Source organism: Pseudomonas sp. FG13 (assembly GCF_057809755.1).
Map to the genome: position 1 here is coordinate 173,015 of NZ_JBMDKO010000004.1, position 55,069 is coordinate 228,083.

Here is a 55,069-nt window from a genome sequence, read left to right on the forward strand (position 1 = left end):
CCAGGACGCCTAGGTCTACGAGTGCCCAGGCTGCGATGGCCCTGGGGTTGGCATTATTGCTCTCAATTTTTTTCTATTCCCACCCGAAAAGCATGTTCTATATGCCGTTCGCGCTTACGGCTGTATGGTTGGCAACTGCGGCATATCATAAGTTGGTTCGCTATGGTTTGCTGTTATTTGGGGTGGTTCTATGTGTTCAACTCTTTCAATATTTCAATGCGTTAGCGGATTGTCAGGATGCGCCGAGTATTCAGAAAATGTTGGCGGCGAACACTTTGTTGCCCAGCATGTTGTTCTCCTCACCCATTTCGTTTATTAGCGCCGCCTATAACAACTTGATCAGCTTTCCCGATCGGATGTTGGCGCATTTGATTTTTAGTGCTAGTTTTCAATCAGGTTGGCTGCCTCCTATAGATGATGGCGTTAAAGCTCTACCCTATATCAATCTAGGCATCTATTACTCTCTATATGCATTCGTAATAGGGACTCACATTTTCGGGGTCTGGATGTTTTTGTTGCACTTGGTTCGCCGGCAAGTGTGTGGCCCTATCGTGCTTGCGCTTCTCGTGATCGGCGCGGATGTAATCAACGCTTTTTTTTACAATCTGCAAAATTTTTATGCAGGCCTTCAATTCGTGCCGGCGTCCATCATCGTCGCTACTTTGTTGATGCATTCCAGACATCCAGCGAAGCTAGGTAATAAACCCGTGCTATTTGCTTATTCGTTATTGTTGGTGTTGTCAGTAGTCTCGATGACTACGCTGCTGACCCTCGTGACTCCTGCCGTAGTACGCAATTCCTCCTCCACCCAATCGAGCTTGCCTGGGCAGCCACTTTCGATTCCGGTGTTGGGCGTTCGGGACCATTTGGACTCGATCAGAAGATTGGGTCAATCGTGTGGCATCCCGGCACGATCGGCGGAGAACGTCGTCGTGGATCACATGACGTATTTTGCCTTTTTAAACGACAAGAAACCGATCCACGTGCTCTACGTATCTGAGTATGGCTATGGCGGCGATTTAAGTAATGGCAGGCTGTTGCCATTTCTAAAAGGGTTAAATAGCCCAGGCCTGATTACGCGCTGCGAATGGGTGCCACTTCAATTCCGACCGATGCAGAAGATGGGCGAGATGGATTACTGTTGTGTAAATTTCGGGGATATCTGAGCAATCTACCGGTTCTCTGCGCCCCGGAGACGGGACGCGGAGGAAGTTTCACTGGAGCCTGAGCCACATGATGTCGAGGAGTATTTATAGGATAGTTGGTTTTTACTATCCATCGCTTTTGTTGTGTTGACATGGTTCCTTAGGTTCGTTAGCCGTCGATTTGTTTTCGACAAAGCTATCTTAGAGAACGCTACTCGCCCAACCGTTGGATATGAGGGTCAAATGCCATGTACAAAGACTACCCAGCCGCCTACCAAGTCAGCAAAGGCTCGGCCCTGCAGGTGGACAAGCCCTTCTACGACCGCATCCGCGCCGAGCAGGACAAACGCACGCTGATCGAGCAGTTCGAGGTGCCGATCCGCACCGGTCGTGCCTGGCATGTGCCGGCCGGCCACGTGTTTCGCGTCACCACCCCGGTAGGTCCGCAAGTAGGCGATTTCAACGTTTGGAACGCTCACGATCCGCGGGAGCGCTTGTGGGCGGCGCGCACTCGGCAGTTGCAAGGCGCTCATGTCAGCACTCATGACCGACTCTGGTCGAACCTGCCTTTCTTGAGACCCCTGGTGACCATCACCGATGACAGCCTGGCCGGCTACGGCATCGACGAGCATGGCGGGCGGCTACACGATTTGCTGGGAACCCGTTGTGACCCCTACGTGAACAGGATGCTGACCGGTGAGGATTTCCATCATCACTGTCATTCGAACCTGACCCGTGCGGTATTGCCTCACGGTCTTACGGAGTTCGACGTGCACGATGTGCTGAATATTTTCCAGTGCACCGGGCTCAACCATGACGACATGTACTTCATGAAGGCCTGTCCGGCGCAGAAGGGCGACTACCTGGAGTTTTTTGCCGAGATCGATCTGCTATGCGCCTTATCCACTTGCCCTGGTGGTGACTTGTCGTTGGCGATGTGGGGGCCGGATGCTCAGGATCCGCTCAGCGTCTGTCGTCCGCTGGGCGTGGAGATCTATCGGTTGGAAGATGCGTTACTCGAAGGCTGGAGCCAGCCCGAACGGGCGGCGTACAAGGGGATGCATGGCTTGCAGATTGCCAAGGCGGATTGGGAGAAATAACACTTCCTTTGTGGCGAGGGGCAGTGCGACGTTTCGCTAAATCCCCCTCGCCACAAAAAAGCGGTGCGCAGCTCAAGCCATCAACGATCCTTTGCCTCCTTCGCATCCATCTCCGCATTCCTCTCGGCCACGCGCTTGCGTTGCTCATCAGTCAGTTCGACCTTGTTGGCGGTGTCGCGCAGCATCATCAGGCCTCCGACGATCGAGCCGATTGCAACGATCAAAATCAGCCAGGCATACCAGGGCATAGGATTCTCCTTGAGGGCGGGCCAGTGGGCGTCGTTCACCCAATCCGCCACACCTACCACTTATGAGCGAAGGTTGCTCGCAGTGGTTCAATACTACCCCTGTTCTACCGGATGTAGCTCATGACGCGGCCAGTAGGCCATCGTTCGTTTTTACGAATTCTTTATTCCTCGACCCCACCCTCGATCTCGTTCCTTTACAGCCTCCCTGCCGACAATCACTCCACACGCGGCACGACGCCGCACCACGGAGAAATCCCATGAGTGTCCTGGACGGGGTGTCATTGCTGCTGGCAGTGGCGCTGTTCATTTATCTGCTGGTTGCGCTGTTGCGCGCAGACCGGAACTAGGAGCGGTTATGCACGGTTATGACTACGGGCTGATCATTGCCTTTTTCGCGCTGGTACTGATCCCGGCTCCATTTCTCGGGCGGTTCTTTTACAAGGTCATGGAAGGGCAGCGCACCTGGCTTTCCCCGGTTCTCGGGCCGCTGGAGCGAGGCTGCTATCGGTTGTCGGGGGTGGATCCGCAGGTCGAGCAGACCTGGCAGAAATACACCCTGGCCTTGCTCGCCTTCAATCTGGCGGGTTTCGTGTTGCTGTTCGCAATTCTCCTGTTGCAAAGGCACTTGCCGCTCAACACCGAGCAACTGCCCGGCATGGAATGGACCCAGGCCTTCAATACGGCCGTGAGTTTCATGACCAACACCAACTGGCAGTCTTACAGCGGTGAAGCGTCCCTGAGCTACCTGAGCCAGATGATTGGCCTCACCGTGCAGAATTTTGTCAGCGCCGCCACCGGCCTGGCTGTGCTGGTGGCGCTGTGTCGTGGGATCGGACGTAAATCGGCCAGTACCCTTGGCAATTTCTGGGTCGACATGACCCGTGCCACCCTATATGGACTCTTGCCGCTGTGCCTGTTGCTGGCGTTGTTTCTGGTATGGCAGGGCGTGCCGCAGACCTTCGCGCACTATGTGCACGGGGTGACGGTGCAAGGCGCCGACCAGGTGATCCCGCTGGGCCCGGCGGCCAGCCAGATTGCGATCAAGCAATTGGGCACCAACGGCGGTGGCTTCTTCGGTGTCAACTCGGCGCATCCGTTCGAGAACCCGACGGCCTGGAGCAACGTGTTCGAGCTCGCTTCGATCATCCTGATTCCCGCTGCGCTGGTGTTCACATTCGGCCACTACGTCAAGGATCTGCGTCAGAGTCGGGCGATCATTGCCTGCATGCTCGCGCTTTTCTTGATCGGCGGTGCGACTTCGTTGTGGGCCGAGTACCAACCCAATCCGGCATTGGCCGATGCGGCCGTGGAGCAGGTTGCACCGCTGGAAGGCAAGGAGTCGCGCTTTGGCACCACCGCCTCGGTGCTGTGGTCGGTGACCACTACGGCGGCGTCCAATGGCTCGGTCAACGCCATGCACGACAGCCTCAACCCCCTCAGCGGCATGATCGCGCTGGTGAACATGATGGTTGGCGAAGTGATCTTCGGTGGCGTCGGGGCCGGGCTCTACGGGATGTTGCTGAACGTGCTGATCGCGGTGTTCCTGGCCGGCTTGATGATCGGCCGTACCCCGGAATATTTGGGCAAGAAACTCGGCGCCCGGGAAGTGCAACTGCTGGTGGTGACCCTGTTGGTCATGCCTGTAAGCGTGCTGGTGTTGGGTGCCGTGGCCGCAAGCCTGCCCGGGCCTGCCGCTGCGGTGAGCAATCCCGGTGCCCATGGTTTCAGTCAATTGCTGTACGCCTACACGTCGGCGGGGGCCAACAACGGTTCAGCATTCGGCGGATTTGGTGCGAACACGCCATTCCATAACCTGATGCTGGGTCTGGGCATGTTGATCGGCCGTTTCGGCTACATCCTGCCCGTGCTGGCGTTGGCCGGCAGCCTGGCGCTGAAGAAAACCGCCCCGATCGGCCAGAACAGTTTCCCCACCCACGGCCCGCTGTTCGTGACCTTGCTGACCGTGACCATTTTGCTGGTGGGCGGCCTGACCTTCCTGCCGACCCTGGCCCTGGGCCCGATTGCCGAACACCTGAGCATGGGCTTCTGAGGATCCGATGATGAATATGCCCGCACCCCAAGCGGTGACCACCCAGGCACCGCAAGCGAAAACCGCCATCTCCGCCCTGTGGCGGCCGGCGTTGCTACAAGCTTTCGTCAAACTCGATCCGCGTCAGTTGCACCGTGCACCGGTGATGCTGGTGGTGGAGCTGACGGCAGTATTCACCACCGTGCTGTGCTTCATTCCCGACAGTGCCGTGCCGACGTTCGTTGCCGCGCAGATCGCGCTCTGGCTTTGGTTCACCGTGCTGTTCGCCAATTTCGCCGAGGCCCTGGCCGAAGGGCGCGGCAAGGCCCGGGCCGACAGCCTCAAGGCTGGCAGCGAAGGCCTGAGCGCACGTCGCCGGACTGTCAATGGGTTTGAAGTCGTCCCCGCTACCCGTTTGCGCAAGGACGATGTGGTGCGCGTCGAGGCAGGGGAGATGATTCCGGGCGACGGCGAGGTGATCGAAGGCATTGCCGCGGTCAACGAGGCGGCGATCACTGGTGAGTCTGCACCGGTCATTCGTGAATCCGGCGGTGATCGTTCGGCGGTCACCGGCAACACGCGGTTGGTCTCCGACTGGTTGCTGGTGCGCATTACCAGCAACCCCGGCGAGTCGACCATGGACCGCATGATCGCCCTTGTCGAAGGCGCCAAGCGGCAGAAGACGCCGAACGAGGTGGCGCTGGATATCTTGTTGATTGGCCTGACCCTGATCTTCCTGTTGGTGGTGGTGACGCTGCAACCGTTCGCCCACTTTGCCAACGGCAGCCTGCCTCTGGTGTTCCTGGTGGCGCTGCTGGTCACGTTGATTCCCACCACCATCGGCGGGTTGCTGTCGGCCATCGGCATCGCCGGGATGGATCGGCTAGTGCGCCTGAACGTGATCGCCAAATCCGGTCGCGCGGTGGAAGCGGCGGGGGATGTGCACGTGCTGATGCTGGACAAGACCGGCACCATCACGTTCGGCAATCGTCGTTGTGCAGCGGTTCATGCCGCCCCTGGTGTGAGCATCAAGGCGCTGGCTGAAGGCGCGTTGTTGGCCTCGTTGGCGGACGACACGGCGGAAGGCAAGTCCATTGTGGAATACCTGCGGGCTTTGCATCCGCAGCCCGAGCCTGCCTTGCAATCGCTGACGGCGGTACCGTTCAGCGCTGAAACCCGTTTGTCCGGTGTCGATCATCAGGGGCGGGTATACCGCAAGGGGGCGGTGGATTCGCTGCTGGGTTTTATTGGCCTGCCGCGCAACCAGTTGCCGTCGATGCTTGCCCAAGAGGTCGACAAGATCGCCCAGAGCGGCGGCACGCCCTTATTGGTGTGCGTGGACGGCAAGCTGCTGGGCGCCATCCATCTCAAGGATGTGGTCAAGCCGGGTATCCGCGAGCGTTTCGCCGAGCTGCGCAAGCTGGGGATTCGTACTGTGATGGTCACTGGCGACAACCCATTGACCGCGGCCGCGATTGCCGCCGAGGCGGGCGTCGACGACGTGCTGGCCGAGGCCACGCCGGAGAAAAAACTGGCGCGTATCCGCCATGAGCAGAATGACGGTCGGCTGGTCGCCATGTGCGGCGATGGCGCCAACGACGCTCCGGCCCTGGCCCAGGCCGATGTCGGCATGGCGATGAACGACGGCACGCAAGCGGCGCGGGAGGCGGCCAACATGGTCGACCTCGACAGCGATCCGACCAAGTTGCTGGACGTGGTGCAGATCGGCAAGGAACTGCTGGTCACCCGTGGGGCACTGACCACCTTTTCCATCGCCAATGACGTCGCCAAATACTTCGCGATCCTGCCGGCATTGTTCGCTTCGATTTATCCACAGCTCGGCGTGTTGAACGTGATGCACCTGAGCAGCCCGCAGAGCGCCATTCTCTCGGCCATTGTGTTCAACGCGCTGATCATCGTGGTGCTGATCCCCTTGGCCCTGCGCGGCGTGCGGGTGCAGGCGGCGAGCGCGGCGGCGCTACTGCGGCGCAACCTGCTGATCTACGGCTTGGGCGGGATCGTGGTGCCGTTCGTGGGGATCAAGGCGATCGATATGTTGTTGACGGCATTGGGGCTGGTTTGAGCCCGTTACTGCTGTCTGCTCGCCACAGATGTGTTTTCAACTGAGGATTTTGGAATGTTCAGATTAGTTCGCCCGGCCTTGAGCCTGCTACTCCTGATGACGTTGATCACCGGGGTCGCCTACCCGCTGCTGGTTACGGGCGTGGCGCAAATCGCCTTCCCCGTCCAGGCCAACGGCAGCCTCGTCGAGGGGGCCGACGGCAAAGTGCGCGGCTCACTGCTGATCGCCCAGGATTTCCAGGGGGATGCCTGGTTCCATCCACGTCCCTCGGCCGGCACCTTCGCCACGGTTGCCAGCGGCGCGAGCAACCTTTCCCCGACCAGTCCGGCCCTGGCCACGCGGATAATCGATGATGCACACACGCTTTTGGTGCCGGGCCAAGGGCCGGTGCCGCTGGCGCTGTTGACCACTTCCGGCAGCGGGCTGGATCCGCACTTGCCACCGGCGGCGATTGCCTATCAACTGGCGCGAGTCGCCGCGGCGCGCAACCTGCCGGTCTCGACCTTGCAGCAGTTGCTCGACACTCACATCGAGCAACCTCTGGTGGGGCCGCCGGTGGTGAATGTGCTGGCGTTGAACCTGGCGCTGGAAAAGCTGTAACCCCCTTTGTGGGAGCGAGCCTGCTCGCGATAGCGGTGTATCAGTCACACATCTGCAAGCTGATACATCGTCATCGCGAGCAGGCTCGCTCCCACAAGGGGTCCATGGAGCCTGTGAGAATGGGCGTGCCCTCAGTACCCGAAAGCAAGAGAACCACACCATGAGCGACTCCGGCCGCGCCGATGCCCTGTTAGCCAATCTGCCCCGCGCTGGCCGTGGTCGGCTCAAGGTCTTTCTTGGCGCGGCACCGGGTGTTGGCAAGACCTTCGCCATGTTGCAAGCGGCCCACACCCAGTTGCGGCAGAACGTGAAGGTCATCGCCGGTGTGGTAGAGACACACGGTCGAGCCGAAACCGAAGCCTTGCTCGGCGGCCTGGTACAACAGCCTTTGGTGCGCTCCCAGTACCGGGGCGTGATGCTCGAGGAGATGGACCTCGACGGTCTGCTCGCCGCCCGGCCAAAGCTGGTGCTGGTGGACGAACTGGCCCACAGCAATGCCCCCGGCAGTCGCCACGCCAAGCGCTGGCAAGACATTCAAGAGCTGCTTGCTGCCGGCATCGACGTCTACACCACCGTCAATGTGCAGCACCTGGAAAGCCTCAATGACCAGGTGCGCGGCATCACCGGGGTGCAGGTTCGCGAAACGCTGCCGGATTGGGTCCTGCAGGAGGCCGATGAACTGCTGCTGATCGACCTGCCGCCCCGTGAACTGCTGGAGCGCCTGCGCGATGGCAAGGTCTATGTACCGGAGCAGGCCCGCGCGGCAATCGACGCTTTCTTCACCCAGACCAACCTGACGGCCCTGCGTGAGCTGGCGATGCAGACCGCCGCCGCGCAAGTGGACAACGATCTGGCGCTGGGCTATCGACAACTGGGGCAGGCCGCTCCGGTGGTGCGGGGGCGGTTACTGGTGGGGGTGAACGGCGACGCCCAAGCCGAGCGCCTGGTGCGCCATGCCAGCCGCGTCGCTCAGCGTCGGCATCTGCCGTGGAGCCTGGTGCATGTGGACAACGGTGGCGCCCGGGACGAGGCCTCGCGCCAGCGCCTGCAAAACGCCCAGCAACTGGCGGAACGTCTGGGCGGCGAAGTGGTGTTGTTGCGGGCCGGCGAAGTAGCCAGGACCCTGGTTCAACATGCCATCGAGCGTCGGGCCACTCTGCTCCTGGTAGGGCAGTCCCGACCACGCCTGCGCAGGCGATGGTTTGGCGGAGGCCTGGCCTCACGCTTGTTGCGCGATGCCAGGGGGCTGGAGATCAATGTACTGGACAGCGATGAACAACTGCGTCCCGCCCGCGTTTATTCAAGCCGCGTCCAGACCGGCTTCGACTACGTGTTGGCGTTGCTGGCGACCGTGGTGGCCAGTGCGTTGGCCTGGGGCATTTCCGGGCTGCTGGCGTTGCCCAATATCTCCCTGGTGTTTCTGATGGCGGTCTTGCTGGTAGCGGTGCGCAGCAGCCTCGGCCCGGCCTTGGCCTGCGCGGCGCTGTCGTTCCTGGCCTACGATTTTCTGTTCATCCCGCCGAACTTTTCCTTCACCATCCAGCGTGAGGAAGATGTGTTGACGTTGGTGTTCTTTCTGCTGATGGCGGCGCTGACCGGCAATCTTGCTGCCCGCCAACGTAGACAGTTGCAGGTGCTGCGCGACACCCAGCAGGAAACCGGCGAATTGCTCGATCTGTCCCGCAAGCTCACGGCTGCCACCGACCGCCAGGCCGTGATCAGTGCCGCCGCGCAGCACTTCAACGGCTGGCACGACTTGCAGCTATGCCTGCTCAATCGAGAAGGCCAGAGTGGCTGGAAGGTCGAGACTGCTGAGTCGCTGACGTTCGTCGAGGCCGAACGCGCGGCGGCCGATTGGGCCTGGCAGCACGACCAGCCGGCCGGCGCCGGTACCGGGACACTGCCCCTCGGGCGCTGGTGGTGGTGGCCATTGTCGGTGGAGGGTGGACCGCTGGCGTTGCTGGGCGTGCGTTCGAAAGACGACAGCCCCTTGAGCGGTCAACGTCGGCGCTGGTTGGCGGCCCTCAGTCAGCCCCTGGCCCAGGCGCTGGCCCGGGCGCAGTTGGCGCAGGACCTCGAGGCGGCGCGTCTGCACGGCGAGACCGAGCAACTGCGCAGCGCCTTGCTCGCCTCGGTCTCCCATGATCTGCGCACGCCGCTGACCGCCATGCGTGGCAGCATCGACAGCCTGTTGGCGTTGGGGGAGGCGATCCCGCTGGCGGATCGTCGCGAATTGCTCGAAGGCACCCGCGATGAAGCCGAGCGTCTGGACCGCTACATCCAGAACCTGCTGGACATGACCCGTCTCGGCCACGGCGCCCTGAAACTGGCGCGGGACTGGGTGGCCCCGGCGGATATCGTCGGCAGTGCACTGAATCGTCTGAGGGCGGTGCTGGCGCCGCTGATGGTCAGCGTCGAAGTGCCCGCTCATTTGCCATTGCTGCATGTCCACGCGGCGCTGATCGAACAGGCCCTGGTGAATGTGCTGGAGAATGCCGCGCGTTTTTCGCCGGCTCACGGGCGCCTGCAACTGAGTGCAGGCACGACGGACAGCGAAGTGTTGTTTGCCGTGGCTGATGAAGGGCCGGGGATTCCCGAGCAAGAACGGGAGAAAATCTTCGACATGTTCTACACCGCTGCGCGCGGCGATCGGGGCGGGCAGGGCACGGGGTTGGGGCTGGCGATCTGTCAGGGCATGGTGGGCGCCCATGGTGGGCGGATCAGCGTGGGCGATGGCATCGACGGGCGCGGCACCTGCATCACCCTGCATCTGCCATTGCAGGCACAACCGGACATGGACGATGAAGCTTGAGCCGGGCTGCTTTACTCTCTGCCATTGATTTTCAGTGAACCGAACCCATGAACCAAACCGCGACCCTCCTGGTCATCGATGATGAGCCGCAGATCCGCAAATTCCTGCGCATCAGCCTGGTCTCCCAGGGCTACAAGGTGCTGGAGGCCGGTACAGGGGCCGACGGCCTGGCCCAGGCTGCATTGAACAAGCCTGATCTGCTGGTGCTCGACCTGGGCCTGCCTGACATGGATGGTCAGCAGGTGCTGTGCGAGTTCCGCCAATGGTCGACGGTGCCGGTGCTGGTGCTCTCGGTGCGAGCCAGTGAAGCCCAGAAAGTCGAGGCGCTGGACAACGGCGCCAACGATTACGTGACCAAGCCGTTCGGCATCCAGGAGTTCCTCGCCCGCGTCCGCGCCCTCTTGCGCCAGGCACCGGCAGGCGAGGCTCGGGAAGCGGCGCTGACGTTCGGTCCGCTGACGGTGGACCTGGCCTATCGACGGGTATTGCTGGACGGCGCCGAAGTGGCTCTCACCCGCAAGGAATATGCCGTGCTGGCACAACTGGCGCGGCACCCCGGACGGGTCATCACCCAACAACAGTTGCTCAAGGATATCTGGGGCCCGACCCACACCGAGGACAGTCACTATCTGCGCATCGTGGTCGGCCACCTGCGTCAAAAACTGGCGGACGACCCGACGCGTCCCCGGTTCATTGCGACCGAGGCGGGGGTGGGGTATCGATTGTTGGGAGAGGGTGGGTTTTAACCTCTCGGTCTTCAGCCAAGCACTGTTGTGGCGAGGGGATTTATCCCCGCTGGGGTGCAAAGCGCCCCCAAACCCGTCGACTCGATAAAGCTGGCAAACCGAGTTGCCTGATTTTAGGGCTGCTTCGCACCCCAACGGGGATAAATCCCCTCGCCACAGGATCAAGGTGTTGCTTCAGCTCTGTTCACTTTCATACCGATCCAGGGTGTCACTGGCAATCTCCCGCCCCAGGGCGATCAACTCCGGCGCCTTGTAGAACTCGAAGAACCGGCACACCCGTTTCGGCACGTTGATCAGTACATCCGGGGGATACCCGGCGATCTTGTATTGGGCCAACGAGGTTTGCATTACCTCGAAACTCTGGTTGATCAAATCCAGCAACGAGGCCGGGCCGACGTTATCGATGATGAACGAACCGGTGGCGGACTTCGGTGCGCCTTCAGTCTCGGGCGCGGCTGCTGGTTGCTGGCCTTCAGGCTCGGCGGATTCGAGCCAGGGGTTGATGTCGGCGGCCTCGGCCTTCAACGCTTCTTGTTCCAGCAGTAACAACTGCTCGGCCTGCTTGCGCCGAAAGGGCAATTTCGACCCCAGGGAACTGATTAGATTGTCGAATCGGCTCCTGAACGCGGCCGGACGTGGGATGACCGGCAGACTGTATTGTCGCTGGTTGGTGGCATTGAGGTTGACTGCGATGATCAGGTCACAGTGACTCGATACTACCGGCACGATCGGCAGCGGATTGAGCAGGCCACCATCCACCAGCATGCGATTGCCTTGCATCACTGGTGTGAACAGGCTGGGAATCGCCGCCGAAGCGCGCATTGCCTGATGCAGGCAACCTTCCTGGAACCAGATTTCCTGTTGGTTGGTCAGGTCCGTGGCTACGGCGGTGTAGGGAATGCGCAGGTCTTCGATATTGAGTTCGCCGACGATCTTACGGATCTGTCCGAAGACTTTTTCACCGCGGATTGCACCGAGGCGAAAACTGACATCCACCAGCCGGAGGACGTCGAGGTAATCCAGGCTTTCGATCCAGTTGCGGTAGTCCCTGAGCTTGCCGGCGGCATAGATCCCGCCCACTACAGCGCCCATCGAGCAACCGGCGATGCAGGCAATGTCGTAGCCACGTCGTTCGATTTCCTCGATCACCCCGATATGGGCGTAGCCCCGGGCGCCGCCCGAACCCAATACCAATGCGACACGTTTTGTCATGACCTGGCCTCTTGTCGAACAGACTTCAACAATGCACTGATCGAGGCTCCGGCTCAATCGTTGTGGCATCAGCGTCGTTTTTTGACACGCTGGGGTGACATTTTTGTATGCTCGCCCACACTTGAATTAAGGCGGTCCGGCCAAGGCACTTTTCGCCTTTGCGACCGTCTTACCAGCACGACTGTTTGACCTGACTGAGGTGTAATGATGAAAGCCCGGATCTGCCTGCCCCTAGTAGCATCCCTGATGGTTCTGGCCCTGGCCGGTTGCGCAGGCAAAACAGCTTATCGTGACAGCTGCGGCACCCAGCTTGACGCCGCCTGGCATGAACTGGACCTGGCCAAGGCCGAAGGTTTTGCCGGTACTGTCAGTTACTCCAAGGCGCTGTCGCTGCTGACCGGTGCCAAGACCCAGCAGCAGTTCGAAGCGTTCGAAGGCTGCTCCAGAAAGGCCGAGAAAGCTCGCTTCTACATCCGCGAGTCCCGTGCGGGACGATAAAAGCAGCGGCTGCTATAGACTGTAAGCTGCAAGAGAGCGGCACGACGTGACCCTCACTTGTGGCTTGCAGCTCGCCACTTGAAGCTGCTGTACGGAGTACGCCCCCCATGATTGATAGGCTGGTGGCCCGGATCGTCGGGCTGGAAGTCCGCCTGCTGGCCTGCCAGGCCCGCTTGAATGCCCATACCGACAGTGAAGCGCTGCATGACCTGCGGACCACGGTTCGCCGTTTGCGCAGCTTGCTCCGCCCATTGCGCGGCTTGCCGGGTGTCGAACAGCTGGAAACAGCCGCTTCGGCGGTTGGAACCCTGACCACGCCGTTGCGTGACCGGGAAGTGCTGGCAGCTTATCTTGAACAGCACGACAACACCGATGCCGCGCAACGGCGTCGGCTGCAGATGGCCGAGGCCTATCCTGCCGTGGCCGCGAGCCGGGAGTTGGCGCAGCTGTTGATGATCCTTGATGCATTCCCGCGCTTCATTCGCGCGGCCCAGCGTCAGGGGCTGCTCAAGGGATTGCGCAAACGCATTGAAAAACGCCTGGACAAACAATGGAAACAACTCGGTGAAGCGTTGCGTGATCCGGCCCATGACCGCCACCGGTTGCGGCTGCTGATCAAGCGCGTGCGCTATGCGATCGAAGCCTACCCGGAGCTCGATCGACTGCCGGAAGCGGCCATGCCGCGGCTCAAGTCCGCCCAAGGCGCCCTGGGCGATTGGCACGACTGCTGGCAATGGCTGGCCCAGGCTGAACGGGAACACGACCTGCAACCCTGTGTGCCGGTCTGGCGCACTACCATGAGCGAGGCCGAAGCCAAGGCTGACAAGGTGCTCGATAAGCTGATCGCGAGCTGCTTCGAGAAATCCTGAAAAAACCACCCTCTATCTCCCACAATGCTCTGTGCGTTGATTAAAGTGTGGCGGCCTATCTGTCAGCCTCTTTGGCCGGAATGAGCGCTGTGTCGTTTATCCCGGCTGGTTAAGATTCCTTCATCTTTCTCCCATGCTTTCGAGGTTGCCATGCGCTTTTCCGATTTGATCGATGCTGTGCGCCGTCAGCCTGGCGCCGTGACCATCGCACCCGAATGGGGGCAGGGACGCGCCACTTTTGGTGGGCTGGTGGCGGCGCTGCAGTATGAGGCGATGCGCGCACGGGTGCCGGCGGATCGTCCGGTGCGTTCACTGGCGATCACCTTCGTCGGCCCGGTCGAACCGGACGTGCCCGTCAGTTTTGAAGTCGAAGTGCTGCGCGAAGGCAAGGCGGTCAGCCAGGTGCAGGGACGCGCTGTGCAGAACGGCCAGGTGGTGACCGTGGTGCAAGGCAGCTTCGGTGCATCGCGCTCTTCCGTGGTGGCGGTGCAGGCCGACCCTGCGCCTGAGTTCAAAAGCATCGAGCAATGCCAGGAGCTGCCTTATATCAAGGGTGGCACGCCGGAGTTCATGCGGCACCTGGCGATGTGCTGGAGTGTCGGTGGTCTGCCATTCACCGGCAATAAATCACGCAGCATGGGTGGTTGGGTACGGTTGCGTGGGGATGTAAAGGAAGAGCCGCTCAACGAGGCCCACATCCTCGCGTTGGTGGATGCCTGGCCGCCCGCGTTACTGCCGCACCTGACACAGATGGCGCCGGGTAGCACGCTGACCTGGACCATCGAATTCGTCCAACCGGTGCTGGCGCTCACGACGTTGGACTGGTGCAAGTACCTGGCCGAGATCGAGCACGCCCAGGACGGCTACGGTCACGTCGCTGCGAAGTTCTGGAGCGCCGATGGCCGCCTGATCGCCATGAGCCGGCAGACGGTGACGATTTTCGGCTGAGGTATGTGGGCGCTCAATGAGTGTGGTGCAGCAGTCCCAGTGAGGCGAATACAGCGATGATGCCGATGCTGATGTCCGCCAGGTCCAGGTTGAGCGCGCCCGAGATGATCAGCAGCGATGCGATGATGAGCAAGGGCACGGCGATCAGTTGCAACGCCAGATGGGTTGGGTTGAAGGCGTGCCATTGCCAGCCTGCGAGGGTAGGGTGACGTTTGTGCATGATGCTGCTCCTTATGCCTGACATCTGTTGATACAAGAATAGGCATGGCGGGGCAGGGCGGCGAATCGCGGTTGGCTATGGGAGCGATAGATCCGAGTCAGTTCTCGGATGAAGCAATCGCGGGCAAGCCTTGCTCCCACAGGTCCATGTGTCCTTTATGGGATGAAGTTTACCTCTCCACAGGTCCACATTTTCTTTGTGGGGTAGGGCTCGCCTCTCCACAGGTCCACATTTTCTTTGTGGGGTAGGGCTTGCCTCTCCATCGTCCACATTCCTTTGTGGGAGCAAGGCTTGCCCGCGACGGCGGTCTCAGAGTCTGAGCTGCCCGATCGCCTTGCTCAATTCACCCGCCAGGGTCGCCAGTTCATGGCTGGTCGTGGCCGAGTCCACGGTCTGGCGCACGGTGTTTTCAGTGACGTCGCGAATGCCCACCACCGCCCGGTTCATTTCCTCGGCAACCTGGCTTTGCTGCTCGGCCGCGACGGCGATCTGGGTATTGCTCTCGCGCATCTGGGCCACCGCGTCGGTGATCTGCGCCAATGCCTCGCCGGCCTCGCGGGCCTGTTGTACGCAATCGTCGGCTTTGTAGGAGCTTTCCTGCATGAAGTCCACCGCGTCCTGGGTGCCCGCCTGCAGGGCCGACACCATGGTGGTGATTTCATCTGTTGAGATTTGCACCCGTTTGGCGAGGTTGCGTACCTCGTCGGCTACCACGGCGAAACCCCGGCCCATTTCCCCGGCCCGCGCGGCTTCGATGGCGGCGTTGAGGGCCAGCAGGTTGGTTTGCTCCGCGATGCTGTGAATCACGCTGACCACGCTGTTGATCTTCTGGCTGTCTTCGGCCAGGCGCTGGATCATTTCGGCGGTCTGCTGCACCCCGGAGGAGAGGCCGGTGATTGACTGCTCAACACGATTGACCACATTACGGCCATTGCCGGCCAGGGTGTCGGCGGCTTTCGACAGGTCGCGAGTGGCGCCGGCATGTTGGGCGATGTGATACACCGTGGCGGACATCTCGTTGATCGCCGTCGCCGCCTGGTCGGTTTCGCTCTGCTGCCCAAGCATGCCGTGGCGAACCTCGCTCATGCTCGAGGCCAATCGTGCCGCGCCACTGTCCAGTTGGCGGGCCGTGCTGGCCACGGTATCGACCACCCGTTGATAACCGGCTTGCATGGCATTGAATGCGGCGGCCATCTGGCCCACTTCATCCTTGCAGGCCAGGGGCACGCGGGCGGACAGATCGCCGGTCTTCTCCACATGCAGCATCACGTCCTTCAGGGTGTTGAGCTGGCTCAACAGAAAGCGGATCAACAATTGCGACGCGCCCAGCATGGCCAGCATCAACACGAACACCGCCACGGCGTATTGGCTGAAACGCTCGCCGAGTACCTGGCTCAGGCTTGCGCCCTGGGCCAGGACGGCGAGTTGTTGGCCGTCGCCGCGTCGGATGACGTCAGCGCCCAGCAACGGCTGATTGCCGACGAGCGGTTTGGAGTCCAGATCGACCCAGCCCTGCGCCTGCGCCAGTGAAGGCAACGACTGACCGTTGAGCGCGGGCGCCTGGCCTTGCTTGAACGCCAGCAGGTTATCGGCCCTGGGCAATGCTTGCCCGGCGGGCCAGGCACTGAGCAGGCGCGCCTGGGCCTGGGCATTCACCCGGGCCGCATCATTGCGGGCCTGTTGTTCAAGCTGCAGTGCATAGAGCACGAGCAGCAAGGTGGTTACAAAGGCGACCGCGTTGACCGCCCAGAATTTGTATTTCAGCGAGATATTGCTAAGCCAGGCACCCATGGAGGTCTTCTCTGATAGCGGAAACAGTTTTGGCAAGGTGCCATTATTTTGCCGCTATCCCGGGAGGTGGAGTGTTGATGTGGGTCAACAGACCTGGTGCTAGGAGCCATGGGCTGGCCCGGATTCCCTGTGGGAGCGAGCCTGCTCGCGATAGCGGAGTGTCAGCCACTGACTTGCAAGCTGATTCACTGCTATCGCGAGCAGGCTCGCTCCCGCAAGGGATTTCGGGGGCTCAGGAGATCGTGGGCAGCCCGAAAAACGCCCGCGCACATGCTGTGCTGTGAGCGGCCAGGTCTTCTTGGGTTTCGCCTCGATGCAAGGCGATTTCCCGCAAGACTTCGGTCAGGTAGGCCGGCTCGTTGCGCCCGTTCTTCGGTTTGGGACGCAGGGTGCGGGGCAGCAGGTAGGGCGCATCGCTTTCGAGCATCAGCCGGCCGCGGGGGATTTCGCGTACCAACGGGTGCAGATGCGTGCCCCGGCGTTCATCGCAGATCCAGCCGGTGATGCCGATGTGCAGGTCCAGGTCCAGGTAGTTGAACAGCGCCTTTTTCTCACCGGTAAAGCAATGCACCACCGCAGCCGGCAGACGGTCGCGGAAATCCCGCAAAATCTCCAGTAAGCGCTGGTCGGCGTCGCGTTCGTGAAGAAAGACTGGAAGTTGCAGTTCCGCCGCCAGGGCGAGGTGTTCTTCCAGGACTTTCTCCTGTTGTGGGCGAGGGGAGAAGTCCCGGTTGAAATCCAGTCCGCATTCTCCAACGGCACGGACGTGGCTTTGCTTCAGCAGGTCCTTGAGGTGCCGGGCGCTGTCGGCTGTCCAGTCGCTGGCGCTGTGGGGATGGATGCCGGCGGTGGAGAACAGGCGCTCGCCGGTCTCATCCAACTGTTGGCACAGCTCGAGAGCCTGTTCGCTGCCCTCGATGCTGGTGCCGGTCAATACCAGTTGGCAGACCCCTGCTTCATAGGCGCGCTCAAGCACTGCCTGCTGTTTGTCGGCGAAACTGGGGTTGGTCAGGTTGACGCCGATATCGATGAGTTGCATGGTGCTACCTCGGCCCAAAGGCCGGAAAGCATATCAGAGCTGTAGATTTATAAGAAAAGCCAAGAACTACAACGAGTTGAGGCTGTCTGTTGAGGCCATGAGACAGGTCGGGTTGGTATAAACGCCATCACTGTGCCAGTCTTGCGCACTTTTCAGCGCCCCAGGTGCTCTGTTCCTGTCGACCCAAGCCTCTTTTTTCAAGAAGGCGGGTCGCGGTATTCCTTCCGGAGAGTGGATGACACGTCCCCAGGTGTTCTTACTGCTGTGTTGTTCGCTGCTGCTGCCAATGCCGGCGGAGGCGCGGCTGCCTGGGCCGGTGCAGGCGGTGGCGCCGGGTACGGTGCGTGACCTGGCGCAGATCCGCAGCAGTCGAGTGCTGAAAGTATTGGTCAACCAGAGCCGCAACAGTTCCGGTGAAGTCCAGGGGCAACCCATCGGCGTCGAATACCACCGGTTGCGGGCGTTCGAACAATACCTTAACGGTCATGCCCGGGATGGCCAGGAAATCACCCTCAAGATCATCCCCAAGGCCAAGGACCAGTTGCTCGGTGCCCTGCAACGCGGAGAGGGCGACCTCGTGGCGCCGGGTGAATTGCTTGAGCCCTTGGCCAGTCACGCGGTCAGTGCCAGCGATCCGATTCGCAGTGGCGTGCCCTTGATGCTGGTGGGCATCAAGGGGGAGAAGCGCTACACGCGGGTGGAGCAGTTGTCCGGCAAGACCCTGGCCTTGCCCAACGGCAGTGCGGCGGGGGACGCGGTGGGGCAGATCAACCAGAAGCTGGCTTTGCTCAAGTTATCACCGGTGAAGATCGAATGGGTCGACCCCACCCTGGCGGTCGAGGATGTGCTGGAAATGGTCCAGGGAGGGATTTTCCATCTGACCATTGTCGAGCAACCCATCGCCGAGCGCTGGGGCAAGATCCTGCCCAAGCTGCGCTTCGACCGGCAGTTGCTGATCGGTGAGCCGGATAACGAGCACTGGTTCGTTCGCCGCGACGCCGCCATGCTGCGGGCGAGCATCAACGGCTTCCTGACGACCTACAAGGTACCGTCCAACGAGGACGCTGCGTTCCTGCGCATCTATCGTCGTTTGTACCAGGTTCATTATCCGCTGGCTCGGGCCGACCGCCAGCGGCTGGAGAAACTGCGCCCGGTGCTGCAAAAACATGCCGAGGCCCAGGATATGGACTGGCTCAACCTCGCGGCCCTGGCCTTCAAGGAGTCCGCTCTGCAACCCAGCGCCCGAAGCGGTAGCGGTCCCACCGGGCTCATGCAGATCACTCCGGCGGCGGCGCAGCGGGTCGGGGTCGGCAACATTCAGAACCTGGACGCCAATGTCCAGGCCGGCGCCAAGTACCTGGCCATGATCCGCCGCAAGTTTTTTTCCAGCCCCAAGCTCAACGAGCGCGAACGCATGGCCTTTGTATTGGCTGCCTACAACATGGGTCCCGAACGCGTCCAGGGCATGCGTGCCGAGGCCCGGCGGCGTGGACTGAATCCCAACCAGTGGTTTTTCCAGGTCGAACGTATTGCCATGGAGCAGGTAGGAATGGGCGCCGTCAGCTACGTTAATAGTGTGAATAAGTACTATCTGGCGTTTGATCGGGAGCGGGAGTCGTTGGAGCCGAAGGAACAAAAGGTTGCACTGCGCAAATGATCGAATAAGTTGATTGGTATGACGGATATATTGCGTTTTTAACATGAGTTTTATTGATTAATATAGCGACCAACCCAACCTTCCCAAGGAAATGAACCCATGAGCTCTTTCGTCAATAAAATCCTGTCCACCCGTGCCGGCTACGGCCTGACCGTCCTTCGCATTGCGGTCGGTGTCATTTTTGCGGCTCACGGCTCGCAAAAGCTCTTTGGTCTGTTTGGTGGCTACGGGCTGGCGGGAACCGCGCAGTGGATGGAAAGCATCGGCCTGACACCCGGCTACGTAATGGCCACATTGGCCGGTGGCACCGAGTTTTTCGCCGGGTTGGCCTTGATCGTTGGCCTGCTGGTTCGTCCGGCGGCGTTGGGGTTGGCTTTCCTGTCCCTGGTGGCTATTTTTTCCGTGCACATCGGCAATGGCCTGTTCATGGCCAACAACGGTTATGAGTTTGCCCTGGCGCTGCTGGCCGCGAGCATTGCGGTGTTGATCGAGGGTGCAGGCAAGCTGTCGGTCGATCGCGCCATCGCTAGCTGATCATCGAGTACAACCATCGAAGGCCCGTCTGGTACGGGCCTTTTTTGTGGCTGCAGATTCTTGACACTGGCCCGTCGGCTTCTCTAGGATGCTGTCCATGCGCCGATTTAAACAGCTACTTGCGGGGCGCCAGGTGACTCATCCAGTCATCGTCAGAAGCTTGGAACAGGCTTCGAAATACCGCTAAAGCGCTGGTTCGGTGTTGCCTCTCACCTGCCATGCAGACTTTTTGAGGCAGAGACACGACACGATGAACGCACCCAGTCCCCTTGTACGTCTTGCGCCGATTACGGCGAGCCTTCAGCGCAATCCCAAAATCCTCTTGGGCGGTACCCATCAGCCAACGTTGTTGCGTTATCTCGACGGCTGGCCGCGGCGCAGCCACGGGCCCGCTGCATTCCTGATCCAGTTTGTCGAAGATGGCGAGTCCCTGGCACGTTTCGCCAGCGATAGCTTCGATCTGGCGGTCATCCAGTCACCCAGTGCGGCGGATGCGCCTGAAATGATCCGGCAGTTGACCCGTGTGGCGCGGCAAGGGCTGATCACCCGGCGCTGAGGCTGCCTGCCTTGGCCGACGCCTTGAGACCGTTGGCGTGCATGCAGTTGAATACAATCCGGCTGCGGGTCGACCAATCGGTGTTGATGATGTGGAAGCGCTGGATATAGCTGCTACTGTCCCTGGACTCGAACCACTCATCTATCTTTTCACTGAAGTCGTCGGGAAGATGAAGAGGCAACACGTATTTCGCGCATTGTATCGAGCGCAATACGAAGTCGGGTTTCTGCCTGGCGGATTGCTCATCCATGAATGCTTTCAAGGCCGCGGTGGAGTTCAGGTTCTTACCGCTCCATTGATGCTCCACGCCCTTCCAGTACTTCGCCCTGACGCGGTGATTGTAGGAAATCACAACGGTCTTCTCCGGACGATGGGTCCATATATCTTCCAGCGTTGAACGCCGCCAGTTCCGGGGGATCAGCCGTTGTCCGATTTTCGAATCGATCAGGCTGTGCAGTTCCTGGTGGATGGTCCGGTTGAAATGCTTGAATTTATGAAAGTTCAAGATAACGATTTCCTTGGCCCTCGTGGCCTTGTGCTCGGGGTCGTCGTAAAAATCATTCAACGGAGCCAGAACGTCACCGCCCACCGTGCGTCCGGAGGAGGTGAGGTGAAACAGTTGGAAGCGCTTGTCACTGCCGACAGGGGCGGTGGCGGAGAACACCACGCGCAGGTCGAGCACGCGAAAGCCCGCCAGGACCTGTTCGATGATCGGCACGTCCTGGGTCTTTTCCTGAGGCAACGTAGGGTTGGGGGCTTTTTTGTCTGCGCCGGAGTCATGGGTGCCGGGCAGAATCAATTCGTCGATACGCAGTTTGTATAACTGAGGGGTGTTGTACATCCAGCAGTCCAATCCATGGTGGGTAGCCTTCATGATTATTCATCCTTGAATAATGTTCTGAGCGAAAGGCACGAGGCAGCGTGCGCCGGTCATTTTGCGCAGCGCTGTCATCTTGTCAAAGGATCAAGTTTGCTGGGATGTTTCGAGGCCGCTGGGCTTTATCGGCGGCTCATGGATAAGTGATGTCCACGACATACACCCGCTTCTCGCCTGTCGGTGTCTGCACCCTGACTTCAGCATCCAATGCCTTGCCAATCAGCGCCCGTGCCAGTGGCGAGTCGATACTGATCAGGTTCTGTTTCAGATCCAGCTCGTCGGGGCCGACGATGCGATAGCGAGCCTCGTTACCGTCCTCGTCTTCGACCGTGACCCAGGCGCCGAAATACACCTTATTCGGGTCGCTGGGTTTTTCACTGACGACTTTGAGTGCTTCGAGGCGCTTGGTGAGGAAGCGGACGCGGCTGTCGATTTCCCGCAGCATTTTCTTGCCGTAGGTGTATTCGGCATTTTCCGAGCGATCACCCTGGGCCGCCGCCTCGCTGACCGCCTGGGTCACTTGAGGGCGGCGCACATGCCAAAGCTCGTGGAACTCGGCGCGCATCCGCGCCTCGCCCTCGGGGGTGATCAGCGCGGTGCCTGCGGTACGAGGTGGGCGATAACGGCTCATGGCAACTTCTTGTGGTGGTAAGGACGGAAGTCTATCAACCCTCGCGCAACACTGTCAGCGGGCTGGCGTTGAGCGCCCGCCGGGTGCCGAACACCCCCGCAGCGCCGATCAGCAATGCGCCCGCCAGCGGCAACATCAGCAACCATGGATGCGGATGCCAGGGCAGGTCGAAGGCAAAGCGGTAAAGCACCAGACTGACCAGTTCCGAACCCAGGGCCGCCAGTAACCCGCTGACTGCACCCAACAGGCCGAATTCGATGCGTCGGGCCTTGACCAGCAAGGGACGTTCTGCCCCCAGGGCCCGCAGCAACGCGCCTTGACGAATCCGTTCATCGAGGGTGGCCTGCAGGCCGGAGAACAGCACGGCCATGCCCGCCGCCAGGACAAACAGCAGCACGTACTCCACGGCCAGGGTCACCTGGGCCAGAATGCTGCGCAGTTGTTGCAGCAAGGCTTCGACCTGCAGAATCGTCACTGCCGGAAAGGCCCGGGCCAGGTCGACAATCTGCTGGTCGTGACCGGCGGCCAGATAGAAACTGGTGAGATAGGTGGCCGGCAGGTCCTTCAGGGTGCCGGGTTGGAAGATCATGAAGAAGTTGGGCTGGAAGTTGTCCCAGTTGATCTCCCGCAGGCTGGTGACCTTCGCTTCTCGGTTGACGCCACCCACGCTGAACACCAGCCGGTCGCCCAGTTTGATCTGCAGGTTCTCGGCCACTTTGCCCTCCACCGAAACCCCCGGTATATCGTCCGGTGGCTGCTGTGGCCACCAGTTCCCGGCGGTGACGACGTTGCCTTCCGGCAGGTCCGCAGCCCAGGTCAGGCTCAGGTCGCGCTGCAGTGCCCGGTCCCCGGCCGAGTCCTTGGTGACGAACTCCTTGGCCGGCTCGCCATTGATGCTGATGAGTCGCCCCGGCACCACGGGATAGAGCGGGGCCGATTGCGCCGACAACTGCAACAGCTTGTCGGTGAAGGCCTGCTTGTCATTGGGCAGGATGTTCAGGGCGAAGTAGTTGGGGGCATTTTTCGGCAGCTGGTTTTGCCAGGTATCCAGCAACTCGCCACGCAACAGTGCGATCAACGCCATGGACAACAGGATCAGGCCGAATGCCAATGCCTGGCCGGCCGCAGCCAGGGGATGGCGCAGCAATTGGCCGAGCCCCAGCCGCCAGGGCAGGGACGCGCGGGCGAGCATCCGGCGCAGGCTCTGGAGCAGCAGCAACAGCAGGCCGCCCAGCACCAGCGCGGCGACGACGCCGCCGCCGAGCAGGGCGAAGGTCAGCACCAGGTCCAGGCTCAGGCGCCACATGATCAGGCCAAGGGCACCCAGCGCGGCACCATAGACCACCCAGGTACTGGAGGGGATGGGCAGCATGTCCCGGCGCAATACGCGCAACGGCGGCACCCGCCCCAGCGCGGCCAGGGGCGGCAGGGCGAACCCTGCCAGCGCCACCAGCCCGGTGCCGATCCCGGCGATTGCCGGCAGCAGGCCGCCGGGCGGTACGGTGGCGGGTAGCAGGTCATGCAGCAAGGCGAACAACCCCAATTGGGCGACCCAGCCGAGCAGGGCGCCGCTGAGGCTCGCCAGCAGGCCCAGTACCGTCAGTTGCAGGCTGAACAGCACCATGGTTTCCCGACGTGACAAGCCCAGGCAGCGCAGCAGCGCACTGGCATCGAAACGTCGGGTGGCGAAACGGTTGGCGGAGAGCGCGACCGCAACGCCGGAGAGGAGCACAGCCACCAGGCTGGCCATGTTCAGGTAGCGCTCGGCCTTGCCCAGGGCGCCACCGATCTGCCGGTTGCCGTCGCGGGCATCCTGCAGGCGCTGGTTGGCTTCCAGGCCCGGCTTGATCAGGTCGCGATAGGTTTGCAGGGCGGACGCCGGGCCTCGCCAGAGATCGCGATAGCTGACACGACTGCCCGGCTGTACCACGCCAGTGGCTTCCAGGTCCTTGAGGTTGATCATGACCCGGGGTGTGAGGCTGTAGAAATTGCCGGCGCGATCCGGTTCGTAAGTCAGCACCCGGCTCAGGCGCAAGGTGATGTTGCCGACATCGATGCTGTCGCCGATCTTCAGGTCCAGTGCTGTCAGCAGTCGGGCTTCGACCCACGCCTCGCCCGGGTTCGGTCGTCCTCCGGATTCTTCCGGGGCGAAGGGGGACGGGGCGCTTTTCAGTTCGCCGCGTAACGGGTAGAGGTCGTCGGCAGCCTTGACGCTGGACAGCTGGATACCGTTGTCGGTGGCGACGACGCTGGAGAACTCCACGACAAGAGCGTGCTCCAGACCCAGCTCAGTGCCGCTGCGGATCTGTTCGGGGCGGGCAGGCGAGCTGCCTTCAAGCAGCAGGTCCGCACCGAGGAATTCGGTGGCGCGCAGCATCATCGCGCCGTTGAGACGGGCGCCGAAGTAGCCGATGGCGGTGCTTGCCGCCACCGCGACCAGCAAGGCGAAGAACAACACACGCAACTCGCCGGCGCGGGCGTCGCGCAGCAATTGACGGACGGCGAGACTGAACAGGCGCAACAGCGGCAAGCGTGCCATCAAGGCTCCAGGGGGGCGACCATCTGGCCGGCTTCAAGTCGGATCAGGCGCCGGCAACGATGGGCCAGGCGTTCGTCATGGGTGACCAGCACCAGGGTCGTGCCGCTTTCCTTGTTCAGTTCGAACAAAAGATCGCTGATGCGCTCGCCGGTGTGGCTGTCGAGGTTGCCGGTGGGCTCGTCGGCGAAAAGCACGTCGGGCTCGGCGGCGAAGGCGCGGGCAATGGCCACGCGCTGCTGCTCGCCACCGGAGAGCTGGCGCGGCGAGTGGGTGAGGCGTTGGCCCAGGCCGACCCGCTGCAACAGTTCCGTGGCGCGTTCGCGGGCATCCTTGCGACCGTCCAGCTCCAGCGGCAGCATGACGTTTTCCAGCGCATTGAGGCTGTCGAGCAGTTGGAACGACTGGAAGACGAAGCCGACGTGCTCTGCGCGGATTCGCGCCCGCTGGTCTTCGTCCAGCGCACTGAGGGCCTGCCCGGCGAGGGTCACTTCACCCTTGCTGGGCAGGTCCAGGCCGGCCAGCAGGCCCAGGAGAGTGGATTTGCCGGAACCGGAGGCGCCGACGATGGCCAGGCTGTCGCCCTTGTTCAGTTCCAAGCTGAGTTCGTGCAGGATGGTCAGTTCACCTTCCGCGCTGGGAACCACTTTGCTAAGGTCCTTCGCGGTGAGAATGCTTGAGCCCATGGAGAATCCGATGCGTGTGTGGTTTTTGAGTGCCGGCCTGGCCTTGATGTGCATGGTCCAGAACGCAGCGGCGGGTACAGTCCTGATCGTTGGCGATAGTATCAGCGCGGCTTTCGGCCTGGATACCCGGCAAGGCTGGGTGTCATTGCTCGAACAACGGCTCAAGGCCGAGGGTTTTGACGACAAAGTGGTCAATGCGTCCATCAGTGGCGACACCAGCGGAGGAGGCCAGGCGCGGCTGCCGGCGCTGCTTGCAGCCCATAAGCCGGACCTGGTGATCCTGGAGTTGGGCGGCAACGATGGCTTGCGCGGACAGCCGCCAACACAATTGCAACAAAACCTTGCAGCGATGATTGACGCCTCCCGCGCCAGCGGTGCAAAGGTGTTGCTGCTGGGTATGCAGCTGCCTCCCAACTACGGTCGGCGCTACACCGATGCCTTCGCCAAGGTCTATAGCGCTCTGGCCGATGAGAAAAAAGTGCCGCTGGTGCCGTTTTTCCTCCAGGACATCGGTGGGGTTCCGGGGATGATGCAGGGCGACGGATTGCACCCGTCCGTCGCGGCCCAGGGCAAGTTGCTGGAAAATGTCTGGCCGACACTGAAACCGCTGCTTTGACGCTTTTCTACAGGCGGGCTTTCGGCTAATGTGGCGCCCCCGATTTGGAGCCCCCGATGCCGCGTCCCGCCTGGTCCTTGTTTGCCTACCAACTGATCGAGCCTGACGAACAGCTGGACCTGTTCGCCTGCCAGGAAGTGCGGGTGCATCTGGTGACCCGGCAGCTGGAGCTCGGTGGTTCGGCGGACCGGACCCTCTGCGGCAGCCTGCTGCCGGCCCAGCCGCGCTGGTCTGGCGTTGATCGCCGGATATTCCAGGATCATCGCCTGTGCTCGCTGTGCCGGGCGATCCTCGAGTCCCAGAAGCGCGGTACCTCACCGATCTGGCCGGAACTGCGGTTCGAGCTGTAATCGCAGGATTCAAGGCATGCCCTTGGGGGGACTGTGGGAGCAAGGCTTGCCCTGATGCCAGTCAGTTAAGCCACAAACTGTGGGAGCCAAGCTTGCTCGCGATTGCGATAAGCCAGTCAGCAACAATGTTGACTGGTCTGTCGCTATCGCGAGCAAGCTTGGCTCCCACAGGACGCATATCGGACGCGCCATCGCCGCTCTCCCCGTAATACCGGCCTGCGGTGTACAATCGCCGTTTTAATACCTCTATTCGATCTGCGAAGGATGTCCCGGATGTTGCTGCGCTTGCCTGCCGTCGCCCGCTGCCTGTCTCTTGCCGCCCTGTGTATGGCGGGACCCGTTGCTGCACTGCAGCTGCCCCTGCCACCGCCGGGTGAGGACATTGTCGGCCAGGTACAAGTGATCAAGGCCAAATACGAAGACACCTTCGCCGACCTGGGCACGACCTATGACCTGGGTTACACCGAGATGGTCGCCGCCAACCCGGGCGTCGACCCCTGGTTGCCGGGCGCCGGTACGGAGATCGTGCTGCCGACCCGTTTCATCCTGCCGCCAGGTCCGCGCGAAGGCATCGTGATCAACCTTGCCGAGTACCGCCTCTACTACTTCCCCAAGGGCCGGAACGTGGTCTACACCTTCCCGCTGGGGATCGGCCGTGAAGGTTGGGGCTCGCCAATCGCCCACACGAGCATCACGGCCAAGACGCCGAACCCGACCTGGACCCCACCGGCCTCGATCAAGGCCGAGCATGCCGCCGATGGCGACCCGCTGCCGAATGTGGTGCCGGCTGGCCCGGACAACCCGCTGGGGCCTTTCAAGTTCACCCTGGGCACCCCGGGCTATCTGATCCACGGCTCGAACAAGAAATTCGGTATCGGCATGCGCACCAGCCACGGTTGCTTCCGGATGTTCAACAACAACGTTCTGGAGATGGCCGGCATGGTGCCGGTGGGCACGTCGGTGCGGATCATCAACGACCCCTACAAGCTGGGCTTGAGTGGCGGCAAGGTTTACCTGGAAGCCCATACACCGCTGGACGACAAGGGCAACCCGTCGGTGGTGGACAAGCACACCGCGGTGATCAACGCGATGCTCAAGCGCGAAGACATCACCAGCAACCTGCGCATGGACTGGAACGTGGTGCGTGACGTGGTGGCTGCCGAAGATGGCCTGCCGGTCGAGATCGCCGTGCCAAATGCGTCGGCACCGATGGTTTCGAGCGCACCGATCGACTTGCAGCAGTAAGGTTCTGTTTCGACCCGCCGGCGTTTTGCGATGCCGGCGGGTTTTTTATTGCCCGGGGAAAACACCAGGCAATAAAAAAGCCGACCCAAAAAATGGGTCGGCTCGATAACAATCCCGAGGGACTATTACTTGCGGCTAGCTTTGTCCAGCATGCGCAGAGCACGCTCGTTAGCTTCGTCAGCAGTCTGTTGTGCTTTTTGAGCAGCAGCCAGAGCTTCATCAGCTTTACGGTAGGCTTCGTCTGCACGAGCTTGGGCGCGAGCTGCTGCGTCTTCGGTAGCAGTCAGACGTGCTTCGGTTTCTTTCGATGCGCTGCTGCAACCGGTAGCCAGAACTGCGGCCAGGGCCAGAGCAGAGAATTTCAGAACGTTGTTCATCGTGTTCCCCTTCAAGGACTTTCTATTTAGTGACTGTCTCCTCAGAGTGAGGAGTTAGCCGGCGTACATACTACCCATTACTTGTAGTAAGTAAACTGACGTAGCGCAAGAAGCAAAAAAATTGTAGGCGGTGATTCTTTTTCGAGCAACTTTTCTTGCTGTTGTTTAAAAAATACACAGCGCCAAGCCCTTGAATGGAGCGCGTCAGTGCACAAAAGTTCCGCTGGCGAGAGGAACTCCGGCAGGGTCGCTAAAGTCGCTGTTTATTGATTCGCCTACACTTTTGTTCATTTTTTGCGCAGCGTCCCGGGCATCTTTATTGGTAGGAGTGGTGACTTTAACTACGCGCGCTCGTCTCAAGACTCAACAACTGGCGATGTTCAGCTATTGCGCCTTCGCTAAATCCGACGAGGCTACCCTCCAATGACAGGTGTGCCTTGAGCATTTGCGTCATTGGTGCCTACTATTCACGACGTGCTCGGGTTTGAGTGATTGATTTTTTTGCGCTCGGTGACCGGACAGGCACGGGGTGGCGTAGATGTTCCTTCGCCGGAAAAACATCGGTAAGGTAGGGGTCAGCATTTAGACCCGCGAGGAGTAGTGATGAGCGAGGCGTTGTCCATCCACCATGACCAGGCTGGTCATCAGTTCGAGACCACTGTGGACGGTCATCGTGCCTATCTGACCTATATGGACCTGGGCAAGCAGACCCTGGATATCTATCGGACGTTCGTGCCCAACGCCTTGCGTGGCAGAGGGATTGCGGCAGCACTGACCGAGAAGGCGCTGCAGTACGCCGAAGATATGGGCTATACGGTGATCCCGTCCTGCTCCTATGTGGAGCGCTACATGGAGCGGCACCAGCGGCACGCGGCGAAGCTCTGACGCAACGGATTCCACAATAAAAAACGCCGGGTTGAAAGCCCGGCGTTTTTTATTGTGCGGTGATTGGCCTCAGCTGCGCTGACGCTTTGGCAGCACGTCCTTGAGTTTGGCGTGCATGCTACGCAGGGTGTTTTCAGTCGCGCTCCAGTCGATGCAGGCGTCGGTGATGGACACGCCGTACTGCAAGTCGGCGAGGTCTTTCGGGATCGCCTGGCAGCCCCAGTTCAGGTGACTCTCGACCATCAGGCCGATAATCGACTGGTTGCCTTCCAGGATCTGGTTGGCCACGTTCTCCATCACCAGGGGTTGCAGCGCCGGGTCCTTGTTGGAGTTGGCGTGGCTGCAGTCGACCATGATGTTCGGCTTGATCTTCGCCTTGTTCAGCGCCTGCTCACACAGCGCGACGCTGACCGAATCGTAGTTGGGCTTGCCGTTGCCACCGCGCAGCACCACGTGACCGTAGGCATTGCCCTTGGTGGTGACGATGGACACGCCGCCTTCCTGGTTGATGCCGAGGAAGCGGTGAGGGCTGGAAACCGATTGCAGGGCGTTGATGGCGACGGTGAGGCCGCCGTCGGTGCCGTTCTTGAAGCCCACGGCCGAAGACAGGCCGGAGGCCATCTCTCGGTGGGTCTGGGATTCGGTGGTGCGCGCGCCGATGGCGGACCAACTGATCAGGTCCTGGAGGTATTGCGGGGAGATCGGGTCCAGGGCTTCGGTCGCGGTGGGCAGGCCCATCTCGGCCAGGTCCAGCAGCAGTTGGCGACCGATGTGCAAGCCATCCTGGATCTTGAACGAGTCGTCCAGGTACGGGTCGTTGATCAGGCCTTTCCAGCCGACGGTGGTCCGGGGTTTCTCGAAATACACCCGCATGACCAGATACAAGGTATCGGAGACTTCCGCTGCCAGCACTTTCAGGCGCTCGGCATATTCGTGGGCGGCCTTGATGTCATGGATCGAGCAGGGCCCGATGACCACGAACAGGCGATGGTCGGTGCCGTCGAGAATGTTGCGGATGACTTCCCGCCCCTTGGTCACGGTGCGCAGGGCAGCGTCGCTCAGGGGGATATCGCGCTTGAGCTGGTCAGGCGTGATGAGGGTCTCGTTGGAGGCGACGTTAAGGTCATTGATCGGTAAATCAGCCATCGTGTTACTCGTCAGGTCACGGGTGCCGGCCGCCAGCGATCCCCGCGCGGCGGTGCACAGCGGATTTAAGCGCGTCGGGGAGCCGAACCTTAGCGCGTTACGAGGTTGCTCGACAATGGGCTGAGGCCGGTTTCAAGGGGATTTATCCCAGCTTTTGTGGGAGCAAGGCTTTACAAGAGGAGTAGCAAAGATGCAGGCAGGCGTAAAACCCAGGATCGGGATGATCGGTACCGGGGCAATCGGCGGGTTCTATGGGGTCATGCTGGCGCGCGCCGGTTTTGATGTGCACTTCTTATTGCGCAGCGAATTCGCAGCGGTGGCCGAGAATGGCTTGCGTATCGACAGCGCGGTCCACGGGCCCTTGAGCCTCGATCCGGTCCAGGCGTATAGCAGCGCAGTCGACATGCCACCCTGCGACTGGTTGCTGGTCGGTGCCAAGACCACCAGCAACGCGGACCTGGCCCCGGCCATCATCCAGGCGGCGGCTGACGGTGCGAAGGTCCTGCTGCTGCAGAACGGCCTCGATGTCGAAGACCAACTTCGCCCCTTGCTGCCCGAGTCGCTGCATCTGTTGGGCGGCCTGTGCCTGATCTGCGTACACCGCGTTGGCCCAGGTGTCGTCGCCCACCAGGCCCTCGGCTCGGTCAACATCGGCTATCACAGCGGTCCATGCCGGGACCAGGCTGAACGCATGGCGGTTGTCGACGCAGCGGCAGGGCTGTTCCGGACAGCCGGCGTGGATTCCCAGGCGATGCCCGACCTGCAACAGGCGCGCTGGCAGAAACTGGTGTGGAACGTGCCCTACAACGGTCTTTCGGTCCTGCTGGGGGCCAGCACCACGCCGCTGATGGCCGACCACCACAGCCGTGGGCTGATCCAGGCGTTGATGGCCGAAGTGGTACGCGGAGCCCAGGCCTGCGGACATCACATTGCACCGGATTACGCCGGGTATTTGTTCGCGATGACCGAAAAGATGGCCGATTACTGGCCGAGCATGTATCACGATTATTCCCACAAGCGCGTGCTCGAACTGGACGCGATCTACGGCCGGCCATTGGCGTCGGCGAAAGCGGCGGGGTGTGATCTGCCGAAAATGGAAGCCTTGTACCAGGCGTTGGCGTTCATGGATCGGCGCAACCGCTGATCGGGCGAAGGGGAGCGACATGGCAAGCAACATCGATGACAAACTGGTGCTGGCGATTTCGTCGCGGGCGCTGTTCGACCTGAGCGAAAGCCACAAGGTGTATCTGTCGGAAGGTGTCGAGGCCTATCGGCAGTATCAGATCGAGCATGAAGACGAAGTCCTCGAACCCGGCGACGCGTTCGCCCTCGTGCAGAAGCTGCTGAGCCTCAACGAGCACCTGGGGCGTGCCCGGGTCGAGGTGATTCTGGTGTCGCGCAACAGCGCCGACACGGGCCTGCGAGTGTTCAACTCGATCCACCACTATGGCTTGGCGATCTCCCGCGCCGCGTTCGTCGGCGGACGCAGTCCTTATCCCTACCTCAAGGCATTCGGCTGCGATCTGTTCTTGTCCACCCATGCCGAAGACGTGCGCAGTGCCCTGGACGCCGGCTTCGCTGCGGCCACCATTCTGTCGGGCGGTGCCAGCCGCGCTGCCAGTGAGGAGCTGCGCATTGCCTTCGATGGTGATGCGGTGCTGTTCTCCGATGAGTCGGAACGTGTCTATCAGACCGGTGGTCTCGAGGCGTTCCAGGCCAGCGAACGGCAGTCAGCCCGCGAGCCGTTGCGCGGTGGGCCATTCAAGGGTTTCCTGGCGGCGCTCAATGCACTGCAACGGGAGTTCCCGGAGGATGCCTGCCCGATCCGCACGGCGCTGGTCACCGCCCGTTCGGCACCGGCCCACGAGCGGGTCATCCGGACCTTGCGCGAGTGGGACATCCGCCTGGACGAATCACTGTTTCTCGGTGGCCTGACAAAATCCGCGTTCCTCGAAGCCTTTGCCGCCGACGTGTTTTTCGACGACCAGACGGGCCATTGCGAACTGGCGCGCGAGGTAGTCGCCACCGGTCACGTGCCCCATTGCATCAGTAACGAAGTGAAGCCCTGACTGTCCCGTTTTCCAGGGCCCGTCGCACTCCTCAAGGCACTGCTAAGCTGAATCCATCTCCGCCATTCTGGCACGCGAGGAGGTCACATGATTCGCTCGATGCTGTACGCCACAGACTTGGGGCTCTATGCCCCTTATGTGATGCAGCATGCCTTGGCGTTGGCACGGACGTTTGAAGCCGAGTTGTATGTAGTGCATGCGGTAGAACCGATGGGGCTGTTCGCCGAATCGGTGTTACAAAGCTATCTCGACGAGCAGGCGCTGAACGAATTTCATCGCCAGGGTCTGAATACGGTGATGGCCAATATCGAACAGAGGGTTCTCGACAGTTTCCGGGAGGAGCTGGGGGAGGGGCAGCAGGATTTGAAGCTGATCAGATCGGTCAGGGTGTTTCAGGGCGATCCTTCCCAGGTCATTCTCGAACAGGCGGCGAAACTCTCTGTCGATTTACTGATCGTAGGCAGTCACTGCCAGGGGGCTAGTGGTGAGACGCCCCTGGGCAGGACCGCCGCCCGGGTTTTGCAGTTGGCCCGGGTGCCGGTCTATCTGGTGCCGCTGGTGCAGCGTCGGCGCCAGGGCGAAGCTTGAGGCTAAATGATGGCAGTTTATAAAAAGTTCTAGATTTATTGTTGCGACCATTCATATAGTTATATACCGCCGCTGATGCCCGTGGCGTCCAACTGCTTTGAGGGATACATATGAAGCTTCAACAACTGCGCTACATCTGGGAAGTGGCGCACCACGACCTCAACGTTTCCGCTACCGCACAAAGCCTCTACACGTCACAACCCGGCATCAGCAAGCAGATCCGCCTATTGGAAGACGAACTGGGCGTCGAAGTCTTCGCCCGCAGCGGCAAGCACCTGACCCGCGTAACCCCGGCCGGTGAGCGCATCATCACCACGGCTGGTGAGATCCTGCGCAAGGTCGAAAGCATCAAGCAGATCGCCCAGGAATTTTCCAACGAGAAAAAAGGCACCTTGTCGATCGCCACCACCCACACCCAGGCGCGCTATGCGCTGCCTCCGGTGATCAGCAACTTCATCAAGCAATACCCGGATGTGGCGCTGCACATGCACCAGGGCTCGCCGATGCAGATTGCCGAAATGGCTGCTGACGGTACGGTGGATTTTGCCATCGCCACCGAAGCCCTCGAATTGTTCGGCGACCTGGTGATGATGCCCTGCTATCGCTGGAACCGCTGCGTGGCCGTGCCCCAGGGCCACCCGTTGACCAAGCTGCCGAAGTTGACCCTGGAAGCCTTGGCCGAATACCCCATCGTGACGTACGTGTTCGGCTTCACGGGCCGTTCGAAACTCGACGAAGCCTTCAGTCATCGCGGGTTGACGCCGAAAGTGGTGTTCACTGCCGCCGACGCCGACGTGATCAAGACCTACGTGCGCCTCGGCCTGGGCGTGGGCATCGTGGCGAAGATGGCTGTCGATGCCAAGCTCGACAGCGACCTGGTGGTGCTGGATGCCAGCGAGTTGTTCGAGTCCAGCGTGACCAAGATCGGTTTCCGTCGTGGCACCTTCCTGCGGGGATTCATGTGCGATTTCATCGAGAAGTTCGCGCCGCACCTGACCCGGGAAGTCATGGCCAAGGCCATTCAGTGCCACAACAAGCAGGAGCTCGAAGAGCTGTTCGAGGGCGTCGAGCTGCCGGTGCACTGATCGTCGCTATATCGCCTCGGTGACAGCGAACTGTTGCCGGGCGCCCGCTACGACGATCTCCACTTCATCCCCTTCGAACTTACCCAGCAGGCCCCGGCCCAGCGGTGAGCGAGGGGTGATGACCGTGATCGGTTGCCCCACCAGCGACACTTTCAGTCCCGCGGCATCCGGCCCCAGGAACAGCCATTGCTGGCGCCCATCCTCATCCTCCAGCCCGATCAGGGTGCCCACCTGGATGCCACGCTGCGCGTCATAGGGCCTGAGGGTCAGGTTTTGGCAGAGTGCGAGAGCCTGGCGGATTTCCTCCACGCGCCTGGCTTGTCCAGCGGCGAGGTAGGACGCTTCGAGGCCCAGGGTGTCGTATTTGTTCTCGGCGATATTTTCTTCGTGGGTCGCGGTTTCGTAGGCGGTCTGCGCGGCGCGTTCGGCGATGTCGAGATCGACCTTGAGCTTGTCGAGGATCAGTTGGTGGACGGTCTGTTTATTCATGGTCAGTCGCAGAATTGCAAAACGTTGGCGCGGGTCTTCTCGCTCGGCGCGTTCCGATCCTGCTCCAGCCAGAACTGGCACTTGGGGTTGGATTGGTTGCGCGGGTTGCTGCGGGCCTGGTCGAGGGCTTGTCGTTGTTCGTTGCGCTGAAGGTTCTGCTGGTATTGCTCGAACATGGGATTCGGCGGTTCGGTAGGCGGTTGCACGGCAGGCGGTTGCGCCAGTTGGTGCACGGCGGCAGCCACCGGGGCGAGCTGTTCGCCCAGGACGAATTTCGACAACAGCCAGCCCGTCAGTACGATGGCGAGGAATCCCAGCCACAGGCCCAGGGCGATGCTGACGGTCAGTTGCAAGGCGGTGAGGCGCGGGGCGGGCGGGTGTTCGGGCATGGTTGCTTCCTGGCAAAGGCATGGATAGACGACGATTGTCGCATGAAGATTAATCGCCGTCGGCTCTTCTGCATCATCGGTTTATTCGGGACAATCAAGGCTTTGCCACAGGGAATCGGGAATGGCCGTGCGTTGGGATATTTTTTGCACCGTCGTCGATAACTTTGGCGACATTGGCGTCACCTGGCGTCTGGCCCGGCAATTGGTAGCTGAGCACCACTGCGCGGTCCGGCTATGGGTCGATGACCTGCGAGCCTTCGAACGGCTGTGTCCGGAAATCGACGTCACGCTGGCCGAGCAATGGCAACAAGGCGTGGATGTGCGCCATTGGCCCAAGGACTGGCTGGGCGCCGATGCCGCCGACGTGGTGATCGCCGCGTTTGCCTGCCAGTTGCCAGGAGCCTACATGGACGCGATGGCGGAGCGCCAGACCGCGCCGCTGTGGATGAACCTGGATTACCTCAGTGCCGAGGACTGGGTGATCGGTTGCCACGGGTTGCCGTCGGTCAAATACAGGCATGTCCAGAAGTATTTCTTTTTCCCCGGCTTCCGCGAGGGGACTGGCGGCTTGCTGCGTGAGTCTGGGTTGCTGGCGCGACGTCGGCAATTTCAACAGGATGTCGCGGCGCAACGGACGTTCCTGCAGGGGTTGGGCGTCGAGCGCGCATCGGATGCGCGGCTGATTTCGCTGTTCGCCTACGAAAATGCCGGGCTGGCCAGCTGGTTCGATGCGATGGCCGGCGATGCCCGGCCGTCCCATGTGCTGGTTCCCGAAGGGCGAGTGCTGGGGGATGTCGAGCGTTGGCTCGGGGTGGCCGACCTCAAAGCCGGTGCGTTGCATCGACGCGGCGCCCTGACGGTACAGGTGCTGCCGTTCGTCCGTCAGGATCAGTACGATCAGTTGCTGTGGTGCTGCGATTTCAATGCGGTGCGGGGCGAAGACTCTTTCGTGCGGGCCCAATGGGCGGGTCGACCTTTCCTCTGGCATATCTACCAACAGGAAGAAGACGTTCATCTGGAAAAGCTCGACGCATTTCTCAGGCTGTACACCCAGGAGCTTGCAGAGCCTGCCGCAAAAGCGATGAGCGGTCTCTGGCAGGCGTGGAATGCCGGTCAGGACATGTCCGGGCACTGGAAAACCACCTGCGAACAGCTGCCGGTGCTGGCTGAACACGCCCATGCATGGTGTCTGGAACAGGCCTCGCGACCCGATCTTGCCGCGGCGCTGGTGAAGTTTTATGGAAATTGGATATGATACGCGGCCTAGATTTTTGTAAATCCCATCCAAATTCGGATATTCGCAATGAAAACTGGTAAAGAACTTAAACCCGGTACCGTGATTCGTATCGACAACGATCCTTGGCTGGTTCAGAAAGCTGAATTCACCAAGTCGGGTCGTAACAGCGCGATCATGAAGACCAAGCTGAAAAACCTGCTGACCGGTTACAAGACCGAAACCGTTTACGGTGCGGACGACAAACTGGACGACGTGATCCTCGACCGCAAGGAAGCGACCCTGTCCTTCATCAGCGGCGACTCCTACACGTTCATGGACACCACTGACTACACCATGTACGAGCTGAACGCCGAAGACATCGAAAGCGTTCTGCCATTCGTGGAAGAAGGCATGACCGACGTCTGCGAAGCCGTGTTCTTCGAAGGCCGTCTGGTTTCCGTAGAGCTGCCGACCACCATCGTGCGTCAGGTTGACTACACCGAAGGTTCCGCTCGCGGCGACACTTCCGGCAAGGTGATGAAGCCTGCCAAACTGAAGAACGGTACCGAGTTGTCGGTTGCTGACTTCATCGAAATCGGCGACATGATCGAGATCGATACCCGCGAAGGCGGCTCCTACAAAGGCCGCGCTAAATAAGCGAAGTCTTGTGTATGAAAAAAAAGCCCGACCATTGAGTCGGGCTTTTTCATTTCTGCGGGGGCCTGTCAGTCCCCTCGCCATTCTTCATTTCAGATGCTGTTTCAACTCTTCAGACACCTGCAGCATTGCCGAACGCACTGCCGGCACCTGGCTGACCACGTTGAGCAAGCCATAGTCGTGAATCATGCCGTTGTAGCGTACCGCTGTGACCGGCACGCCGGCCGCATCCAGTTTGCGCGCATAGGCCTCACCTTCATCGCGCAGTACATCGGCCTCGGCGGTCTGTACCAGCGCGGGCGGCAGGCCCTTGAGTTGTGCGGTGCTGGCCCGCAGCGGCGAGGCATAGATCTCGTTACGTTGCCCGGCATCGGTGGTGTAGTTGTCCCAGAACCATTTCATCATGTTCTTGCTGAGGAAATGTCCCTCGGCGAATTGGTTGTAGGACGCGGTCTCGAAGTTCGCATCGGTCACCGGCCATAGCAGCGCCTGGAAGCGGATCGCTGGCGTGCCCTTGTCCTTGGCCATCAAGGCCACGACGGCTGCCATGTTGCCGCCGACGCTGTTACCCGCCACGGCCAGGCGCTTGCCGTCGACATTGATCTGCTTGCCATGCTCGGCCACCCATTTCGTCGCGGCATAGGCCTGGTTGATCGCCACCGGGTAATGCGCCTCGGGGGAGGGCGTGTAGTTGACGAACACCGCCACTGCACCCGACCCCGCCACCAGGTCCCGAACCAGGCGTTCGTGGGTCGGGAAATCTCCCAGGACCCAGCCACCGCCGTGGAAGAACATGAACACGGGCAACTCACCCTTGACCCCGGCCGGGCGGACGATGGTCAGGCTGATCGACTGGCCATCGACCTGGATGGTCTTCTCGCTGACATCCGCCTTGGGCAACGTCAGTTTCACCCCCGCCTGGGCACCGACCAGTACTGCGCGGGCATCCTTCGGCGATAGTTGTTCCAGGGGCTTGCCGGTGCCGGCATTCAATGCATCGAGAAACGCCTGGGTATTGTGCTCGACGATGCCGTCGGCGAAGGCGCTGCTGACGCCAAGTGCGAGAAGGGTGCCGGTCAGGGCCTTGGTGAACGTGTTCATGGGAATCTCCTTGGGTTCGGTCCGGATCGGTGGGTTTAAACGGTCACGTGCAGGCGAACATCAACGTTGCCGCGGGTGGCGTTGGAGTACGGGCAGACCTGGTGAGCCGCGTCCACCAGGCTTTGCGCGTCGGTCTGGTCCAGGCCGGGCAAGCTGATGTGCAGGTCGATGTCGAGGCCGAAACCGCCGGGAATCTGACCGATGCCAACATGGGCGGTGATCGAGGCGCTGTCCGGGATCTTGCGTTTGCTTTGGCCGGCGACGAATTTCAGGGCGCCGATGAAGCAGGCCGAATAGCCGGCGGCAAACAGTTGTTCCGGGTTGGTTGCCACACCGCCGGCACCGCCGAGCTCCTTGGGGGTGGCGAGTTTGACGTCGAGGATGTTGTCGCTGGAGATCGCACGACCGTCACGGCCGCCGGTGGAGGTTGCGATTGCGGTGTAGAGAGTTTGCATGATGAGAGCCTCGTTTCTGGGTTGGTCGTATCGCGCTAAATGTTTGCGCGCTAAGTAGGTGTGAAGCGAATATAGTTCGCTAATATTTAGTGCGCAAGATAAATTTTTGGTCGAGGTCCTGCTTTTCAGACTCAATAGCCATGAAAGCCTTGAGTTAGAGCTGTTTGATTGGATGAAATTTTTTTAGCGGAGGCTGGAGTGACGCCATCGCGAGCAGGCTCGCTCCCACAGTGGTTATGGGATGTTCTCGGGAAAAGCGTCCACCACAACTTCCCTGTGGGAGCGAGCCTGCTCGCGATAGCGGTGGGTCAGTTGAAGGGGGGAGGATGATGTCTTCGCGAATGGGCTCACCCCTGGAGATGGGGTTACAGGCTGTCCTGCAAGTGGCTGCGCAGCGCCTGCAGCTCCAGTTGCAGCTTCTTCAGCTGTTCCATGGTCTGGCCGCTGGCGCCAAGGATGCACTGTGGAATATCGAGGGCCTTCTCCCGCAGGGCGCGGCCCTGTTCGGTGAGTTCGACGATCACCACGCGTTCATCTTCCCGGCTACGGGTGCGGCTCAGCAGGCCTTCGGCTTCCAGGCGCTTGAGCAGCGGCGTCAGCGAGCCGGGGTCGGTGAGCAGGCGTGTGCTGATTTCACCGACGGTCAATCCGTCTTTTTCCCATAACACCATCATCGCCAGATACTGGGGATAGGTCAGGCCGAGAGCTTGCAGCAACGGCTTGTAGACCTTGGTCATCATCAGCGACGTGGAGTGCAGGGCAAAGCAGACCTGGTTGTCGAGCAACAGGGCTTCGCAGGGTTCGGGGGTGTCGCGCTGGGGGCTCATGGCACAACCTTCAATCGATAATCCTGACGAATCTAGCGGGCGAACCTTTAAGGCGCCAGATAATTCTGACGTTCTGATCAGATGTTGCGTTCCCCCACTGGCGCCGACTGCGTAGGATAGACGCTCTGATGAAGGGGGAATCGTCTGTGATCGAAGTTGCGTTGTATCTGGTGCTGGGGGCCGCGTTGGGCACCTTGGGGGGATTGTTCGGCATCGGTGGTGGGCTGATCGCGATTCCGGTATTGGGCGTATGGTTCGGTCTGGACCAGCAGATTGCTCAGGGTACCGCCCTGGTGATGGTGGTCCCCAATGTAATGCTCGCGTTGTGGCGTTATCACCAACGCAACCGCATTGAGTTGCGTCATGTGCTGCCGTTGGCGTCCATGGGTTTTTGCTTTGCCTGGCTCGGCTCGATATGGGCCGTAGGTGTCGACGCCGAAAGCATGCGCATCGGCTTCGTCGCGTTCCTGGTCGCCCTGGCGGCCTATAACCTGACCCGCATGTTCACCGCTACCGCGCCGGCTTCTGCGCAGATGCGTTATGGCTGGCCATGGCTGGGTGTACTGGGGGCGGCATCCGGGACCATGGGCGGTCTGTTCGGTGTCGGCGGCGCTGTGGTTGCGACGCCGATCCTGACCAGCCTGTTCGGCACCACCCAGGTGGTCGCCCAGGGATTGTCGCTGTCGCTGGCCTTGCCCAGTACCGGCGTGACCCTGGCCACCTATGCATTCCACCATCAAGTGGACTGGTGGATCGGCTTGCCACTGGCTGTCGGCGGTTTGCTGAGCATCAGCTGGGGCGTGAAAGTCGCCCACGCCATGCCGGAGAGGCTATTGCGCGGGCTGTTCTGCGGTTTTCTGGTGTTGTGTGCGGTGCTGCTCGTCTTTAAAGTTTGAAGCCTTCGACGATGTGCTCGGCCAGGCATTCGGTGATGGGCGACGGATTGTGCAGGTTGCGGATCAGCATGATGCTGGCCTCAGGCAGTTCCGGCAGGTTTTCGGCCTCGCCGAGCACACGCATGTCCGGTGTCAGCAGGCTTTCCAATTGCGCGGTGATCGCCAGTCCCGCGCCCACCACCGCCATGAGTGCCGACAGGCTGGAACTGTTGTAGGCCACGCGGTATTCGCGGCCCATGGCATCCAGCGCATTGCAGGCCCATTGACGGCAGAAGCAATCGCTATTGAACATTGCCAGCGGCAGCGGTGTTTTCTCATGGGCGCTGAAACACGCCGCTTCGGCCCAGACAAAGCGTTCCTTGCGCAATAACTGGCCGATTTCATCCCCTGGCTTACGGGTAACGATGGACAGGTCCAGGTCCTGGCGCAGCAGCAACTGCTTGGACGATTCGCAGTGCACTTCAATCTCGATCAATGGATAGAACTGGGCGAAGCGCTGCAGGATGCCGGGCAGGAAGCGCATCACGTAGTCATCCGGCGTGCCGATGCGCACGGTGCCGACCATATGCGGTTCACGCAAGGTGTTGAACACCTCGCTGTGCAGCTTGAGGATGCGCCGGGCGTAACCCAATAGCACCTGGCCTTCGGCGGTGAGCTTGACCTGGCGCCCGTCACGCTCGAACAAGCGGCGCTGCAAGACATCTTCTTCGAGGCGCTTCATCTGCATGCTGACGGCGGATTGGGTGCGATTGACCAATTCACCGGCGCGGGTAAAACCACCCTGGTCGGCAATGGCGACGAAGGTCCGCAGCACTTCCGTATCGATGCTCGGGTAACTCGACAATTGATCAATCTCCGAGATGTATTGCATAAGAAACATTCGTTGGATTGATCTTAGCCTTGGGGCGAGACTTGAACCACCCCCAACGGAGGACATCACGATGAAAGGTCAGAAAGGATACGTATCGATAGATAGACATTCATTCCATTTTTCCCTCAGCGACCTGCTGCACAAGTTTAGCCGCTGGTATGAATTGCACCACGAGCGCGAATTGCTCGCCGGTCTGAGCGACGAGGCGCTCAAGGACATCGGCGTCAGCCGTGCAGATGTAGAACAGGAAGTGGTTCGGCCATTCTGGGATGACCCAATGCACAAATGAGCCATCCCTCCCTACACAAATCGATGACTGGTGAGGTAGGTTGCGAGCAGAGAAGGAGATCTCCATGCCCGCGACTGTGTCCTTTACCCTCAAACAGGCCCGGCGTCTGGCGTTGGCCGCTCAGGGATTCAATGGGCGGCTGGCGCCGGCTTCGGTGCAACCCGCACGTCTCAACCGCCTGATCGAACGCCTCGGCGTGCTGCAGATCGATTCGGTCAATGCGCTGGTACGTTCACATTATCTCCCGCTGTTTTCCCGCCTCGGTCACTACAACCCCGATCTGCTCGATCAAGCGGCCTGGAGCCAGGGGCGGCGGCGCACGCTGTTCGAATATTGGGGGCATGAAGCGTCGTTGCTGCCCCTGTCGATGTATCCACTGATGCGCTGGCGCATGGCCCGCGCGGCCCGTGGCGAAGGCATCTATCAACAACTGGCGCGATTCGGCCATGAACGACAGGATGTCATCCGCCGCGTCCTGGCGGCCGTCCGGGAGCAGGGCGCCTTGGGCGCTGGCAGTTTGTCCACACGGGCGGAAAAGGCTGGCCCCTGGTGGGATTGGAGTGCCGAGAAGCACGCGCTGGAGTGGCTGTTCGCCGCGGGCGAGGTCACGGTGGCCGGGCGGCGTGGCTTCGAGCGGCTCTACGATTTGCCGGAGCGGGTACTTTCGGCCTCGGTCCTGGAACAACCGGTTCCGGACGAGGCCCAGGCCCAACGCGCCTTGCTGTTGCATGCCGCTGGGGCATTGGGTGTGGGGACCGAGAAAGATCTGCGCGACTATTTCCGCCTCGATCCGGCCGACAGCCGTGCGCGCCTGGCCGAGCTGGAGGAAACCGGTGAGTTGTGGCGCTGCCAGGTGCAAGGCTGGAAGCAACCGGCCTGGTGCCTGCCGGATGGGAAAATTCCCCGCAACGTGACGACCAGCGCTTTGCTCTCGCCGTTCGATTCCCTGGTTTGGGAGCGCAATCGCACCGAACGCCTGTTCGACTTCCGTTATCGACTGGAAATCTATACGCCGGCCCACAAGCGGGTGTATGGCTATTACGTGTTGCCGTTTCTGCACAACGAACGTATTGCCGCTCGGGTGGACCTGCGGGCAGAGAGAGCCCAGGGCCGGTTGGCGGTGCACGCCGTGCATGAGGAGCAGCCGGGATTGGACGAGGAGGGGATACAGGTCTTGGCGATGAATCTGCGGCGCATGGCCGACTGGTTGGGACTGGAGCGGGTTCAGCTCAATTGCCAACGGGCGAGTGGGGTTCGGTTGGCGGGGGCGTTGGCTGGAATCGACGGTGGTTGATCGGGCCCCATCGCGAGCAGGCTCGCTCCCACATTGACCGTGCTGTTCACAAATATTGTGTGCACCGAATCACCTGTGGGAGCGAGCCTGCTCGCGATGGCGTTTGGACGTTAGCGCCGAACCTGCTTCAACGTCTCGGCAATCAGGAACGCCAGCTCCAGCGACTGATCGGCATTCATCCGCGGATCGCAATGGGTGTGGTAACGGTCCGACAGCCCATCCTCGGTAATCGGCCGTGCGCCGCCGATGCATTCGGTGACGTTCTGCCCGGTCATCTCGATGTGAATGCCGCCGGCGTAGGTGCCCTCGGCTTCGTGGACCTGGAAGAAGTGCTTCACTTCGCCGAGGATCTGCGCGAAATCCCGGGTCTTGTAGCCGCTGCTGGCCTTGATGGTGTTGCCATGCATGGGGTCGGAACTCCACAGCACCTGCTTGCCTTCGCGCTGCACGGCGCGCAATAGCTGCGGCAGATGATCACCGACCTTGTTCGCGCCCATCCGCGCGATCAGGTTCAGCCGACCCGGGTCGTTGTCCGGGTTGAGTACGTCGATCAGGCGGATCAGGTCGTCAGGGTTCATGCTCGGGCCGACCTTGACCCCGATCGGGTTGTTCACGCCGCGCAGGAATTCGACATGGGCACCGTCCAACTGGCGGGTGCGGTCGCCGATCCACAGCATGTGGGCCGAGCAGTCGTAATAATCGTTGGTGAGGCTGTCCCGGCGCACGAAGGCTTCTTCGTAACTGAGCAGCAGCGCTTCGTGGGCGGTGAAGAAGCTGGTTTCGCGCAGTTGCGGCGAACTGTCCATGCCGCAGGCGCGCATGAAGGCCAGGGTTTCGTCGATGCGGTCGGCCAGATGGCTGTATTTTTCCGCCAGGGCCGAGTTGGCGATGAAGTCCAGGTTCCACTTGTGCACCTGGTGCAGGTCTGCGAACCCGCCCTGGGCGAACGCCCGCAGCAGGTTCAAGGTGGCGGTGGACTGGTGGTAGGACTGCAGCAGGCGTTCCGGGTCCGGTACGCGACTCTGCTCGTCGAAGCCGATGCCGTTGACGATATCGCCTCGGTACGCCGGCAGGGTCACGCCGTCGATGGTTTCATCGTTGGCCGAACGTGGCTTGGCGAACTGCCCGGCCATGCGCCCGACCTTGACCACCGGGCAACCGGCGGCAAAGGTCATGACGATTGCCATTTGCAGCAGCACCTTGAAGGTGTCGCGGATCTTTGCCGCGGAGAACTCCGCGAAGCTTTCGGCGCAATCGCCGCCTTGCAGCAAAAAGGCCCGGCCCTGGGTGACTTCGGCGAACTGGCGGCGCAGTTCCCGGGCTTCCCCGGCAAACACCAGCGGCGGATAGCTGGCGAGGGTCTGCTCGACTTGCAGCAGGTGCGCTGCGTCGGGGTAGCGGGGTTGTTGCTGGATCGGCAGGGCGCGCCAGCTGTCAGGGCTCCAGGGTTGGCTCATCGTGATCTCTAGGTGGTTGACGCTCGGACGGCCATGTTATCAGCAAATTAGTGCGTGACCTGTTCCCGTCGCTTGGCCGACAATTGCGCTTTTGCCGCAGCCCGCCCGGCAAGCATCAGGAGATGAAATGACAGAGGAGCGCGTCGAGCATCTGCTCGCCGAGGTGCACGACGAGTTCGGCATGATCCGGGTCTTCGAAGTGGCCGATTACCGGTTTCTCGAATTCGGCGATGCCATCGAGCAGAGCTGCGTGTTCACGGCCGATCCTAGCTGGCTCGAATATGACTACACCCGCGCGATGCTGATCGGCGCGTTGTGCCACGAGCAGCCGGAAAGCGCGCTGTTCCTAGGGTTGGGCGCCGGTACGTTGACCCAGGCCTGTCTCAGGTTCCTGCCGCTGGAAGACGTCGAGGCTATCGAACTGCGCCCCGATGTGCCGCGCCTGGCCATCGAGTACCTGGGGCTGGATGACGATCCGCGGCTGTACATCCGTGTCGGCGATGCCTTGGAGTTGTTGGAAACCGCAGAGCCTGCGGACCTGATCTTTGTCGACCTCTACACCGATGTCGGCCCCGGCGTCGGTCACCTGGCCTGGGGATTCCTGGAAAACTGCCAGAAGCGGCTGAACCCCGGTGGCTGGCTGGTGATCAACCAGTGGGCCACCGACGATGGCAAGCCGTTGGGCGCGGCGTTGTTGCGTGGCTTGTACCACCGGCACTACTGGGAACTGCCGGTGAAGGAGGGCAATGTGATCCTGATCGTGCCGGCGGACCTGGAGCAGGCGATGGACATGGAAGGACTGATCGCCCGCGCCGAAGCGTTGGCGCCACGGCTGGGCTACTCGTTGCTGCCGTTGATCAAGGCTATCCGACCGGCAACCTGATACAACCGAGAATCCTGTGGCGAGGGGATTTATCCCCGCTCGGCTGCGAAGCAGGCGTTGGCTTTAAAACCCTATGGGCCTGCTTCGCAGTCCAGCGGGGATAAATCCCCTCGCCACATAGGTGAACCGGTTTAGTGGCTCTAAAAAAATCTCCCTTTTCAGGCGAATTCCGGTATAGTGCGCGCCGGCCTTTAGCCGGGCCGCGTCAAGGTAGCGCAATTTTTCGAAGCCAGCTTCGGTTGCATGTCCCCACAACGGATGCTTCCACGACGTTCTTTTTCATTCATTCGTTTTCGCAAATCCCCGCCGACAAAGCTGCCAGGGCGACTCTTGAGTCTCAACACGGCATGTGCAGCTTTGGAGCATGGGTCTTTGCGGATGCACTTAGAGGCAGACCCATGACCCAGGAAATCGGCGGCTTCGCCGCTCTTGAACTTCATCCCAATATTGTCGCTGCAGTAGTCGCTACCGGCTATGAAGAGCCTTCGGCCATTCAGCAGCAGTCGATCCCGATCATTCTCGCCGGTCACGATATGATTGGTCAGGCGCAAACCGGTACGGGTAAGACCGCCGCGTTCGCCTTGCCTATCCTGCACCGCATTGATCCGTCCAAGCGCGAGCCGCAAGCTCTGATCCTGGCCCCAACCCGTGAGTTGGCGCTGCAAGTTGCAACTGCTTTCGAAACCTACGCCAAGCAAATGCCGGGCGTAACTGTTGTGGCTGTCTACGGCGGCGCGCCGATGGGCCCACAATTGAAAGCCATCCGTAATGGCGCACAGATCGTTGTCGCCACCCCGGGCCGTCTGTGCGACCACCTGCGTCGCGACGAAAAAGTCCTGGCCACCGTGAACCACCTGGTTCTCGACGAAGCCGACGAAATGCTCAAGCTGGGCTTCATGGATGACCTGGAAGTGATCTTCAAGGCCATGCCGGAAACCCGTCAGACCGTACTGTTCTCGGCCACCCTGCCGCAGTCGATCCGTGCGATCGCCGAGCGTCACCTGAAGGACCCGAAACACGTCAAGATCCAGAGCAAGACCCAGACCGTCACCGCGATCGAACAGGCCCACCTGTTGGTTCACGCCGACCAGAAGACCTCCGCAGTCCTCAGCTTGCTGGAAGTGGAAGACTTCGACGCCCTGATCATGTTCGTGCGCACCAAGCAAGCGACCCTGGACCTGGCCAGCGCCCTGGAAGCCAAAGGCTACAAAGCCGCTGCGCTGAACGGTGACATTGCCCAGAACCAGCGTGAGCGCGTGATCGACTCCCTCAAGGATGGCCGCCTGGACATCGTTGTGGCGACCGACGTGGCTGCCCGTGGCCTGGACGTTCCGCGCATCACCCACGTGTTCAACGTGGACATGCCGTACGATCCGGAATCCTACGTTCACCGTATCGGCCGTACCGGTCGTGCTGGTCGCGAAGGTCGTGCGCTGCTGCTGGTGACTCCGCGTGAGCGCCGCATGCTGCAGGTCATCGAGCGTGTTACCGGGCAGAAGGTGGCTGAAGTTCGCCTGCCGGACGCCCAGGCCGTTCTCGATGCTCGCATCAAGAAGCTGACCAACAGCCTGTCGCCGCTGGTGGCTGACGCCGAATCGACCCACGGTGATCTGCTCGATCGCCTGACTGCCGACATCGGTTGCAGCCCGCGCGCCCTGGCCGCCGCCCTGTTGCGCAAGGCCACCAATGGTCAGGCACTGAATCTGGCTGCAATCGAGAAGGAACGTCCTTTGGTGCCGAACAGCGCACCACGTGGCGATCGTCCCGAGCGTAGCGGGGACCGTCCGGACCGTGGCGACCGTGAGCGTCGTGCACCGATCCCGCTGGCCGAAGGTCGTGCCCGTTGCCGTACCGCCCTGGGTGCCCGTGACGGCATCGCCGCCAAGAACCTGCTGGGCGCGATCCTCAATGAAGGTGGCCTGGCCCGTGAAGCCATCGGTCGCATCCAGGTGCGTGACAGCTTCAGCCTGGTGGAACTGCCGGAAGATGGTCTGGAGAAGTTGCTGACCAAGCTCAAGGACACTCGCGTAGCCGGCAAGCAACTCAAGCTGCGTCGTTATCGCGAAGACTGATCGACCCTTGGGTTGATTGATCGAGCATGAAAAATCCCCGACTGGTTCGGGGATTTTTTATGCCTGTCGTTTAGTGTTCCGTCGGTTGATAATGTTGCCCCTTTCGCGAGCAGGCTCGCTCCCACATGGGATCTCTGCCGCCATCCCAAACCCTGTGGGAGCGGGCTTGCTCGCGAAGGAGCGACCCGGTTCGCCTGTCAATCGAACCGGTAGATGTCCATCCCCAGTGTTCCCATCGTGAATCCCTCATGGACCAGGCTGAATCTTGCGCCAGCACCCCGGGCGAAATACAGCGGCAACAGGTGCTCGTCGCTGGGGTGGCTGCGCACGGCATTGGGGGCTTGGCGGCGGTAATCATGCAGGGCGGCCTCGTCGCCGGCTGCCAGCTTCTCCACGATCCAGTCGCGAAAGTCCTTTGCCCAGGGCTCGACGCTCTCGGGGCCGGCGTTCCAGTCCAGGTCACGCAGGTTGTGGGTGATACTGCCGGAGCCAATCAACAGGATGCCCTGCTGACGCAGGCTCGCAAGCGCCTGGCCGACCCGGGTCTGCAGCACAGGCCCCTGGTCGCTGGGCAGGGAGACTTGCACCACCGGGATGTCGGCCTGGGGGTACATCAAGGACAACGGTACCCAGACACCGTGGTCGGACGGCCGCTGGGCATCGAGACGTGCCGGCAGGTGCGCGGCGTTGAGCAGGTCCGCTACCCGGGCTGCCAGTTCTGGCTCTCCCGGCGCGGGGTACTGCACCTGGTACAGGGCCGGCGGGAAGCCGCCGAAGTCGTGCCAAGTGCGCGGTTGTGGATTGGCGCTGACCAGCAATTCGCTGCTTTCCCAATGGGCGGACACAATGACGATGGCCGTAGGCCTGGGCAGTTGCGCCGCCAGGCGAGCCAGCGCCGGGCCGCTGTCGCCGGGCTCGAGGGCGAGCATCGGTGAGCCGTGGGAGATAAACAGGCTGGGCAGCATGGACGAGCTCCTGAGCGTTAAGATGCGATTATCTTCTGCCAGGTCAATGATCTAAATCTAATATAAGTTTTAACCTGTTTTGATCGAATTTTTGGAGCGAATAATGGATCCCGAGTTTTGGCATAAGCGTTGGTCAACGAATCAGATCGGTTTTCATTCGTTGGAGGTGAACTCCTACCTGCAACGTTTCTGGCCGCCAATGGGTTTGGAGCAGGGCAGTCGGGTGCTGGTGCCATTGTGTGGCAAGACCCTGGATCTGCTGTGGCTTGCCGATCAAGGGCATTCGGTATTGGGGGTGGAGTTGTCGGAAAAAGCCATCACCGATTTCTTCGATGAGCATCAGTTGACGCCGAGCGTGAGCGAGGAGGGAGCTTTCAAGGTGTTCCGTGCCGGGCGCATCGAGATCCGCTGCGGTGATTTTTTTGCCTTGAGCCCGGAAGATCTGGTCGGTTGCGCCGCGCTTTACGATCGCGCGGCGTTGATAGCCTTGCCTGCGCAAATGCGTGAGCGGTACACGGCGCACCTGCAAAGTCTGCTGCCTGGCTGCGCCGGATTGCTGATCACCCTTGAATACAACCAGGCTGAAATGCCCGGGCCGCCATTTTCCGTGAGTGATGATGAAGTGCAGCGGCTGCTGGGGAACCGCTGGCAGCTGGAGATCTTGCAGGAACAGGATGTGTTGGAGGAAAGCTGGAAGTTCATTCAGGCTGGGGTGACCAGGCTGGATGAACGGGTTTATCGGATTTCCAATCGCTGAGTAGCGGGTGATCGTTCCCATGCTCTGCGTGGGAATGCAGCCTGGGACGCTCTGCGTTCCCAAAGGCCGAACGCGGAGCGTCCGTTGAGGCGTTCCCACGCAGAGCGTGGGAACGATCATCGTATCGTTGCGGGCTTCCTCTTTGCGCTCGAACCGATCAGCCGCGGCGACGCAGTGCGTCGATACGCTCTTCCAGTGGCGGGTGGCTCATGAACAGGCGAGCCAGGCCCTGCTTGACGCCACCGTTGATACCAAAGGCATTCAGGGTGTCGGGCATGTGTACTGGCAAACCTTGCTCGGCACGCAGGCGTTGCAGGGCGCCGATCATGGCGCTGGTGCCGGCCAGGCGTGCGCCGGCATCGTCGGCGCGGAATTCGCGTTTGCGCGAGAACCACATGACGATAGCGCTGGCGAGGATGCCCAGTACCAGTTCGGCGAAGATGGTCGCCACGTAGTAGGCGATGCCTTGGCCTTCTTCGTTCTTGAAGATCACCTTGTCGACGAAGTTGCCGATGATGCGGGCAAAGAACATCACGAAGGTGTTCACCACGCCCTGGATCAAGGCCAGGGTCACCATGTCGCCGTTGGCAACGTGGCCGATCTCGTGGGCCAGCACCGCCTTGACTTCATCGGGGGAAAACCGTTCGAGCAGGCCCTGGCTGACAGCAACCAGTGCGTCGTTCTTGTTCCAACCCGTGGCGAAGGCGTTGGCCTCATAGGCCGGGAAAATCCCGACTTCCGGCATCTTGATGCCGGCTTCACGGGACAGCTGCTCGACGGTTTGCAGCAGCCATTGCTCGTGACGAGTGCGCGGCTGGCTGATGATCTGCGTGCTGGTGCTCATCTTCGCCATCCACTTGGAGATGAACAGCGAGAACAGGGAACCGGCGAAGCCGAACACCGCACAGAAGATCAGCAGCTGATTGAGGTTGAGGTCAACCCCGTTGGCCGCCATGAACCCGTTGAAGCCGAAAAGGCTCAGGGTGATGCTGGCAATCAGCACGACCGCCAGGTTAGTGGCCAAGAACAGCAGGATGCGCATCATGGTGGTAGCAATCTCCTCATGCTAAAGATGTAGCGTTATGCGGGGTATATAAGGTGCCGCCGCAGGCTATTCAACTCAGCGACTATTTCAAACTGTGTCCTACAGACGTCCTAAATCAATGAAAGACTTTTCTGAAAGTCACTGAGGAAAAGCCGGATGCCGCCCTTGCCCCGTGAACGTTGGGCCGCGTCGCCCGTCCGCTGCTGAGGATTCAGTGTAGAAGCCCTGCCGGGGCCAGCGGAACGGATATGTTGCTGAATCAAACAGCGCGCGAGGCGGGGTGCCTCGCGCGCTACGGCTTACTGTCGGTAGGACTTGAGGAAATTGCCGATCCGGCCGATGGCTTGCTCCAGATCGTCGACCCGTGGCAGGGTCACGACGCGGAAATGGTCCGGCCACGGCCAGTTGAACGCCGTACCCTGGACGATCAGCAGTTTTTCCGACAGCAGCAGGTCGAGCACGAATTTTTCATCGTTGTGGATCGGGCAGACCTTCGGGTCGATCCGCGGGAAGGCATACAGCGCGCCCATCGGCTTGACGCAGCTGACGCCGGGAATGTCGTTGAGCAGTTCCCAGGTGCGATTGCGCTGTTCCAGCAACCGGCCTGGTGGCAGGACCAGGTCATTGATGCTCTGGTAGCCTCCCAGTGCCGTCTGGATCGCGTGCTGGCTGGGTACGTTGGCGCACAGGCGCATGTTGGCCAGCATGTCGATGCCTTCGATGTAGCTCTGGGCATGATGCTTGGGGCCGGAGATGGCAATCCAGCCGGAGCGGAAACCCGCCACCCGGTAGGATTTGGACAAGCCGTTGAAGGTCAGGCACAGCAGGTCCGGCGCCAGGGACGCGGTGCAGATGTGCACGGCATCGTCGTACAGGATCTTGTCGTAGATCTCGTCGGAAAACACCACGAGGTTGTGCTGGCGGGCCAGTTCGAGCATGCCCAGCAGCACTTCCCTGGAGTACACCGCACCGGTCGGGTTGTTCGGGTTGATGATGACCAGCGCCTTGGTGTTCGGCGTAATCTTGGCCTTGATATCCGCGAGGTCCGGGAACCAGTTGGCCTGCTCGTCGCACAGGTAATGCACCGGGTTGCCGCCGGACAGGCTCACGGCGGCGGTCCAGAGCGGGTAGTCCGGTGCCGGTACCAGCACTTCGTCGCCGTTGTTGAGCAGGGCCTGCATGGACATCACGATCAGCTCGGACACCCCATTGCCCAGGTAGATGTCTTCGATACCGACGCCTTCGACCTGCTTCTGCTGGTAGTACTGCATCACGGCCTTGCGCGCGCTGAACAGGCCCTTGGAATCGCTGTAGCCTTGGGCGGTCGGCAGGTTGCGGATGACGTCCTGGAGGATTTCATCGGGCGCTTCGAAACCAAAGGGTGCCGGGTTGCCGATGTTCAGCTTGAGGATGCGATGGCCTTCCTCTTCCAGGCGTTTGGCGTGCTTGAGCACCGGGCCGCGAATGTCGTAGCAGACGTTGGCGAGCTTGTTCGATTTGCTGACCTGCATGGCGATGTGTTCCCGAAGATGAACGATCCAGGCGGCGTGTGAACGGCCGTGCTGGTGATCCTGCGTCTGTGGCGAGCCTGACATGGCATGGGCGTCACAATCCGTTTGAATCCCCATGGCGCGACTGCCAGACTGGCGCTGACGAGGCGCAATCATACGTGCCGCCCGACCCGCGGAAAAGCGTCGGATCGGGCTTTTTCAATTGCCGAGGTGGGACGATGGAAAAGTTGGAGAAAACCCTTGAGGAATGGCGCGCCATGCTCGACCCGGAGCAATACAACGTCTGTCGGTTGAAGGGCACCGAACGGCCGTTCTCGGGTAAATACAACGGCACCAAGACCGACGGTGTGTACCACTGCATCTGCTGCAACGAGCCGCTTTTCGATTCGCAGACCAAATTCGATTCCGGTTGCGGCTGGCCGAGTTTCTACGCGCCCATCGAGGGCAGCGCGGTGGTGGAGGTGCGGGATGTCAGTCACGGCATGATCCGCACCGAAGTGGTCTGCGCCAAGTGTGATGCCCACCTGGGTCATGTATTTCCCGACGGCCCGCCGCCCACGGGCTTGCGGTATTGCATCAACTCGGTGTGCCTGGATCTCGTTCCACGAGAGTAGATCTGTGGCGAGGGGATTTAGCGAAACGTCGCACCGCCCCGCTGGGCTGCGTAGCAGCTCCAATAGGCGTCTACCTGAAAGATCAGGCCGATGCATCCCTCCTTGGGCTGCTGCGCAGCCCAGCGGGGATAAATCCCCTCGCCACAGGTTTGTGTCAGGGCCTATGGAGGTGGCTGGATAATTAAATTGCACACAATTGAATTGCTCGCTATCTTGCACGCCAGTCCCATTACCAAGGAGCCTTGCCATGAGCGACAATCTGCTGAGTATTCCCTGCACCACCATCAAGGGTGAGCAAAAGACCCTGGCCGATTTCGCCGGCAAGGCCGTGCTGGTGGTCAACACCGCCAGTCAGTGCGGTTTCACCCCGCAGTACAAGGGGCTTGAGCAGTTGTGGCAGACCTACAAGGATCAGGGCCTGGTGGTGTTGGGCTTTCCCTGCAACCAGTTCGGCAAACAGGAACCGGGCAATGAAGGGGCGATTTCCGAGTTCTGCGAGCTGAATTTTGGCGTGAGTTTTCCGCTGTTCAAGAAAATCGAGGTCAACGGTGCCAACGCCCATCCGCTGTTTGTCCAGCTCAAGCAGCGGGCGCCCGGCGTGCTGGGGTCCAAGGGCATCAAGTGGAATTTCACCAAGTTCCTGGTCGGCAAGGACGGTCAGGTGGTCAAGCGTTTCGCCCCGACTACCAAACCCCAGGACCTGACCCAAGAGATCGAAGCCCTGCTCAAATGAACGACGTGCCCGTCGATTCGCTGAAGCTCGACAGCCAGTTGTGCTTCAAGTTATACGCCGCTTCACGGGCGGTGATCCGGGGTTACAAGCCGATGCTCGACCAGCTCGGCCTGACCTACCCGCAATACCTGGCGATGCTGGTGTTGTGGGAGTGGCAGGACGCTGCGCCGGAACAACCCACGGTCAAGGCCCTGGGTGAACGGCTGCTGCTGGATTCCGGCACGTTGACGCCGCTGCTCAAGCGCTTGGAGCAACTCGGCCTGGTCCTGCGCCAGCGTTCGGCCCGGGACGAGCGGGAGGTGCACCTGAGCCTGCTGCCGGCGGGTCTGGCGTTACGCGAGCAGGTTGGTCCCCTCAAGGCTCGTCTGCTGTGCGACAGCGGGATTGATCTCGATCGCCTGGGGGAACTGCGTAACGGTCTCGATCATCTGCTAGGGCAGATCAAAGCGCTGACGTAGTCGGCACCCATTGATCCAGCATCGCCGCCAGTTCTTCGCGGCGGAATGGCTTGGACAGGTAATCGGTCATGCCGGCACCCCGGCAGCGTTCCCGCTCTTCTGGCATGGCGTTGGCCGTCAGCGCGACAATCGGCAAGTCCGGCCAGCGACCGCTGCGACGAATTTGCCGACTGGCTTCGTAGCCGTCCATCACCGGCATGTTGCAGTCCATCAGCACCAGGTCGAAGGTGTTTTGTTCGAGTTGATCCAAGGCCTCGGCGCCATGGGCGGCGACAATCACTTCGCAGCCGAGCTTGACCAGCATGCCTTTGGCGACCAGTTGATTAACCGGATTGTCTTCCACCAGCAGCACCCGTGCGCGCCTGGACGGCGGTAGGGCTTCGATCTGCGTGTCATTGATGATGGTCGTCTCGCTTTGCAGGGCACGACGCAGGATCTGATACAGCGCATGACGCGCCAGTGGCCGGGCCTGTTGGAGCAGGGGGGCCAGGGCGACGGCCTGTTCGCTGGGCATGAAGCTGCCGTAGGCGGTGACGAGCAGGATCGGTGCGTTGAAGGTTGGCCGCAAGTTGAACAGGCATTCAGGGCAGTCGGTAATCAGGACATCAGGCTTGAGGCCCAGCAAATTGTCATCCACGGAGCGTCTCAGGTAGTCCAACCCCCAGGTGGGCAGCAGCATGTCCAGCAACTCGGCCAGTCCGCTGCTGTTGGCGGTAATGGCGACGATATTGCCACGCAAGGGTTCGACCGGCGCCGCCGGGGTGTGGCAGGGCAGGGGCAGGTCGGCGCAGAACTGGCTGCCGAAACCGGCTTCGGAGCTGATCGTCAAGCGGCCCTGCATGGCTTCGCAGAGGTTGTTGGTCAGCGCCAGGCCCAGCCCGGTGCCCCCGAACTGACGGGTAATGCCGGCGCCAGCCTGGGTGAATGGCTGGAAGATTCTCGCCTGGGCATCCTGGGGAATGCCGATGCCAGTATCGCAGACCTCGATCCGCACTCCGCCTTCATAAGCGCTCAATCGCACATCGACCCGGCCGAAGCGGGTGAATTTGAGGGCATTGGACAGCAGGTTGCTGACGATCTGGCGCACCCGGGTCGGGTCGCCAAGCACCTGCGCCGGGAACTGCGGTTCAATCAGGCAGGCCAGCTCGACGCTGGGGGCGGCATTCTGTGAAAGCAGGTTGGCCGTGTCTTCGATCAGGGAGCCGAGATCGAACGGAATGCGTTCGAGTTCCAGTTGACCGGCGTCGAATTTCGACAGGTCGAGAATGTCGTTCAGCAGCTCGACCAACACTTTGCCGGAGTCATGGGCGATCGAGAGCTGTTGCTGTTGTTCGGCGGTCAAGGGGCCGTCAAGGGACAGGGCGATCATGCCCAGCAAGCCATTCAGCGGTGTGCGAATCTCATGGCTCATGCTGGCCAGGAACGCGGAGCGTGCTTCGGCCATGTCCAGGGCGGTACGCCTGGCCACTTCCAGCTCTTCGTTGGACTGGCTGAGGCGGGCGTTGATGGCCTTGAGTTCGGCGGTGCGGGCCGAGACGATGTTTTCCAACTGTGCGAGGTATTCGGTCAGGCGATTTTCCGCCATGCGCCGTTGCTGGATTTCGGTGGAAATGTTTTCGAACTGCTGGTTGGCGACCGACACCAGTACGCCGATTTCATCGTATTGGTGGCCGGAAGGGCATTCCAGGCTGCTCTGTTCGTTGCTGCCCGGGTCGCGGCTGCTCAGTTCGCGGATGACCCGTACCAGGGGCTTGGTCAGCATCACGTAGAACAGGGCCAGTAGCAGGCCGGTCAGGATCAGGCTACGAGCGAACCCGTTGAGCAACGTGACCTCGGCCCGACGCAGGAAGCGACTGCCGAAAGCATAGGTGTCGACGTCCAGTCGCAGCACGCCCAGGGATTCGTTGGGCAGATGATCCAGGTAGAGGCGGTCTTCGAACCGGCGCTGGGCGCCAAACAGAAAGTCGCTGATGAAACGGTAACTGTTCTGCAGCTCGGGTCGTTTGACGTCGGCCAGCACGGTATTGTTGTTGTCGACCAGCTCGGCGCCGATGATGGCGGGCGAGCGCAACAAGCCCAGGGCCAGCTCCTGGGCCAGTTCGGCGTCGATGTTGTAGGCGATGCGCGAGGCCGGGTTGTGGCTGATTTCCAGTAACGACAGGATCTCGCGGTTGATCGACGCGTCTTCGCTGGCATAATCGATGCCTATCTGCACCAGGCTGAGCAAAGTGCCCAGCACGAAGCCCACCAGGACGGTCAGTCGGGCCTGCTTGTATGACAGCCGTTGGGTGAATCTGATGTCCATGGAATGGTGAACCACTTACGTTTCCCTTCGCCGGTCAAGCATAGCTGATCATCTCTGGAGACCGGCGCGGCCGGTGTGTGCTGGATGGGATGAAACGCTCTTTGAAAACGGCGTTTCGGCGCGGCAGCGCCATCATTACTGTGAATTTGTCCGAGGAGAAGACGTGGACGCCCGATTGAATGCTTTTCTTGAGCGCGCCGATGCCGTTCTGGCCCGCATCGAGCCCCTGTTGCCCGCTCCCCGGCCCGCCATCGACTGGACGGTGACCCTGGCTGCCCGCTGGCAGCGCGACGGACGCAGCGGCTATCTGCTGCCGCTGCAGGTCAGCCTCGACATGCGCCTGTCGGACCTTATCGGCGTCGACCGCCAGGTCGAGCAACTGGGCCGCAACACCCGGCAGTTCATCGACGGCATGCCGGCCAACCATGCGTTGCTCTGGGGCTCGCGGGGAACGGGCAAGTCGTCCCTGGTGCGTGCCTTGCTGGCCGAGCATGCCGGAGATGGCCTGCGGTTGATCGAGATCGAGCGCGATCACCTGGCCGACTTGCCCCGAGTGGTCGAGCAGATCGCCAGGTTGCCCCAGCGCTTCGTGTTGTTCTGCGATGAC

Annotated in this window: 56 protein-coding genes (2 of these 56 cut by a window edge); 34 read left to right on the forward strand and 22 right to left on the reverse strand. The window is 61.0% G+C overall.

The annotated features are described in order from the left end of the window. On the forward strand, positions 1–1,166 hold the 3' portion of the coding sequence (locus ACODTO_RS06000; RefSeq protein ID WP_489106081.1) for a hypothetical protein. It extends 478 nt beyond the left edge of the window; only the last 1,166 of its 1,644 coding nucleotides appear in the window; its start codon lies off the left edge, out of view; its stop codon occupies positions 1,164–1,166. A gap of 227 nt (positions 1,167–1,393) precedes the next feature. Beyond that, a complete protein-coding gene (locus tag ACODTO_RS06005; RefSeq protein ID WP_175385963.1) occupies positions 1,394–2,245 on the forward strand; it encodes an urea carboxylase-associated family protein in 852 nt (283 codons plus the stop codon). 80 nt (positions 2,246–2,325) lie between these two features. Here ACODTO_RS06005 and ACODTO_RS06010 read toward each other — a convergent pair whose 3' ends face one another. Continuing rightward, positions 2,326–2,493, reverse strand: a complete 168-nt coding sequence (locus tag ACODTO_RS06010; protein ID WP_003183831.1) for a DUF2897 family protein — start codon at positions 2,491–2,493, stop codon at positions 2,326–2,328. 257 nt (positions 2,494–2,750) lie between these two features. On the opposite strand from ACODTO_RS06010, the gene kdpF reads away from it, so the two are divergent. The 6 genes from kdpF to ACODTO_RS06040 all read left to right on the forward strand — a co-directional run bounded on the left by kdpF (position 2,751) and on the right by ACODTO_RS06040 (position 10,763). Beyond that, entirely contained in the window at positions 2,751–2,840 is a 90-nt protein-coding gene (kdpF, locus tag ACODTO_RS06015) for a K(+)-transporting ATPase subunit F (RefSeq protein ID WP_003218754.1), read from the forward strand. Positions 2,841–2,848: 8 nt separating this feature from the next. Next, positions 2,849–4,543: a potassium-transporting ATPase subunit KdpA gene (kdpA, locus tag ACODTO_RS06020; protein WP_489106082.1), complete on the forward strand. Its 1,695-nt coding sequence runs from the start codon at positions 2,849–2,851 to the stop codon at positions 4,541–4,543. A 7-nt stretch (positions 4,544–4,550) separates the two neighbouring features. Then, positions 4,551–6,605, forward strand: a complete 2,055-nt coding sequence (gene kdpB, locus ACODTO_RS06025; RefSeq protein WP_489106083.1) for a potassium-transporting ATPase subunit KdpB — start codon at positions 4,551–4,553, stop codon at positions 6,603–6,605. Between the two features lie 54 nt (positions 6,606–6,659). Continuing rightward, positions 6,660–7,205 (forward strand): potassium-transporting ATPase subunit KdpC, encoded by a 546-nt coding sequence (gene kdpC, locus ACODTO_RS06030; RefSeq protein ID WP_489106084.1) that lies wholly within the window; start codon positions 6,660–6,662, stop codon positions 7,203–7,205. 160 nt (positions 7,206–7,365) lie between these two features. Continuing rightward, on the forward strand, positions 7,366–10,017 hold the full coding sequence (locus ACODTO_RS06035; RefSeq protein WP_489106085.1) for a DUF4118 domain-containing protein: 2,652 nt from the start codon (positions 7,366–7,368) through the stop codon (positions 10,015–10,017). A 47-nt stretch (positions 10,018–10,064) separates the two neighbouring features. After that, on the forward strand, positions 10,065–10,763 hold the full coding sequence (locus tag ACODTO_RS06040; protein ID WP_175385968.1) for a response regulator: 699 nt from the start codon (positions 10,065–10,067) through the stop codon (positions 10,761–10,763). Between the two features lie 174 nt (positions 10,764–10,937). On the opposite strand, the gene ACODTO_RS06045 is transcribed toward ACODTO_RS06040, so the two are convergent. Continuing rightward, positions 10,938–11,975, reverse strand: a complete 1,038-nt coding sequence (locus ACODTO_RS06045) for a patatin-like phospholipase family protein (protein WP_139647053.1) — start codon at positions 11,973–11,975, stop codon at positions 10,938–10,940. A 207-nt stretch (positions 11,976–12,182) separates the two neighbouring features. Between ACODTO_RS06045 and ACODTO_RS06050 the strand changes: the two genes are divergently transcribed. The 3 genes from ACODTO_RS06050 to ACODTO_RS06060 all read left to right on the forward strand — a co-directional run bounded on the left by ACODTO_RS06050 (position 12,183) and on the right by ACODTO_RS06060 (position 14,290). Beyond that, positions 12,183–12,473 carry a hypothetical protein gene (locus tag ACODTO_RS06050; protein ID WP_024778753.1) on the forward strand — a complete coding sequence of 97 codons (291 nt, stop codon included), beginning with the start codon at positions 12,183–12,185 and terminating at the stop codon, positions 12,471–12,473. A 107-nt stretch (positions 12,474–12,580) separates the two neighbouring features. Then, complete coding sequence (locus ACODTO_RS06055; protein WP_489106086.1) at positions 12,581–13,342, forward strand: CHAD domain-containing protein; 762 nt, start codon at positions 12,581–12,583, stop codon at positions 13,340–13,342. Between the two features lie 150 nt (positions 13,343–13,492). Beyond that, positions 13,493–14,290, forward strand: coding sequence for an acyl-CoA thioesterase (locus ACODTO_RS06060; RefSeq protein WP_139647049.1), 798 nt, complete (start codon positions 13,493–13,495; stop codon positions 14,288–14,290). Between the two features lie 13 nt (positions 14,291–14,303). Here ACODTO_RS06060 and ACODTO_RS06065 read toward each other — a convergent pair whose 3' ends face one another. The 3 genes from ACODTO_RS06065 to ACODTO_RS06075 form a co-directional block, all read right to left on the reverse strand. After that, positions 14,304–14,510 (reverse strand): hypothetical protein, encoded by a 207-nt coding sequence (locus ACODTO_RS06065; protein ID WP_489106087.1) that lies wholly within the window; start codon positions 14,508–14,510, stop codon positions 14,304–14,306. A 309-nt stretch (positions 14,511–14,819) separates the two neighbouring features. Then, positions 14,820–16,301 (reverse strand): methyl-accepting chemotaxis protein, encoded by a 1,482-nt coding sequence (locus ACODTO_RS06070; protein WP_175362963.1) that lies wholly within the window; start codon positions 16,299–16,301, stop codon positions 14,820–14,822. Between the two features lie 232 nt (positions 16,302–16,533). Further along, complete coding sequence (locus ACODTO_RS06075) at positions 16,534–17,340, reverse strand: TatD family hydrolase (protein ID WP_175362962.1); 807 nt, start codon at positions 17,338–17,340, stop codon at positions 16,534–16,536. Positions 17,341–17,575: 235 nt separating this feature from the next. On the opposite strand from ACODTO_RS06075, the gene ACODTO_RS06080 reads away from it, so the two are divergent. The 3 genes from ACODTO_RS06080 (at position 17,576) to ACODTO_RS06090 (ending at position 20,087) form a co-directional block, all read left to right on the forward strand. After that, on the forward strand, positions 17,576–18,997 hold the full coding sequence (locus tag ACODTO_RS06080) for an MltF family protein (RefSeq protein WP_139647042.1): 1,422 nt from the start codon (positions 17,576–17,578) through the stop codon (positions 18,995–18,997). A 99-nt stretch (positions 18,998–19,096) separates the two neighbouring features. After that, positions 19,097–19,531, forward strand: a complete 435-nt coding sequence (locus ACODTO_RS06085) for a DoxX family protein (RefSeq protein WP_489106088.1) — start codon at positions 19,097–19,099, stop codon at positions 19,529–19,531. 250 nt (positions 19,532–19,781) lie between these two features. Next, positions 19,782–20,087 carry a class I SAM-dependent methyltransferase gene (locus ACODTO_RS06090; protein ID WP_139647038.1) on the forward strand — a complete coding sequence of 102 codons (306 nt, stop codon included), beginning with the start codon at positions 19,782–19,784 and terminating at the stop codon, positions 20,085–20,087. On the opposite strand, the gene ACODTO_RS06095 is transcribed toward ACODTO_RS06090, so the two are convergent. The 4 genes from ACODTO_RS06095 to ACODTO_RS06110 form a co-directional block, all read right to left on the reverse strand. After that, positions 20,074–20,961: a PI-PLC domain-containing protein gene (locus tag ACODTO_RS06095; RefSeq protein ID WP_489106089.1), complete on the reverse strand. Its 888-nt coding sequence runs from the start codon at positions 20,959–20,961 to the stop codon at positions 20,074–20,076. The two genes, ACODTO_RS06090 and ACODTO_RS06095, sit on opposite strands and share 14 nt — an antisense overlap. A 136-nt stretch (positions 20,962–21,097) precedes the next feature. Then, on the reverse strand, positions 21,098–21,595 hold the full coding sequence (gene greB, locus ACODTO_RS06100) for a transcription elongation factor GreB (protein ID WP_024776673.1): 498 nt from the start codon (positions 21,593–21,595) through the stop codon (positions 21,098–21,100). 34 nt (positions 21,596–21,629) lie between these two features. Continuing rightward, positions 21,630–24,134 (reverse strand): ABC transporter permease, encoded by a 2,505-nt coding sequence (locus ACODTO_RS06105; protein WP_139647032.1) that lies wholly within the window; start codon positions 24,132–24,134, stop codon positions 21,630–21,632. After that, a complete protein-coding gene (locus ACODTO_RS06110; RefSeq protein ID WP_139647030.1) occupies positions 24,134–24,817 on the reverse strand; it encodes an ABC transporter ATP-binding protein in 684 nt (227 codons plus the stop codon). The genes ACODTO_RS06105 and ACODTO_RS06110 overlap by 1 nt, the downstream gene beginning before the upstream one ends. Before the next feature lie 10 nt (positions 24,818–24,827). Here ACODTO_RS06110 and ACODTO_RS06115 point away from each other — a divergent pair, with 10 nt between their 5' ends. The 3 genes from ACODTO_RS06115 to ACODTO_RS06125 all read left to right on the forward strand — a co-directional run bounded on the left by ACODTO_RS06115 (position 24,828) and on the right by ACODTO_RS06125 (position 27,028). Then, on the forward strand, positions 24,828–25,433 hold the full coding sequence (locus ACODTO_RS06115) for an arylesterase (RefSeq protein WP_489106090.1): 606 nt from the start codon (positions 24,828–24,830) through the stop codon (positions 25,431–25,433). A 56-nt stretch (positions 25,434–25,489) separates the two neighbouring features. Next, entirely contained in the window at positions 25,490–25,783 is a 294-nt protein-coding gene (locus tag ACODTO_RS06120) for a hypothetical protein (RefSeq protein WP_041020059.1), read from the forward strand. A gap of 273 nt (positions 25,784–26,056) precedes the next feature. Beyond that, positions 26,057–27,028, forward strand: a complete 972-nt coding sequence (locus tag ACODTO_RS06125; protein WP_041020060.1) for a L,D-transpeptidase family protein — start codon at positions 26,057–26,059, stop codon at positions 27,026–27,028. 125 nt (positions 27,029–27,153) lie between these two features. Here the strand turns inward: ACODTO_RS06125 and oprI are convergent, their stop codons facing one another. Then, positions 27,154–27,405 (reverse strand): outer membrane lipoprotei OprI, encoded by a 252-nt coding sequence (gene oprI, locus ACODTO_RS06130; protein ID WP_025113130.1) that lies wholly within the window; start codon positions 27,403–27,405, stop codon positions 27,154–27,156. A 603-nt stretch (positions 27,406–28,008) separates the two neighbouring features. Between oprI and ACODTO_RS06135 the strand changes: the two genes are divergently transcribed. After that, the gene (locus ACODTO_RS06135; protein ID WP_024776680.1) at positions 28,009–28,290 is read left to right on the forward strand and encodes a GNAT family N-acetyltransferase; all 282 of its coding nucleotides are present in this window, start codon (positions 28,009–28,011) and stop codon (positions 28,288–28,290) included. A 69-nt stretch (positions 28,291–28,359) separates the two neighbouring features. Here ACODTO_RS06135 and ACODTO_RS06140 read toward each other — a convergent pair whose 3' ends face one another. Further along, a complete protein-coding gene (locus ACODTO_RS06140; protein ID WP_003183777.1) occupies positions 28,360–29,436 on the reverse strand; it encodes a 3-deoxy-7-phosphoheptulonate synthase in 1,077 nt (358 codons plus the stop codon). Between the two features lie 190 nt (positions 29,437–29,626). Here ACODTO_RS06140 and ACODTO_RS06145 point away from each other — a divergent pair, with 190 nt between their 5' ends. From ACODTO_RS06145 to cysB, 4 genes are all read left to right on the forward strand, one after another. Continuing rightward, positions 29,627–30,580, forward strand: a complete 954-nt coding sequence (locus tag ACODTO_RS06145) for a putative 2-dehydropantoate 2-reductase (protein ID WP_139647026.1) — start codon at positions 29,627–29,629, stop codon at positions 30,578–30,580. Positions 30,581–30,599: 19 nt separating this feature from the next. Then, positions 30,600–31,505 (forward strand): 5'-nucleotidase, encoded by a 906-nt coding sequence (locus ACODTO_RS06150; RefSeq protein WP_489106091.1) that lies wholly within the window; start codon positions 30,600–30,602, stop codon positions 31,503–31,505. Positions 31,506–31,592: 87 nt separating this feature from the next. Further along, complete coding sequence (locus tag ACODTO_RS06155; protein ID WP_024776684.1) at positions 31,593–32,093, forward strand: universal stress protein; 501 nt, start codon at positions 31,593–31,595, stop codon at positions 32,091–32,093. A gap of 110 nt (positions 32,094–32,203) precedes the next feature. Beyond that, complete coding sequence (cysB, locus tag ACODTO_RS06160; protein WP_041020064.1) at positions 32,204–33,178, forward strand: HTH-type transcriptional regulator CysB; 975 nt, start codon at positions 32,204–32,206, stop codon at positions 33,176–33,178. A 6-nt stretch (positions 33,179–33,184) separates the two neighbouring features. On the opposite strand, the gene ACODTO_RS06165 is transcribed toward cysB, so the two are convergent. Further along, positions 33,185–33,667, reverse strand: coding sequence for a GreA/GreB family elongation factor (locus ACODTO_RS06165; RefSeq protein WP_139647022.1), 483 nt, complete (start codon positions 33,665–33,667; stop codon positions 33,185–33,187). A 2-nt stretch (positions 33,668–33,669) separates the two neighbouring features. Then, positions 33,670–34,056: a cytochrome b/b6 domain-containing protein gene (locus ACODTO_RS06170; RefSeq protein WP_175385741.1), complete on the reverse strand. Its 387-nt coding sequence runs from the start codon at positions 34,054–34,056 to the stop codon at positions 33,670–33,672. A 121-nt stretch (positions 34,057–34,177) separates the two neighbouring features. On the opposite strand from ACODTO_RS06170, the gene earP reads away from it, so the two are divergent. Both earP and ACODTO_RS06180 read left to right on the forward strand, forming a co-directional pair. Continuing rightward, a complete protein-coding gene (earP, locus tag ACODTO_RS06175; protein WP_489106092.1) occupies positions 34,178–35,311 on the forward strand; it encodes an elongation factor P maturation arginine rhamnosyltransferase EarP in 1,134 nt (377 codons plus the stop codon). 48 nt (positions 35,312–35,359) lie between these two features. Beyond that, the gene (locus tag ACODTO_RS06180) at positions 35,360–35,929 is read left to right on the forward strand and encodes an elongation factor P (RefSeq protein WP_007955690.1); all 570 of its coding nucleotides are present in this window, start codon (positions 35,360–35,362) and stop codon (positions 35,927–35,929) included. A gap of 87 nt (positions 35,930–36,016) precedes the next feature. Here the strand turns inward: ACODTO_RS06180 and ACODTO_RS06185 are convergent, their stop codons facing one another. The 3 genes from ACODTO_RS06185 to ACODTO_RS06195 form a co-directional block, all read right to left on the reverse strand. Further along, positions 36,017–37,030, reverse strand: a complete 1,014-nt coding sequence (locus tag ACODTO_RS06185) for an alpha/beta hydrolase (RefSeq protein WP_139647017.1) — start codon at positions 37,028–37,030, stop codon at positions 36,017–36,019. Between the two features lie 35 nt (positions 37,031–37,065). Further along, complete coding sequence (locus ACODTO_RS06190) at positions 37,066–37,485, reverse strand: organic hydroperoxide resistance protein (RefSeq protein WP_489106093.1); 420 nt, start codon at positions 37,483–37,485, stop codon at positions 37,066–37,068. Between the two features lie 365 nt (positions 37,486–37,850). Then, on the reverse strand, positions 37,851–38,312 hold the full coding sequence (locus tag ACODTO_RS06195; protein WP_139647014.1) for a MarR family winged helix-turn-helix transcriptional regulator: 462 nt from the start codon (positions 38,310–38,312) through the stop codon (positions 37,851–37,853). Positions 38,313–38,440: 128 nt separating this feature from the next. On the opposite strand from ACODTO_RS06195, the gene ACODTO_RS06200 reads away from it, so the two are divergent. Continuing rightward, positions 38,441–39,208, forward strand: coding sequence for a sulfite exporter TauE/SafE family protein (locus ACODTO_RS06200; protein ID WP_217505605.1), 768 nt, complete (start codon positions 38,441–38,443; stop codon positions 39,206–39,208). On the opposite strand, the gene ACODTO_RS06205 is transcribed toward ACODTO_RS06200, so the two are convergent. Further along, on the reverse strand, positions 39,198–40,052 hold the full coding sequence (locus ACODTO_RS06205; protein ID WP_024776693.1) for a LysR substrate-binding domain-containing protein: 855 nt from the start codon (positions 40,050–40,052) through the stop codon (positions 39,198–39,200). The genes ACODTO_RS06200 and ACODTO_RS06205 overlap by 11 nt on opposite strands. Positions 40,053–40,149: 97 nt before the next feature. On the opposite strand from ACODTO_RS06205, the gene ACODTO_RS06210 reads away from it, so the two are divergent. After that, entirely contained in the window at positions 40,150–40,368 is a 219-nt protein-coding gene (locus tag ACODTO_RS06210; RefSeq protein ID WP_041020071.1) for a DUF1127 domain-containing protein, read from the forward strand. Positions 40,369–40,432: 64 nt separating this feature from the next. Further along, a complete protein-coding gene (locus ACODTO_RS06215; RefSeq protein ID WP_489106094.1) occupies positions 40,433–41,662 on the forward strand; it encodes a winged helix-turn-helix domain-containing protein in 1,230 nt (409 codons plus the stop codon). Between the two features lie 110 nt (positions 41,663–41,772). On the opposite strand, the gene ACODTO_RS06220 is transcribed toward ACODTO_RS06215, so the two are convergent. Beyond that, positions 41,773–43,119 (reverse strand): class II 3-deoxy-7-phosphoheptulonate synthase, encoded by a 1,347-nt coding sequence (locus tag ACODTO_RS06220; RefSeq protein ID WP_489106095.1) that lies wholly within the window; start codon positions 43,117–43,119, stop codon positions 41,773–41,775. 127 nt (positions 43,120–43,246) lie between these two features. Between ACODTO_RS06220 and ACODTO_RS06225 the strand changes: the two genes are divergently transcribed. Both ACODTO_RS06225 and ACODTO_RS06230 read left to right on the forward strand, forming a co-directional pair. Continuing rightward, positions 43,247–44,002 (forward strand): spermidine synthase, encoded by a 756-nt coding sequence (locus ACODTO_RS06225; protein ID WP_041020074.1) that lies wholly within the window; start codon positions 43,247–43,249, stop codon positions 44,000–44,002. 398 nt (positions 44,003–44,400) lie between these two features. After that, positions 44,401–46,074 (forward strand): DEAD/DEAH box helicase, encoded by a 1,674-nt coding sequence (locus ACODTO_RS06230; RefSeq protein ID WP_024776698.1) that lies wholly within the window; start codon positions 44,401–44,403, stop codon positions 46,072–46,074. A gap of 197 nt (positions 46,075–46,271) precedes the next feature. On the opposite strand, the gene ACODTO_RS06235 is transcribed toward ACODTO_RS06230, so the two are convergent. Beyond that, the gene (locus tag ACODTO_RS06235) at positions 46,272–47,039 is read right to left on the reverse strand and encodes a DODA-type extradiol aromatic ring-opening family dioxygenase (protein ID WP_139647005.1); all 768 of its coding nucleotides are present in this window, start codon (positions 47,037–47,039) and stop codon (positions 46,272–46,274) included. A gap of 103 nt (positions 47,040–47,142) precedes the next feature. Here ACODTO_RS06235 and ACODTO_RS06240 point away from each other — a divergent pair, with 103 nt between their 5' ends. Beyond that, the gene (locus ACODTO_RS06240) at positions 47,143–47,796 is read left to right on the forward strand and encodes a thiopurine S-methyltransferase (RefSeq protein ID WP_139647003.1); all 654 of its coding nucleotides are present in this window, start codon (positions 47,143–47,145) and stop codon (positions 47,794–47,796) included. 157 nt (positions 47,797–47,953) lie between these two features. Here ACODTO_RS06240 and htpX read toward each other — a convergent pair whose 3' ends face one another. After that, positions 47,954–48,841: a protease HtpX gene (htpX, locus tag ACODTO_RS06245; protein ID WP_139647001.1), complete on the reverse strand. Its 888-nt coding sequence runs from the start codon at positions 48,839–48,841 to the stop codon at positions 47,954–47,956. A gap of 299 nt (positions 48,842–49,140) precedes the next feature. Further along, positions 49,141–50,352 (reverse strand): pyridoxal phosphate-dependent aminotransferase, encoded by a 1,212-nt coding sequence (locus tag ACODTO_RS06250; RefSeq protein WP_053155200.1) that lies wholly within the window; start codon positions 50,350–50,352, stop codon positions 49,141–49,143. A gap of 218 nt (positions 50,353–50,570) precedes the next feature. Between ACODTO_RS06250 and msrB the strand changes: the two genes are divergently transcribed. The 3 genes from msrB to ACODTO_RS06265 all read left to right on the forward strand — a co-directional run bounded on the left by msrB (position 50,571) and on the right by ACODTO_RS06265 (position 52,157). Then, the gene (msrB, locus tag ACODTO_RS06255; RefSeq protein ID WP_047701530.1) at positions 50,571–50,966 is read left to right on the forward strand and encodes a peptide-methionine (R)-S-oxide reductase MsrB; all 396 of its coding nucleotides are present in this window, start codon (positions 50,571–50,573) and stop codon (positions 50,964–50,966) included. Positions 50,967–51,213: 247 nt separating this feature from the next. Further along, positions 51,214–51,699: a glutathione peroxidase gene (locus ACODTO_RS06260; RefSeq protein WP_139646999.1), complete on the forward strand. Its 486-nt coding sequence runs from the start codon at positions 51,214–51,216 to the stop codon at positions 51,697–51,699. Continuing rightward, a complete protein-coding gene (locus tag ACODTO_RS06265; protein WP_139646998.1) occupies positions 51,696–52,157 on the forward strand; it encodes a MarR family winged helix-turn-helix transcriptional regulator in 462 nt (153 codons plus the stop codon). The genes ACODTO_RS06260 and ACODTO_RS06265 overlap by 4 nt, the downstream gene beginning before the upstream one ends. On the opposite strand, the gene ACODTO_RS06270 is transcribed toward ACODTO_RS06265, so the two are convergent. Continuing rightward, positions 52,141–54,462: a hybrid sensor histidine kinase/response regulator gene (locus ACODTO_RS06270; RefSeq protein WP_175362954.1), complete on the reverse strand. Its 2,322-nt coding sequence runs from the start codon at positions 54,460–54,462 to the stop codon at positions 52,141–52,143. The two genes, ACODTO_RS06265 and ACODTO_RS06270, sit on opposite strands and share 17 nt — an antisense overlap. 163 nt (positions 54,463–54,625) lie before the next feature. Here ACODTO_RS06270 and ACODTO_RS06275 point away from each other — a divergent pair, with 163 nt between their 5' ends. Continuing rightward, positions 54,626–55,069: the beginning of an ATP-binding protein gene (locus ACODTO_RS06275; RefSeq protein ID WP_139646994.1), read on the forward strand. The gene runs 447 nt beyond the window's last position; 444 of the gene's 891 nt are visible here — the first part of the coding sequence; the start codon lies at positions 54,626–54,628; its stop codon lies beyond the right edge, outside the window.

Bases quoted from the DNA above. Each gene is read 5' to 3' on its own strand.
- ACODTO_RS06270 (WP_175362954.1), bottom strand. From the start codon at position 54,462: ATGGACATCAGATTCACCCAACGGCTGTCATACAAGCAGGCCCGACTG.
- ACODTO_RS06095 (WP_489106089.1), bottom strand. From the start codon at position 20,961: ATGAAGGCTACCCACCATGGATTGGACTGCTGGATGTACAACACCCCT.
- ACODTO_RS06265 (WP_139646998.1), top strand. From the start codon at position 51,696: ATGAACGACGTGCCCGTCGATTCGCTGAAGCTCGACAGCCAGTTGTGC.
- ACODTO_RS06120 (WP_041020059.1), top strand. From the start codon at position 25,490: ATGCCGCGTCCCGCCTGGTCCTTGTTTGCCTACCAACTGATCGAGCCT.
- ACODTO_RS06165 (WP_139647022.1), bottom strand. From the start codon at position 33,667: ATGAATAAACAGACCGTCCACCAACTGATCCTCGACAAGCTCAAGGTC.
- ACODTO_RS06235 (WP_139647005.1), bottom strand. From the start codon at position 47,039: ATGCTGCCCAGCCTGTTTATCTCCCACGGCTCACCGATGCTCGCCCTC.
- oprI (WP_025113130.1), bottom strand. From the start codon at position 27,405: ATGAACAACGTTCTGAAATTCTCTGCTCTGGCCCTGGCCGCAGTTCTG.
- greB (WP_024776673.1), bottom strand. From the start codon at position 21,595: ATGAGCCGTTATCGCCCACCTCGTACCGCAGGCACCGCGCTGATCACC.
- ACODTO_RS06145 (WP_139647026.1), top strand. From the start codon at position 29,627: ATGCAGGCAGGCGTAAAACCCAGGATCGGGATGATCGGTACCGGGGCA.
- ACODTO_RS06105 (WP_139647032.1), bottom strand. From the start codon at position 24,134: ATGGCACGCTTGCCGCTGTTGCGCCTGTTCAGTCTCGCCGTCCGTCAA.
- ACODTO_RS06170 (WP_175385741.1), bottom strand. From the start codon at position 34,056: ATGCCCGAACACCCGCCCGCCCCGCGCCTCACCGCCTTGCAACTGACC.
- htpX (WP_139647001.1), bottom strand. From the start codon at position 48,841: ATGATGCGCATCCTGCTGTTCTTGGCCACTAACCTGGCGGTCGTGCTG.
- ACODTO_RS06240 (WP_139647003.1), top strand. From the start codon at position 47,143: ATGGATCCCGAGTTTTGGCATAAGCGTTGGTCAACGAATCAGATCGGT.
- ACODTO_RS06115 (WP_489106090.1), top strand. From the start codon at position 24,828: ATGCGTGTGTGGTTTTTGAGTGCCGGCCTGGCCTTGATGTGCATGGTC.
- ACODTO_RS06040 (WP_175385968.1), top strand. From the start codon at position 10,065: ATGAACCAAACCGCGACCCTCCTGGTCATCGATGATGAGCCGCAGATC.
- msrB (WP_047701530.1), top strand. From the start codon at position 50,571: ATGGAAAAGTTGGAGAAAACCCTTGAGGAATGGCGCGCCATGCTCGAC.
- ACODTO_RS06150 (WP_489106091.1), top strand. From the start codon at position 30,600: ATGGCAAGCAACATCGATGACAAACTGGTGCTGGCGATTTCGTCGCGG.
- ACODTO_RS06065 (WP_489106087.1), bottom strand. From the start codon at position 14,510: ATGCACAAACGTCACCCTACCCTCGCAGGCTGGCAATGGCACGCCTTC.
- ACODTO_RS06045 (WP_139647053.1), bottom strand. From the start codon at position 11,975: ATGACAAAACGTGTCGCATTGGTATTGGGTTCGGGCGGCGCCCGGGGC.
- ACODTO_RS06225 (WP_041020074.1), top strand. From the start codon at position 43,247: ATGACAGAGGAGCGCGTCGAGCATCTGCTCGCCGAGGTGCACGACGAG.
- ACODTO_RS06060 (WP_139647049.1), top strand. From the start codon at position 13,493: ATGCGCTTTTCCGATTTGATCGATGCTGTGCGCCGTCAGCCTGGCGCC.
- ACODTO_RS06070 (WP_175362963.1), bottom strand. From the start codon at position 16,301: ATGGGTGCCTGGCTTAGCAATATCTCGCTGAAATACAAATTCTGGGCG.
- kdpF (WP_003218754.1), top strand. From the start codon at position 2,751: ATGAGTGTCCTGGACGGGGTGTCATTGCTGCTGGCAGTGGCGCTGTTC.
- ACODTO_RS06260 (WP_139646999.1), top strand. From the start codon at position 51,214: ATGAGCGACAATCTGCTGAGTATTCCCTGCACCACCATCAAGGGTGAG.
- ACODTO_RS06185 (WP_139647017.1), bottom strand. From the start codon at position 37,030: ATGAACACGTTCACCAAGGCCCTGACCGGCACCCTTCTCGCACTTGGC.
- ACODTO_RS06110 (WP_139647030.1), bottom strand. From the start codon at position 24,817: ATGGGCTCAAGCATTCTCACCGCGAAGGACCTTAGCAAAGTGGTTCCC.
- ACODTO_RS06090 (WP_139647038.1), top strand. From the start codon at position 19,782: ATGAACGCACCCAGTCCCCTTGTACGTCTTGCGCCGATTACGGCGAGC.
- ACODTO_RS06035 (WP_489106085.1), top strand. From the start codon at position 7,366: ATGAGCGACTCCGGCCGCGCCGATGCCCTGTTAGCCAATCTGCCCCGC.
- ACODTO_RS06080 (WP_139647042.1), top strand. From the start codon at position 17,576: ATGACACGTCCCCAGGTGTTCTTACTGCTGTGTTGTTCGCTGCTGCTG.
- ACODTO_RS06180 (WP_007955690.1), top strand. From the start codon at position 35,360: ATGAAAACTGGTAAAGAACTTAAACCCGGTACCGTGATTCGTATCGAC.
- ACODTO_RS06125 (WP_041020060.1), top strand. From the start codon at position 26,057: ATGTTGCTGCGCTTGCCTGCCGTCGCCCGCTGCCTGTCTCTTGCCGCC.
- ACODTO_RS06200 (WP_217505605.1), top strand. From the start codon at position 38,441: ATGAAGGGGGAATCGTCTGTGATCGAAGTTGCGTTGTATCTGGTGCTG.
- ACODTO_RS06195 (WP_139647014.1), bottom strand. From the start codon at position 38,312: ATGAGCCCCCAGCGCGACACCCCCGAACCCTGCGAAGCCCTGTTGCTC.
- kdpA (WP_489106082.1), top strand. From the start codon at position 2,849: ATGCACGGTTATGACTACGGGCTGATCATTGCCTTTTTCGCGCTGGTA.
- kdpB (WP_489106083.1), top strand. From the start codon at position 4,551: ATGATGAATATGCCCGCACCCCAAGCGGTGACCACCCAGGCACCGCAA.
- ACODTO_RS06230 (WP_024776698.1), top strand. From the start codon at position 44,401: ATGACCCAGGAAATCGGCGGCTTCGCCGCTCTTGAACTTCATCCCAAT.
- ACODTO_RS06210 (WP_041020071.1), top strand. From the start codon at position 40,150: ATGAAAGGTCAGAAAGGATACGTATCGATAGATAGACATTCATTCCAT.
- ACODTO_RS06135 (WP_024776680.1), top strand. From the start codon at position 28,009: ATGAGCGAGGCGTTGTCCATCCACCATGACCAGGCTGGTCATCAGTTC.
- ACODTO_RS06085 (WP_489106088.1), top strand. From the start codon at position 19,097: ATGAGCTCTTTCGTCAATAAAATCCTGTCCACCCGTGCCGGCTACGGC.
- ACODTO_RS06140 (WP_003183777.1), bottom strand. From the start codon at position 29,436: ATGGCTGATTTACCGATCAATGACCTTAACGTCGCCTCCAACGAGACC.
- kdpC (WP_489106084.1), top strand. From the start codon at position 6,660: ATGTTCAGATTAGTTCGCCCGGCCTTGAGCCTGCTACTCCTGATGACG.
- ACODTO_RS06050 (WP_024778753.1), top strand. From the start codon at position 12,183: ATGAAAGCCCGGATCTGCCTGCCCCTAGTAGCATCCCTGATGGTTCTG.
- ACODTO_RS06250 (WP_053155200.1), bottom strand. From the start codon at position 50,352: ATGCAGGTCAGCAAATCGAACAAGCTCGCCAACGTCTGCTACGACATT.
- ACODTO_RS06155 (WP_024776684.1), top strand. From the start codon at position 31,593: ATGATTCGCTCGATGCTGTACGCCACAGACTTGGGGCTCTATGCCCCT.
- ACODTO_RS06010 (WP_003183831.1), bottom strand. From the start codon at position 2,493: ATGCCCTGGTATGCCTGGCTGATTTTGATCGTTGCAATCGGCTCGATC.
- earP (WP_489106092.1), top strand. From the start codon at position 34,178: ATGGCCGTGCGTTGGGATATTTTTTGCACCGTCGTCGATAACTTTGGC.
- ACODTO_RS06220 (WP_489106095.1), bottom strand. From the start codon at position 43,119: ATGAGCCAACCCTGGAGCCCTGACAGCTGGCGCGCCCTGCCGATCCAG.
- cysB (WP_041020064.1), top strand. From the start codon at position 32,204: ATGAAGCTTCAACAACTGCGCTACATCTGGGAAGTGGCGCACCACGAC.
- ACODTO_RS06215 (WP_489106094.1), top strand. From the start codon at position 40,433: ATGCCCGCGACTGTGTCCTTTACCCTCAAACAGGCCCGGCGTCTGGCG.
- ACODTO_RS06190 (WP_489106093.1), bottom strand. From the start codon at position 37,485: ATGCAAACTCTCTACACCGCAATCGCAACCTCCACCGGCGGCCGTGAC.
- ACODTO_RS06005 (WP_175385963.1), top strand. From the start codon at position 1,394: ATGTACAAAGACTACCCAGCCGCCTACCAAGTCAGCAAAGGCTCGGCC.
- ACODTO_RS06055 (WP_489106086.1), top strand. From the start codon at position 12,581: ATGATTGATAGGCTGGTGGCCCGGATCGTCGGGCTGGAAGTCCGCCTG.
- ACODTO_RS06075 (WP_175362962.1), bottom strand. From the start codon at position 17,340: ATGCAACTCATCGATATCGGCGTCAACCTGACCAACCCCAGTTTCGCC.